General features: G+C 71.0%; 50 protein-coding genes and 1 pseudogene (1 of these 51 running past the window's edge). 16 read left to right on the top strand and 35 right to left on the bottom strand.

Features of this window, described 5'->3' with window-relative positions; all coding sequences use genetic code 11:
* A protein-coding gene (locus BIV24_RS23755) for a DNA gyrase/topoisomerase IV subunit B (RefSeq protein ID WP_071368454.1) crosses the window boundary here: on the bottom strand, positions 1–221 show its start. The gene continues 1,903 nt to the left of window position 1, outside the view; the window shows 221 of its 2,124 coding nt (coding positions 1–221); the start codon lies at positions 219–221; the stop codon falls past the left edge of the window.
* Positions 222–661: 440 nt separating this feature from the next.
* On the opposite strand from BIV24_RS23755, the gene BIV24_RS23750 reads away from it, so the two are divergent.
* On the top strand, positions 662–892 hold the full coding sequence (locus tag BIV24_RS23750) for a DUF7455 domain-containing protein (protein ID WP_071368453.1): 231 nt from the start codon (positions 662–664) through the stop codon (positions 890–892).
* Between the two features lie 188 nt (positions 893–1,080).
* On the opposite strand, the gene BIV24_RS23745 is transcribed toward BIV24_RS23750, so the two are convergent.
* From BIV24_RS23745 to BIV24_RS23715, 7 genes are all read right to left on the bottom strand, one after another.
* The gene (locus tag BIV24_RS23745; RefSeq protein WP_071368452.1) at positions 1,081–1,899 is read right to left on the bottom strand and encodes a S1 family serine peptidase; all 819 of its coding nucleotides are present in this window, start codon (positions 1,897–1,899) and stop codon (positions 1,081–1,083) included.
* Between the two features lie 121 nt (positions 1,900–2,020).
* Positions 2,021–3,541 (bottom strand): RNA polymerase sigma factor, encoded by a 1,521-nt coding sequence (locus BIV24_RS23740; protein ID WP_071368477.1) that lies wholly within the window; start codon positions 3,539–3,541, stop codon positions 2,021–2,023.
* A gap of 568 nt (positions 3,542–4,109) precedes the next feature.
* On the bottom strand, positions 4,110–4,997 hold the full coding sequence (locus BIV24_RS23735; protein ID WP_071368451.1) for a FadR/GntR family transcriptional regulator: 888 nt from the start codon (positions 4,995–4,997) through the stop codon (positions 4,110–4,112).
* A gap of 163 nt (positions 4,998–5,160) precedes the next feature.
* Positions 5,161–6,897: an ABC transporter ATP-binding protein gene (locus BIV24_RS23730; RefSeq protein WP_071368450.1), complete on the bottom strand. Its 1,737-nt coding sequence runs from the start codon at positions 6,895–6,897 to the stop codon at positions 5,161–5,163.
* Between the two features lie 125 nt (positions 6,898–7,022).
* On the bottom strand, positions 7,023–7,781 hold the full coding sequence (locus BIV24_RS23725; protein ID WP_071368449.1) for an NUDIX hydrolase: 759 nt from the start codon (positions 7,779–7,781) through the stop codon (positions 7,023–7,025).
* 131 nt (positions 7,782–7,912) lie between these two features.
* Positions 7,913–10,057, bottom strand: coding sequence for a glycogen debranching N-terminal domain-containing protein (locus BIV24_RS23720; protein ID WP_079168478.1), 2,145 nt, complete (start codon positions 10,055–10,057; stop codon positions 7,913–7,915).
* A gap of 193 nt (positions 10,058–10,250) precedes the next feature.
* The gene (locus tag BIV24_RS23715) at positions 10,251–11,945 is read right to left on the bottom strand and encodes a DUF4192 domain-containing protein (RefSeq protein ID WP_079168477.1); all 1,695 of its coding nucleotides are present in this window, start codon (positions 11,943–11,945) and stop codon (positions 10,251–10,253) included.
* A 134-nt stretch (positions 11,946–12,079) separates the two neighbouring features.
* On the opposite strand from BIV24_RS23715, the gene BIV24_RS23710 reads away from it, so the two are divergent.
* On the top strand, positions 12,080–14,281 hold the full coding sequence (locus BIV24_RS23710; RefSeq protein ID WP_071368448.1) for a RecQ family ATP-dependent DNA helicase: 2,202 nt from the start codon (positions 12,080–12,082) through the stop codon (positions 14,279–14,281).
* 223 nt (positions 14,282–14,504) lie between these two features.
* Complete coding sequence (locus tag BIV24_RS23705) at positions 14,505–15,137, top strand: hypothetical protein (protein WP_071368447.1); 633 nt, start codon at positions 14,505–14,507, stop codon at positions 15,135–15,137.
* Positions 15,138–15,478: 341 nt separating this feature from the next.
* Here BIV24_RS23705 and BIV24_RS23700 read toward each other — a convergent pair whose 3' ends face one another.
* The 3 genes from BIV24_RS23700 to BIV24_RS23690 all read right to left on the bottom strand — a co-directional run bounded on the left by BIV24_RS23700 (position 15,479) and on the right by BIV24_RS23690 (position 17,617).
* Positions 15,479–16,081, bottom strand: coding sequence for a hypothetical protein (locus BIV24_RS23700; RefSeq protein WP_079168476.1), 603 nt, complete (start codon positions 16,079–16,081; stop codon positions 15,479–15,481).
* Positions 16,082–16,150: 69 nt separating this feature from the next.
* On the bottom strand, positions 16,151–16,852 hold the full coding sequence (locus BIV24_RS23695; RefSeq protein WP_071368445.1) for a ribonuclease HII: 702 nt from the start codon (positions 16,850–16,852) through the stop codon (positions 16,151–16,153).
* Between the two features lie 141 nt (positions 16,853–16,993).
* Complete coding sequence (locus BIV24_RS23690; RefSeq protein ID WP_071368444.1) at positions 16,994–17,617, bottom strand: TetR/AcrR family transcriptional regulator; 624 nt, start codon at positions 17,615–17,617, stop codon at positions 16,994–16,996.
* A 174-nt stretch (positions 17,618–17,791) separates the two neighbouring features.
* Between BIV24_RS23690 and BIV24_RS23685 the strand changes: the two genes are divergently transcribed.
* Positions 17,792–19,339: an MFS transporter gene (locus BIV24_RS23685; RefSeq protein ID WP_071368443.1), complete on the top strand. Its 1,548-nt coding sequence runs from the start codon at positions 17,792–17,794 to the stop codon at positions 19,337–19,339.
* Between the two features lie 98 nt (positions 19,340–19,437).
* On the opposite strand, the gene BIV24_RS23680 is transcribed toward BIV24_RS23685, so the two are convergent.
* The 3 genes from BIV24_RS23680 to BIV24_RS23670 all read right to left on the bottom strand — a co-directional run bounded on the left by BIV24_RS23680 (position 19,438) and on the right by BIV24_RS23670 (position 21,782).
* On the bottom strand, positions 19,438–20,340 hold the full coding sequence (locus BIV24_RS23680) for an ADP-ribosylglycohydrolase family protein (RefSeq protein ID WP_071368442.1): 903 nt from the start codon (positions 20,338–20,340) through the stop codon (positions 19,438–19,440).
* 12 nt (positions 20,341–20,352) lie between these two features.
* The gene (locus BIV24_RS23675) at positions 20,353–21,012 is read right to left on the bottom strand and encodes a histidine phosphatase family protein (protein WP_071368441.1); all 660 of its coding nucleotides are present in this window, start codon (positions 21,010–21,012) and stop codon (positions 20,353–20,355) included.
* A gap of 164 nt (positions 21,013–21,176) precedes the next feature.
* On the bottom strand, positions 21,177–21,782 hold the full coding sequence (locus BIV24_RS23670) for a YdbC family protein (protein ID WP_071368440.1): 606 nt from the start codon (positions 21,780–21,782) through the stop codon (positions 21,177–21,179).
* 152 nt (positions 21,783–21,934) lie between these two features.
* Here BIV24_RS23670 and BIV24_RS23665 point away from each other — a divergent pair, with 152 nt between their 5' ends.
* On the top strand, positions 21,935–22,468 hold the full coding sequence (locus BIV24_RS23665) for a TerD family protein (RefSeq protein WP_071368439.1): 534 nt from the start codon (positions 21,935–21,937) through the stop codon (positions 22,466–22,468).
* A 106-nt stretch (positions 22,469–22,574) separates the two neighbouring features.
* Here BIV24_RS23665 and BIV24_RS23660 read toward each other — a convergent pair whose 3' ends face one another.
* Together BIV24_RS23660 and nrdR are read right to left on the bottom strand one after the other, a co-directional pair.
* Positions 22,575–25,460 carry a vitamin B12-dependent ribonucleotide reductase gene (locus tag BIV24_RS23660; RefSeq protein WP_071368438.1) on the bottom strand — a complete coding sequence of 962 codons (2,886 nt, stop codon included), beginning with the start codon at positions 25,458–25,460 and terminating at the stop codon, positions 22,575–22,577.
* Between the two features lie 151 nt (positions 25,461–25,611).
* Positions 25,612–26,163, bottom strand: coding sequence for a transcriptional regulator NrdR (gene nrdR, locus BIV24_RS23655; RefSeq protein ID WP_071368437.1), 552 nt, complete (start codon positions 26,161–26,163; stop codon positions 25,612–25,614).
* Positions 26,164–26,692: 529 nt separating this feature from the next.
* Between nrdR and lexA the strand changes: the two genes are divergently transcribed.
* Positions 26,693–27,469 (top strand): transcriptional repressor LexA, encoded by a 777-nt coding sequence (lexA, locus tag BIV24_RS23650; protein ID WP_071368436.1) that lies wholly within the window; start codon positions 26,693–26,695, stop codon positions 27,467–27,469.
* Positions 27,470–27,643: 174 nt separating this feature from the next.
* Here lexA and BIV24_RS23645 read toward each other — a convergent pair whose 3' ends face one another.
* From BIV24_RS23645 to BIV24_RS23615, 7 genes are all read right to left on the bottom strand, one after another.
* Complete coding sequence (locus tag BIV24_RS23645; RefSeq protein ID WP_071368435.1) at positions 27,644–29,617, bottom strand: ATP-dependent DNA helicase; 1,974 nt, start codon at positions 29,615–29,617, stop codon at positions 27,644–27,646.
* A gap of 198 nt (positions 29,618–29,815) precedes the next feature.
* Positions 29,816–30,658, bottom strand: coding sequence for a GNAT family N-acetyltransferase (locus BIV24_RS23640; protein ID WP_071368434.1), 843 nt, complete (start codon positions 30,656–30,658; stop codon positions 29,816–29,818).
* Positions 30,659–30,697: 39 nt separating this feature from the next.
* Positions 30,698–32,623, bottom strand: coding sequence for an IucA/IucC family protein (locus tag BIV24_RS23635; RefSeq protein WP_425442588.1), 1,926 nt, complete (start codon positions 32,621–32,623; stop codon positions 30,698–30,700).
* 148 nt (positions 32,624–32,771) lie between these two features.
* Positions 32,772–34,169 (bottom strand): diaminobutyrate--2-oxoglutarate transaminase family protein, encoded by a 1,398-nt coding sequence (locus BIV24_RS23630; protein ID WP_071368475.1) that lies wholly within the window; start codon positions 34,167–34,169, stop codon positions 32,772–32,774.
* Between the two features lie 195 nt (positions 34,170–34,364).
* The gene (locus BIV24_RS23625; RefSeq protein ID WP_071368433.1) at positions 34,365–34,670 is read right to left on the bottom strand and encodes a sulfurtransferase TusA family protein; all 306 of its coding nucleotides are present in this window, start codon (positions 34,668–34,670) and stop codon (positions 34,365–34,367) included.
* Positions 34,667–35,926 (bottom strand): MFS transporter, encoded by a 1,260-nt coding sequence (locus BIV24_RS23620; RefSeq protein ID WP_071368432.1) that lies wholly within the window; start codon positions 35,924–35,926, stop codon positions 34,667–34,669. Before BIV24_RS23620 ends, BIV24_RS23625 begins: the two co-directional genes overlap by 4 nt.
* Positions 35,927–36,120: 194 nt before the next feature.
* Complete coding sequence (locus BIV24_RS23615; protein ID WP_071368431.1) at positions 36,121–36,801, bottom strand: ArsR/SmtB family transcription factor; 681 nt, start codon at positions 36,799–36,801, stop codon at positions 36,121–36,123.
* Between the two features lie 199 nt (positions 36,802–37,000).
* On the opposite strand from BIV24_RS23615, the gene BIV24_RS23610 reads away from it, so the two are divergent.
* Positions 37,001–38,266 carry an MFS transporter gene (locus tag BIV24_RS23610; RefSeq protein ID WP_071368430.1) on the top strand — a complete coding sequence of 422 codons (1,266 nt, stop codon included), beginning with the start codon at positions 37,001–37,003 and terminating at the stop codon, positions 38,264–38,266.
* Between the two features lie 318 nt (positions 38,267–38,584).
* Positions 38,585–39,004, top strand: a complete 420-nt coding sequence (locus BIV24_RS23605; protein ID WP_071368429.1) for a pyridoxamine 5'-phosphate oxidase family protein — start codon at positions 38,585–38,587, stop codon at positions 39,002–39,004.
* A gap of 90 nt (positions 39,005–39,094) precedes the next feature.
* Here the strand turns inward: BIV24_RS23605 and BIV24_RS36130 are convergent, their stop codons facing one another.
* Complete coding sequence (locus BIV24_RS36130) at positions 39,095–39,229, bottom strand: hypothetical protein (protein WP_281247767.1); 135 nt, start codon at positions 39,227–39,229, stop codon at positions 39,095–39,097.
* Between the two features lie 383 nt (positions 39,230–39,612).
* Here BIV24_RS36130 and BIV24_RS32380 point away from each other — a divergent pair.
* Positions 39,613–39,827 (top strand): annotated as a pseudogene (locus BIV24_RS32380) (respiratory nitrate reductase subunit gamma); the annotation flags it as partial.
* A 227-nt stretch (positions 39,828–40,054) separates the two neighbouring features.
* Positions 40,055–41,281, top strand: coding sequence for a trypsin-like serine peptidase (locus BIV24_RS23600; protein WP_071368428.1), 1,227 nt, complete (start codon positions 40,055–40,057; stop codon positions 41,279–41,281).
* Positions 41,282–41,343: 62 nt separating this feature from the next.
* On the opposite strand, the gene hflX is transcribed toward BIV24_RS23600, so the two are convergent.
* The 6 genes from hflX to miaA form a co-directional block, all read right to left on the bottom strand.
* On the bottom strand, positions 41,344–42,834 hold the full coding sequence (gene hflX / locus BIV24_RS23595; RefSeq protein ID WP_071368427.1) for a GTPase HflX: 1,491 nt from the start codon (positions 42,832–42,834) through the stop codon (positions 41,344–41,346).
* A 183-nt stretch (positions 42,835–43,017) separates the two neighbouring features.
* A complete protein-coding gene (locus tag BIV24_RS23590; RefSeq protein WP_071368426.1) occupies positions 43,018–44,511 on the bottom strand; it encodes a M1 family metallopeptidase in 1,494 nt (497 codons plus the stop codon).
* Positions 44,512–44,663: 152 nt separating this feature from the next.
* Positions 44,664–46,862, bottom strand: a complete 2,199-nt coding sequence (locus tag BIV24_RS23585) for a RelA/SpoT family protein (protein ID WP_071368425.1) — start codon at positions 46,860–46,862, stop codon at positions 44,664–44,666.
* Between the two features lie 427 nt (positions 46,863–47,289).
* Positions 47,290–48,189, bottom strand: a complete 900-nt coding sequence (gene dapF, locus BIV24_RS23580; protein ID WP_071368424.1) for a diaminopimelate epimerase — start codon at positions 48,187–48,189, stop codon at positions 47,290–47,292.
* 98 nt (positions 48,190–48,287) lie between these two features.
* On the bottom strand, positions 48,288–48,815 hold the full coding sequence (locus tag BIV24_RS23575) for a hypothetical protein (protein ID WP_071368423.1): 528 nt from the start codon (positions 48,813–48,815) through the stop codon (positions 48,288–48,290).
* Positions 48,816–48,923: 108 nt separating this feature from the next.
* Positions 48,924–49,862 (bottom strand): tRNA (adenosine(37)-N6)-dimethylallyltransferase MiaA, encoded by a 939-nt coding sequence (gene miaA, locus BIV24_RS23570; protein ID WP_071368422.1) that lies wholly within the window; start codon positions 49,860–49,862, stop codon positions 48,924–48,926.
* Between the two features lie 184 nt (positions 49,863–50,046).
* On the opposite strand from miaA, the gene BIV24_RS23565 reads away from it, so the two are divergent.
* Together BIV24_RS23565 and BIV24_RS23560 are read left to right on the top strand one after the other, a co-directional pair.
* On the top strand, positions 50,047–50,283 hold the full coding sequence (locus tag BIV24_RS23565) for a hypothetical protein (protein ID WP_071368421.1): 237 nt from the start codon (positions 50,047–50,049) through the stop codon (positions 50,281–50,283).
* Between the two features lie 24 nt (positions 50,284–50,307).
* Positions 50,308–50,568 carry an antitoxin gene (locus tag BIV24_RS23560; protein ID WP_071368420.1) on the top strand — a complete coding sequence of 87 codons (261 nt, stop codon included), beginning with the start codon at positions 50,308–50,310 and terminating at the stop codon, positions 50,566–50,568.
* Positions 50,569–50,945: 377 nt separating this feature from the next.
* Here the strand turns inward: BIV24_RS23560 and BIV24_RS23555 are convergent, their stop codons facing one another.
* The 4 genes from BIV24_RS23555 to BIV24_RS23540 form a co-directional block, all read right to left on the bottom strand.
* Entirely contained in the window at positions 50,946–51,665 is a 720-nt protein-coding gene (locus BIV24_RS23555) for a class III extradiol dioxygenase subunit B-like domain-containing protein (protein WP_071368419.1), read from the bottom strand.
* Between the two features lie 36 nt (positions 51,666–51,701).
* Positions 51,702–51,968 carry a hypothetical protein gene (locus BIV24_RS23550; protein WP_071368418.1) on the bottom strand — a complete coding sequence of 89 codons (267 nt, stop codon included), beginning with the start codon at positions 51,966–51,968 and terminating at the stop codon, positions 51,702–51,704.
* A gap of 60 nt (positions 51,969–52,028) precedes the next feature.
* On the bottom strand, positions 52,029–53,546 hold the full coding sequence (gene miaB, locus BIV24_RS23545; protein WP_071368417.1) for a tRNA (N6-isopentenyl adenosine(37)-C2)-methylthiotransferase MiaB: 1,518 nt from the start codon (positions 53,544–53,546) through the stop codon (positions 52,029–52,031).
* 113 nt (positions 53,547–53,659) lie between these two features.
* Positions 53,660–54,313, bottom strand: a complete 654-nt coding sequence (locus BIV24_RS23540; protein ID WP_071368416.1) for a response regulator — start codon at positions 54,311–54,313, stop codon at positions 53,660–53,662.
* A gap of 227 nt (positions 54,314–54,540) precedes the next feature.
* Here BIV24_RS23540 and BIV24_RS23535 point away from each other — a divergent pair, with 227 nt between their 5' ends.
* The 3 genes from BIV24_RS23535 to BIV24_RS23525 are packed head-to-tail and all read left to right on the top strand — an operon-like array spanning position 54,541 to position 56,564.
* A complete protein-coding gene (locus tag BIV24_RS23535) occupies positions 54,541–55,026 on the top strand; it encodes a cation:proton antiporter regulatory subunit (protein ID WP_071368415.1) in 486 nt (161 codons plus the stop codon).
* Positions 55,027–55,030: 4 nt separating this feature from the next.
* Positions 55,031–56,305: a cation:proton antiporter gene (locus tag BIV24_RS23530; protein ID WP_071368414.1), complete on the top strand. Its 1,275-nt coding sequence runs from the start codon at positions 55,031–55,033 to the stop codon at positions 56,303–56,305.
* Between the two features lie 28 nt (positions 56,306–56,333).
* Positions 56,334–56,564, top strand: coding sequence for a hypothetical protein (locus BIV24_RS23525; RefSeq protein WP_071368413.1), 231 nt, complete (start codon positions 56,334–56,336; stop codon positions 56,562–56,564).
* A gap of 10 nt (positions 56,565–56,574) precedes the next feature.
* Here the strand turns inward: BIV24_RS23525 and tatA are convergent, their stop codons facing one another.
* Entirely contained in the window at positions 56,575–56,817 is a 243-nt protein-coding gene (gene tatA / locus BIV24_RS23520) for a Sec-independent protein translocase subunit TatA (protein WP_071368412.1), read from the bottom strand.
* Between the two features lie 121 nt (positions 56,818–56,938).
* Here tatA and BIV24_RS23515 point away from each other — a divergent pair.
* Positions 56,939–57,671 (top strand): LCP family protein (locus tag BIV24_RS23515; protein ID WP_177198802.1); only part of this gene is annotated, 733 nt, incomplete at its 3' end.

Raw genomic sequence — 57,671 nt, 5'->3', positions numbered from 1 at the left:
TCGCAGTAGCCGCCCAGGGCCTCGTCCACGGAGTTGTCGATGATCTCCCACAGGCAGTGCATCAGACCACGGCTGTCGGTGGAGCCGATGTACATGCCGGGGCGCTTGCGTACGGCCTCGAGGCCCTCGAGTACGAGCAGGTGCCGCGCGGTGTAGTTGGAACCGTCCCGGTCTGCTCCGGTCAGCAGCGCTGTGGACGGCACGGACGTCTCGGCGGTCACGCGGTTCGCTCCTCGCTGAATTTCAAGGGGGGCCCTTTGGGGTAAGGGGGCGGCTTCGGTTGCCGGTCCGAGGGTACCGAGGCCTGATAGAGCCGTTGTCACGCCACCCTCGTCTGAACTCAGACTAGTCCAGGGTCGTACGAGCGTTCGATCTCGACCCCGAGTGAAGCGCATATCACGTTCCCTTCGAGGCATGAACCATTTAGGCTCCGGGCACGTCCTCATGAACAACCGGCAACCCGCCGGGAGGACCGGACAACCGACAGAGAACGCGAATCCGTACGACGCAAGACACGCAATACGGCTCATTCGCCGCCAACCGGCAACAGACAGCCGGCCCGGAGAGAAATTTTCGAGGAAAAGCCGCGAGCGGGAACGTTTTCGGCCTGGTTGGATGTTGACCCTGGTACGACAGCTCGTCGAGCTAGAGAAGAGGCGACGTGACTACAGTTCTGACCCCCGCGAGCCCGCTGACGGCCGCTGACCGCTGCGACCGTTGCGGCGCCCAGGCGTACCTGCGCGTCGTCCTCCTGAGTGGCGGAGAACTGCTCTTCTGCGCCCACCACGGCCGCAAGTTCGAGCCGGAGCTCAAGAAGATCGCGGCTGAGATACAGGACGAGACGCAGCGGCTCACCCCCGTTCCGGCAAATGCGTCCGAAGAGGAGCGCTGACACTTCGCGCCTACGACGAGCCCGCACCGGCACCGAGGCCGGTGAACGGGCGGCCACCCCGATCACAGGGAGTGGCCGCCCGTACGCGTACGGCGTGCCCGATGAGCGTCCTGGCGACACCCGCGAGCCTGCGGCAGCCCGCGCAGAATTGTCTTCGACACTCGTAGGCGCTCTTGTGCCCCAGGCCCTCAACCGCCGCCCCCCAGCGTTTTGACGACCTCCGAGACCCGCGTGTAGACCCCTGGGCTTCCGGCCCACCCACAGCCGGTCCCCCACGACACCAGGCCGACCAGCCGCCCCTTGGCGATCAGCGGTCCCCCACTGTCCCCCTGGCAGGCATCGTGGCCCCCCTTGGGATCTCCAGCGCACAGCATGGAGGCGGGCGTGTACTTCCCCTCGGCATCGCCGGGATACGCCTGCTGACAGACCGCGTCCCGCAGGACCTGGATATGCGCCGCCCGCAGACTGTGCGCATAGTTGCCGCCCCCGCTGATATCACCCCAGCCATACACCGTCGCGGCCGTGCCGGGCGTGTACGCCGGATCACCGGCCACAGCCATACCGATGACCGATCTCGCGGGCAGTGGGGAGGCGAGGGTGAGCACGGCGAAGTCCCCGGCGTTCGTAGAACTGTTGTACCGGGGATTGACCCAGGTGGTGGAGACCGGAATCTCCTTGCCCTGACTGGACAGCAGATCGGTACGGTCCACGATGACCTTCAGGTCCCGTACCTCCTCTGGCGGCACCCCCAGGGCGGCCGTGCTCATGCAGTGGGCCGCGGTCAGGACCGTGGAACGATCCACCGCCACTCCCCCGCAGAACTGCCCCGCCCGCGTACCTCCGAACCGGTCACGACTGGCGAGGGCGACCGTCCAAGGGCTCTGCGAGATATCGACCGGGAAACCTCCGATGACAACACTGTCTGCCGCCGCGAACGCGGGAGGCGAGAGCGGTACCAGGGCCGCCGCAGCTGCGAAGGCCAGTACTCGGGCGAAGGGGCGACGCATACCCGTTCCTCACTGTGAGGTGATTATGGAACACCCACAGTGATCCAGATCGCGATGTCCCGCACATGCAGAGGGGCCCGGCTCCACACAGGAAGCCGGGCCCTCCGCCACGCGTGGAGGCCTAGTCGAGGTAGTCGCGCAGTACCTGGGAACGCGACGGGTGACGCAGCTTCGACATCGTTTTGGACTCGATCTGGCGGATGCGCTCACGGGTGACGCCGTACACCTTGCCGATCTCGTCGAGGGTCTTCGGCTGACCGTCGGTGAGACCGAAACGCATGGAGACGACGCCCGCCTCGCGCTCGGACAGGGTGTCGAGGACGGAGTGCAGCTGCTCCTGGAGGAGCGTGAAGCTGACCGCGTCGGCCGGGACGACGGCCTCGGAGTCCTCGATGAGGTCACCGAACTCGCTGTCGCCGTCCTCGCCCAGCGGGGTGTGCAGCGAGATCGGCTCGCGGCCGTACTTCTGGACCTCGATGACCTTCTCCGGGGTCATGTCGAGCTCCTTGGCCAGCTCCTCCGGGGTGGGCTCGCGGCCCAGGTCCTGGAGCATCTGGCGCTGCACACGCGCGAGCTTGTTGATGACCTCGACCATGTGCACCGGGATACGGATGGTGCGGGCCTGGTCGGCCATCGCGCGGGTGATCGCCTGACGGATCCACCAGGTGGCGTACGTGGAGAACTTGTAGCCCTTGGTGTAGTCGAACTTTTCGACCGCGCGGATCAGACCGAGGTTGCCCTCCTGGATGAGGTCCAGGAAGAGCATGCCGCGACCCGTGTAGCGCTTGGCCAGGGAGACCACCAGACGGAGGTTGGCCTCCAGCAGGTGGTTCTTGGCGCGGCGCCCGTCCTCGGCGATGATCTCCAGCTCGCGCTTGAGCTTGGGAGCGAGCTTGTCGGCGTTGGCCAGCTTGTCCTCGGCGAAGAGGCCGGCCTCGATGCGCTTGGCAAGCTCGACCTCCTGCTCGGCGTTGAGCAGGGGGACCTTGCCGATCTGCTTGAGGTAGTCCTTGACGGGGTCGGCGGTGGCGCCGGCCGCGGCGACCTGCTGCGCGGGCGCGTCGTCCTCGTCCTCGTCGGAAAGTACGAAGCCGGCGCTCTCGGCGCCCTCGGGCTCCTCGCCACCCTTGCCGGGGGTCTCCTCGAGGACTTCCTCGTCGAGCAGTTCGACGTCGTCCTTCTTGGCGGTGGTCTTCTTGGCCGCCGTCTTCTTGGCAACGGTCTTCTTCGCGGCCGTCTTCTTGGCGGTCGTCTTCTTGGCGGCAACCTTCTTGGCGGGCGCGTCCTCAGCCGAGTCGTCGGCGGCCGGAGCGGCGGCGGTGGCCTTCTTGGTGGTCACGGCCTTCGCCGCGACGCTCCTGGTGGCCGTGCGCTTGGCCGGACTCTTCGCTGCGACGCTCTTTCGGGTGCGCTTGGGCTCTGCGGCACTGACCATCAGCGTCACACCCTCTTCCTCGAGGATCTGGTTGAGGCTGCGCAGTACGTTCTTCCACTGAGTGGCCGGAATCTGGTCAGCTTCGAAGGCCCGACGCACATCGTCGCCTGCGATCTGCCCCTCAGCCTTTCCCCGCTCAATGAGGGCCATGACAGAGACGGACTCGGCGATCTCCGGCGGGAGCGTACGGGATGTGCTGGCCGACACGAACAACCTCTCGGAACGTTGGAAAGCGGCTTCCGGCCCCGTCCACATCGGACAGGGGCCGACCGCCGGCTTGGGGATGGGCCGACGGCACGGGCGGGGCCGGGAGGATGCACAGCGCCGTGAACGGCGTCCGTATTCCCTCCGCGACTGTCACCTCTTAGGTCATCGCACAGATCCAGGGAGCGTTACGCCGAATCTGCGTGGCCCGAGTCACACCCCGTAACCGCTCAAAAACGTCCAGGTACGGGCAAAAATGACCACTCGGCGTCATGGCCGCTGGACGGCCAGCGGAAGCTCCACGGCCTCGCACCGTGGAGGTGGAACCCGCAACCGACACAGGGAATCCACCACCGATCCGCGACACCCGGGTCCGGCACCGGACCGCCCGCAACGGCGTCGCCCTCTTCGACCGGCAGTGCCGCCGGTCTCCGTCGGACGCCGCCGGGTTCCAGGAGGATCCGGCGGAATCCGACAGCAGGTGAACGGCGCCCGGGCGGCCACCGGCGCACAGGCCGGTTGCTGCCACACGAGGGCGCCCGCTCCCGGTCGCACCGCCCGCCGTAGGCGGTCAGTGTTCGCGCGGCGCCGGGACCACGCGCTCCACCTCGGGATGGACGGTGAGCAGTTGACGCATGGCTCCCTCGGCTGCCGCGCCGTCGCCCGAGGCGAGTGCGTCGACGATGCGGGCGTGCTGGGCCAGGGTGGTGTCGTTCGGACGCTCGCAACCGGTGACCGGACCACCGGAGACCTGCAGGGCGGCCGAGACGATGCCGGAGAGGTGCTCCAGCATGCGATTTCCGGCGACCTGGATGAGCAGCGAGTGGAACTCCGCGTCGGCGCGCGAGAAGGTCAGGGAGTCGCCCTGCCCCATGGCGTGGCCCATGATCTCGACCATGTCGCCGAGCCGCTGCTGCACCTCCTCGCGCCCGTGCCCGGCGGCCAGGCGGGCGGCGAGCGGCTCGATGGTCCAGCGCAGCTCACTGAGCTCGCGGCGCTGGTCGTCACGCTGCGGCCCGAAGGCCCGCCACTCGATGATGTCCGGATCGAGGAGATTCCAGTCACTCACGGGACGCACGCGCGTGCCGACATTCGGGCGGGCGCTGACCAGGCCCTTGGCCTCCAGGACGCGCAACGACTCACGGACGACGGTGCGGGACACCTCGAAGCGCTGGCCGATCTCCTCGGGCACCAGCGGGCGGTCCGCGCCCAGGTCTCCGGAGACGATCATCTGACCCAGCTGCTGGACGAGTTGGCCGTGCAGCCCGCGTCCGCGGCTTCCCGCGGCACGCCGGCCGACGCGGCCGAGTTCCGGTCCCGCGCCCTCCCAGGAAGGTGCGCCGACGCGGTCGGCGGGGGGCGCCTCGGCGTAGGGGTATCGGTCGAGTTCGCCCGATCCGGCCAGGTCGGAGTCTGTGGAGCGGGCGGCGGTCATCATGGTGTGCGCAAGGGTACTCACGGATCCTTTGTCGGCGCCGCCTCCAACTCCCTTGAGGTCTTTGGTGAAAAGCACACGAAAGGGTGATCGCTCACTGCGCCGCAATTGACGCCTTATCGGAAAGAAGTGAGCGCGCTTCGGGGGAGTTGTGCACATGAGGGGACCGGATGCGTACGGATGGTCGTCATCGGGCCCTGCTGCGCAGGGTTGCGAGCAGATACGCGCACAGCAGCGCGGTCACGGACAATGCCAGTGCGCTGCCCACAGGTTGGGCGATCACGCGCGCCAGGAAAGCCAGACAACGCTCCCCTGCGAAGGGCCACCGCAGCGGTGCGGGCCCGTGCATCCGCGCGCTGAAGTCCGCCGCGGCCCGAAGGGATTGCCCCCATGCCTTCTGTACAAGCGGAACGACCAGGACGGGCACCGCGAGCACCGCGGCGAGCCCGGCGGACGTGGACCGGAAGATACCGGCGGCCAGAACACCGGCCCAGGCGCACCCCACGAGCAGCCCGAACCAACTCGCGGCGAAAAAAGGCCAGTCGGCGGGAACCTCGGCGAGTTCGCGTCCGCGGAGGAGGTAGAGCAGCCCGAGATCACCGCCGGCCGCGAGCAGCGCCAGCGTCACCGCGGCGAACCCGGCGACGAGGAGTTTCGCGGCAAGCAGCCCCAGGCTGCGGGGGACGTCGCCCCGGGGCCCCGCCAGAACGGGGTGGCGGAACTCGTCACCGAAGGTGTGGGCGCCGAGCAGTCCTGCACCGAGCGCCGCGGGCGGCAGCGGGAGCTCGCGCGGCCAGGCCGCCAGCAGACGGTGCTGCGGTGTGTGCCCGATGCGGGCGAGAAGCAGGCAGGCGAGGGCGGAGATGACAAGTACGGCGGCCGCGGTGCGGTATCCCGTCCCGGTTCCGGTGGCGCGGCGCACCTCGTAGCGCAGCGGGCGCAGCGGACCGGGGGCAGGTCGGACGCCGATGGGCGGTGGCAGCGAGGACGGGCCGCCCGGTTCCAGGGCCTCGCCGGGGCGCGGCGGGGCCGCCGCGGCACCCGCACGCGGCCCCATATCGCCGATTTCGTCGGTCAGTTGATGCACGAGGACGCCGTTTCGAAACGCGGTCTCGCCGACATCGGCGCACGTACTGCCGTACACCGACAGCCGGTTGCCTGCCTCGTGGACGACCTCCACCGAACGCTGGGCCGCACTGCCCTCGTTGGCGAGCAGAGTGCCGAGGCGGACGGCGTGCGGGCTGCGGACGGTGACGCGCGGCCGCAGCCGGGTGCGGGCGAAGTCGGCGGTCTCCTGATCGGCGACGATCCGGCCGTTGTCGAGCGTGAGGACACGGTCGGCGGTGCGTGCGGCCTCCTTGGGGTCTCTCGTGGCGAACAGCACGGTGCCGCCCTGGGCGGCGTGCGCGCGCAGCATGCCATGCAACCAGCGACCCTCACGGGCGGAGAGACCGTGGGCCGGGTCGTCGAGGACGAGCGTGTGCGGATCGGCGAGCAGGGCGCCGGCGAGCCCGAGGCGGCGGTCCGTGTCGCGCGAGAGGGTGCCCAGTCGCTCGTCGCGCAGACTGCCGAGCCCGACCGCTTCGAGGACTTCGTCAGCCCGGCGGACGGACACGCCCACAGCTGCGGACAGCATGCGCAGATGTTCGCGGACCGTGTGAGCGGGATGACCGGGGACGTCTCCGAGGAGGGCGCCCACCTCTTGCGCGGGGCGGGCGATGCGGTGCAGCGGACGCCCTCGGAAGCAGGTGAGGCCCCGGCCCTGTTGGAGTTCGAGCATGAGCCTGAGCACCGTCGTCTTACCCGCGCCACAAGCCCCGAGGAGCGCGGTGACGCGGCTTGCGTGCGCCTCGAAGGACACGTCGTCGACGGCGGGCGGAAGGTCCTTACGGGAGATGCTGGTCAGTCCGATCGCCTGGATCACCCGAAGTAAGATAGCGCGATATATCCACTTTTTCGGTCACCCTGAGGGTGGCCGGGCGCCGACATACTCCCCGTTCGGACGTCTGTTCGGGTCGGCCCCCCGTCCGGTCCGCGTCCGTTCGATGGTCAGACCTCGGGGCGCAGCATCGGCGGGTTGAGCAGCGTGGCGCCGCCCGCGCGGAAGAGCTGCGCGGGGCGGCCGCCCTGCCGGGTCGTCGTACCGCCCGTGGGAACAAGGAAGCCGGGGGTGCCGGTCACCTTGCGGTGGAAGTTGCGCGGGTCGAGCGCGACGCCCCATACGGCCTCGTAGACCCGGCGCAGCTCGCCGACAGTGAACTCGGGTGGGCAGAAGGCCGTGGCCAGCGACGAGTACTCGATCTTGGAGCGAGCGCGCTCGACACCGTCCGCCAGGATCTGTGCGTGATCGAAGGCGAGCGGCGCCGCCTGCTCCCCGTCCCTGCCGTACCCTCCCTGCTGGAGCAGCTCCTCCACGGGTGCCCAGCGCGCACTGTCGGCGTCACTGCCGGGCCGGGGCGCGGGCAGGTCGGGGGCGAGCGCCAGATGGGCGACGCTGACCACCCTCATCCGCGGGTCGCGCTGCGGGTCTCCGTAGGTGGCCAGCTGCTCCAGATGGGCGCCGTTGTCCTGCGCCGGTGCGGACGGGTCGTGGGCGCTCAGCCCCGTCTCCTCTGCAAGCTCGCGCGCCGCGGCCTGCGCCAGGTCCTCGTCGGCCCGTACGAAGCCGCCGGGAAGCGCCCACCGCCCCTGGAAGGGAGGCTCGCCCCTTCGCACCGCCAGCGCGCACAGGGCATGGCGGCGCACGGTCAGCACGACCAGGTCCACGGTGACAGCGAAGGACGGAAAGGCTGACGGGTCGTAGGGCATGCCGCGATCATAGTCGTCTGCCTGACGATAAACACTCCCTTCGCCAACTGCTTCGACCGCTGATCCACTTCTGTCCGATACGGGTCTCATCACCGGCCGCCGTCCACAGTCCTCCATCCCTTCACCCGGGATCACACCCCCAGCTGCAGTCCGTCGGCCGCCTCCTCCACCATGGCAAGGCCGATCCGGCCGACGCGCACGGAGAAGGGAGCTCCGGCGAGCCTCAGTCCCGTCAGGACAATCTCGCCGAGCGGGGCGGTGCGCATCGGACGCAGGGTCACCGTTTTCGCCGGGGCGTCCGGGCGGATGCCGGCGAGCGCGGTGAGAAGCAGCACGCCGGCGGCGGCCGCCGTGGCGGCGGGGCGGCAGGCCGCCGGATGCGCCACCGGGTCACTGCCCTTCGTGCGCGGCTCGCCCGCGAACATCTCGGGCAGCCGGTAATCGAACGCCTCCGCCGCCGCCAGCATCCCCTGCAGCAGTCCGCTCGCCTCCCTCTCGTGACCCGCGGCGGCCAGTCCCGCGACGGCGACCGCCGTCTCCTGGATCCGCACGGCCCCACTGCGGTGTCCGAACGGGTTGTACGCCGCCTCGGTGGCGCTCAGCCCCCGCAGTCCCCAGCCCGAGTCCGCGGCCGTTCCCCCGAGCAGCCTGGCGAGTTGCTCGGTCCGCGCCTTGTCGAGCAGGCCGGGCGCCAGGGTGCCGGAACCGAGCAGGCCCGTGTCGAGAAGGTGGGCGGCACCCGCGCCGAGGTGCGGCACGAGACGTCCGTCCCGGGTACGGGCGGCCGCCGGTCTGCCGCCCGAGGGGTCCTCGATCCAGAAGTCCTCGCCGAACGCGTCGCGCAATGCCTGCGCCCACTGGCGCAGCTCCGATGCGCCCGGGCGCCCGTAGGCGTCGAGCAGGTCGGCGCCGAGGAGGGCGGCCCGGTGGGCGTACGCCTGGATCTCGCAGCGCTGCGGCCCGCCCGGCTGCGGGTCGCAAAGGTAGACGCCATCACCGACGGTGATGCGCAGCCACCGCAGGCAGTGCTCGGCCGCGGGCAGCAGTTCCTCCGCCTTCCGTTCCGGCAGTCCCCACCGTCGGGCCTCCGCGAGGAGCACCGGGAACAACAGGGTGGCCTCGGTGCCCGTGCAACCCGGCGGGAGGTGTGCGCCGGCGTCCCGCCGAGGCCCCGGGATCATGCCCGATTCCCGTCCTGGACCGCCGAGTTGGGTGCGGGCCAGGATCCGCAACGTGCCGACGGCCAGCCGGGTGCCGAGCGGCAGCGTTATCCGTGCCGCCGCCAGGGCCTCGGCGGGCGCCGGTCCGCAGCGCCACGGTGCCCCTGCCGCGAGATGGGTGTCGGTGGGGTTGACGGGGTCGCGCAGCAGCAGGGCGTGGAGGTCCTCGACGCAGGTGCGCAGCAACGGCTGGACCCTGGGATCGTCTCCGGTGGCCACGGCCGGTGCGAACGGACTTCTGACGCGACGGCCCACCGTTCTGACGCGACCGGTCCCTTTCTGCCGCACCCGCAGTTCCAGGCTCCGCCTCCCCCCGGGTGGCAGCTCCAACTGCCAGCGCAGGAGTCCGGCTGAGGCGAGGGCGTCGGCGGGCGGCGGGTGGGCCGTGACCGTACAGTCGCCCGTCCGGCAGGACCAGCGCAGCCCGGAGTCGTGGACGCTGGCGGCGAGTTCGGGCCCCGTACTGCCCGAGGCGATCGCACCCAGCTCCGCGAGGTCCGTGCCGAGGGCCACCTCCACGGGCAGGCGCAGGGGGCGCGGGGCCGCGCTGTGCAGGATGATCAGCTCCGTCCCGTCCGCGCGTCGGATGCGTTCCACGACGACGTCCGGATCCGGGCCGGCATCGGGGGACGCGTGTACCGTCCCCACGAAGCGGGCGCGGTCGGCGGCGATCATCCGGGCCTGTACGGCGAGCGGCTCCCGGCCCGCCACCCGCAGCCGGCAGCGGGAGAGCATGCGCCGGCCCGCGTGGTAGAACCCCTCCAGACCTCGCCCCGTCAACTGCCCCTGGTCCGTGGAGATCGCCAGTCCGGGCAGGGCGACGCAGATCAGCGCGGCGTGGGTAGGTGGCAGGTCGACGAAGCGGCGCCGTGGGAGGAGATGGCGCCAGGTCGGGCCGGAGAGTTGCGGACGGTCGGCGGGCAGCGCGGGCGCCGGTGATCGGCCCGGGTCCCCGGCCGCAACCGGTGGGGTACCCGTCGGCGAAGTGGGCGCCGACGGGCCGTGGCGGGGAGGTCGGTCGCCGTCATGGGCGAAGGGCAGTGTGGACAGGGGCATGAGGCGGCTTCCTCTGCGCTCGGTGCGCCTGGGGCGCGCCCGGCGCCGGGTGAGGGGCTCCAACGGGTCGTAAGCGATGTAGCGGCGCGACCCGGGCACGGGTTCCGCCACCCAGGTGAACGGAACGGGCACGCCCGGGGTCACGCTCCTGGCCGGGGAAGCCGACCGAACGGCGGTGCGTCGGAAAATCAGGTCACGCGCAGGTTCCTTCCTCCCCCGCAGACCGGCCGGAATCGCGGCGGGTCCCGAGCCGGCCAGGCACGTCGTCGGATGTCAGCCGCCCCCTCTCGCCGGTGGTCGCGGCGTCGGAGGGGCGCCGATGGCGGGCGTCGGCCGTTCTGGGCGAGCGGCGGCTCGGCCGGCTGCCGCCGACCGGTGGACGTGCCTTGCGATGCCGTCGGGGAAGAGCAACCGCGCGCCACGACCGCACCGCGGCGCCGGCCTGTCCCGGGCTGGAGGGCGGGGCGGCGGGGGCGATCGCGGCAGGGTTGGCATCAGACAGCGGCCCAACGCTCTCGGCGACTGCCGCGCGGCCGTCCGGCATGGGCTCGCGGCCGGTGGCCACCGCCGGCGGTTCAGCGGGCATGGGCTCGTCCCCGGTGGCAGTCGGCGCGTCGGCACCCTCGGCCGACGGGCCATGTGCGTCCTCTTCGGGGCGCTCCTGGCCCGCGCGATCCGCTCTCTCCGCCCGCAGGCACCGGCGGACGGACTCCGGGTCCAGGCCCTCATTGCAGGCCTGGTGCAGGAGGCGGGCGAAGAGGTAGCCGGGATCCGCGCCCAGGGCCATGGCGAGGGCTTCGCGGGCCTCGAGTTCGTCGCCGATCGACCAGGCGACCCATCCGGCGAGCGTCAGAGGCGCCGCGGCATGCTCTCCGTACGATCCGACGCAGCGGCGGGCCAGGGCACGCCACAGCCTCAGGGCCACCGGCGCCTCCGCGCCCTCCATCCACGCCGCGGCGCGGTCGCGTGTCGTGCGGTCCTGCAGCCCGAGGATCAGGGCCGCCGCCTCGTCATGACCGAGCAGTTCGTCGTCGCGAAGGTCCGCCGGCAGCGTGCCGGGCACGGGAGGCGCCGCGGCGAGGCGCACCATGACCCGCTCGGCCAGCCCGAGTGTTTCCGCGGCGACGTCCTCCCGGGTGTCGCCGTCCAGGATCCTCGGTACGAGTGCCAGGCTCGCGGCGTCCAGCGCCACCTCCTGGTTGAGCGCGGCCGATGTCTCCCAGGGACTGAGTCTCACCCTGAACTCCTTGAGGGTGCCGCGCACTTGAAGCCCTGCATAGGTCGCGGCGGCGGCCAGGACGGAGGTGCCGGGCAGGCCCATCCGCCGCCCCGCGGCCGGGCAGCAGCCGGGGCCCGGGCAGCAGTACGACCAGTAGCGGCCGTCGGAGATGCACAGCGCCTCCACGACGGGAATGTCGAGGCTGCCGCAGGTTGTGCGCAGCGCCTGAGCGAGCGGCCTGAGGCGTTCCATGACGTCACGCCCCGTCTCCCCGCGCGCGGGTTCCTGGACGAGGTAGGCGACCATGCTCTGCGGGTGGGCGCCTCTGCGTTCGCTGCCGGTCACCAACCCGTGCACCAACTGCCGCGCCGCGGACGACCAGTCGTCGGCGTGGGCCGGAATGCCGAGCCGTGCTCGCCCGCCGAAGCTCCCTCGTCTCTCCCGGTCGTGCAGCGCGACCAGCACGATGCTGTCCTCGGGGCGGTACCCGAGCAGGTACGGCAGAGCGTCGGCCAGCTCGGCAGGGGTGCGCAGCGTGACCTGGGGCTCGCTGCCGGGGTCCGCCGAGGAGCCGTGTCCCGTGTACGCGGTGGGCTCGCCGCCATGGTGTGCGGATGCGCCCGTCTCACCAATGCCGGAGAAGCCGTCCGCTTCGTCGTGATTCGTCATGCCGTGACCATCTCGCGGATCACGGAATTCCGCTTGCGCCTGTGGACAACTACAGCCATGGACACGCCACGAGTTGTCCACAGGTGAGCGGGCTCGTTCGCGCGATGTCCGGCCGATCAGGTTGCATGGATGTCATGACCGACGAACACCCGCACCCCACGACGGACGAAGCGACCCCCACACCCCCGGACGGCCTGCGCGCCGCGGCCGACGCCGTGCTCGCCAGGCTCGTCGGTGCGCCCGCAGGCGAGGTCCGGCTGCGTGAGGATCAGTGGCGTGCCATCGAGGCCCTGGTGGCGGACAGACGCAGGGCACTGGTCGTGCAGCGCACCGGCTGGGGCAAGTCCGCGGTGTACTTCGTCGCAACCGCGCTGCTGCGCGAGCGGGGCTCGGGCCCCACGGTCATCGTCTCGCCGCTCCTCGCCCTCATGCGCAACCAGGTCGAGGCCGCGGCCCGGGCCGGCATCCACGCGCGCACCATCAACTCCTCCAATACGCAGGAGTGGGACACCGTCCAGGCGGAAGTGGCAGCGGGCGACGTGGACGTCCTGCTCGTGAGCCCGGAGCGGCTCAACAATCCCGACTTCCGGGACCGGGTGCTCCCCGAGCTGGCGGCCGCGACCGGCCTGCTCGTGGTCGACGAGGCACACTGCATCTCCGACTGGGGCCACGACTTCCGCCCCGACTACCGCCGACTGCGCACGATGCTCGCCGACCTCCCGCCCGGCGTGCCGGTCCTGGCGACCACAGCGACGGCCAACGCGCGCGTGACGGCCGACGTGGCGGAACAACTCGGCACCGGCGCCGGTACGGACGCTCTGGTCCTGCGCGGGCCACTGGACCGGGAGAGCCTGAGCCTCGGCGTGCTCCGGCTTCCGGACGCCGCCCATCGCATGGCCTGGCTCGCCGATCACCTCGGCGAGCTGCCGGGGTCCGGGATCGTGTACACGCTGACGGTGGCGGCAGCCGAAGAGGTCGCCGCGTTCCTGCGCCAGTGCGGGCACACCGTGGCCTCGTACACGGGGAAGACGGAGAACGCCGAGCGGCAGCAGGCCGAGGAGGACCTGCTGGCCAACCGGGTCAAGGCGCTGGTCGCCACGTCGGCCCTCGGGATGGGCTTCGACAAGCCGGATCTCGGTTTCGTGGTGCACCTCGGCTCACCCTCCTCACCGATCGCGTACTACCAGCAGGTGGGGCGCGCAGGGCGCGGTGTGGAGCACGCCGAGGTGCTGCTGCTGCCGGGCCGGGAGGACCAGGCGATCTGGGAGTACTTCACCTCCATCGCGTTTCCGCCGGAGGAGCAGGTGCGGCGCACGCTGGACGTCCTGGCACGGGCGGGCCGTCCCCTGTCCCTGCCCGCCCTCGAGCCTCAGGTCGAGCTGCGCCGGTCCCGGCTGGAGACAATGCTCAAGGTCCTCGACGTGGACGGTGCGGTGCGTCGGGTGCAGGGCGGCTGGATCGCGACGGGCGTCCCGTGGACGTACGACACCGAGCGCTATGCCTGGGTGGCCAAGCAGCGGGAGGCCGAGCAGCAGTCGATGCGCGACTACGTGACGACGTCGGGCTGCCGGATGGAGTTCCTGCGGCGGCAGCTGGACGACGAGCAGGCCGGTCCCTGCGGACGCTGCGACACCTGCGCCGGGCCGCGGTTCACCGACTCCGTCTCCCCTGCGGCATTGGACGCGGCGCGCGGTGAACTCGGCCGGGCGGGGGTCGAGGTCGAGCCGCGCAAGATGTGGCCGACGGGCCTCCCGGCGATCGGCGTGAATCTGAAGGGACGCATCCCGGCCGGGGAACAGGCCGCGCCCGGACGGGCCCTGGGACGGCTCTCGGACATCGGCTGGGGCAACCGGCTGCGGCCGCTGCTGGCGCCCCAGGCCCCGGACGCACCGGTGCCGGACGACATCGCGAAGGCCATGGTCGGCGTGCTGGCCGACTGGGCGAAGGGGCCCGGCGGCTGGGCCTCGGGAGAGCCCGACGCACCACCGCGCCCGGTCGGCGTCGTCACCATGGCCTCCCGTACGCGTCCGCGGCTGATCCACAGCCTGGGTGCGCGCATCGCGGACGTGGGGCGACTGCCACTGCTGGGGTCCGTGGAGTACGCGGGTGACCTCCCACGAGTGCCGCGCAGCAACAGCGCGCAACGACTGCAGGCGCTCGACGGGGCGCTGACCGTGCCGCCCTCGCTGGCATCGGCCCTCCGGGAATCCAGCGGTCCCGTCCTGCTCGTGGACGACCTGATGGAGACGGGATGGACCATGGCGGTGGCAGCGAGACTGCTTCGACGGGCCGGGGCCGAGGGGGTGTTGCCGCTGGTCCTCGCCGTACAGTCGTGACCCGTCCCAGCACACTGGGCCGGCGTGGCACAGGGGATATGGCCACGCATCACCAGAAACCGGTCGGCGGCCTTCCTTGCTCGTTGCCGCATTCCAGTTCGACGGCAAGAATTGAGGTCCGTTCCCCGCACGGCTCGTCCGTGATCCGGCGGCTCCGCTGCGGTGTGCGCTCCCCCACGTCCGACCCCGCCCGCTGTGTGGGCGCGTAGCCGAAGGGAGGATCGTGACCTTCGGATTCGCTCCGTCCTCGGTGGCATCCCGGTCGGCCTCCACCGAACCGTCCGCCGCTTCCACTCCCCTGGCCCGGATGCTTGAGCCCGCGGAGTGGGCAGACGCCGGGATTCCGCTGTTGCGCAATCCCCGGGAGGTCGTCAGCGGACTGCACGCCCGTCACCGGCCACGGCCCTCCACCGCCGTCGTGGCCGTCCTGGATCCGGACGAACGGCTGCGGGCGAGCGCGTCGTTCACCCGGCGTCCCACCCCGGCAGACGGCTGGGTGCTCCGCAACGCGCTGCTCACACAGATGCGCCGGGTCATCCCGCACGATCTGCGGCGGCGTACGCCCGTGCACACGGCCGTGCTGCTCTACTGCCGTGAAGGCGACAGGCACTGGACGGAGGAGGACGGGGCGTGGATGTGGGGTCTGCGCGACGCATGCACGCTGCACGGGCTGCGGTGCGGTGCGTACATCACGCTGACGCGTGACGGTTGGCAGGTCCTCGGTGAGGGCCGCGGTGGGCGCCGCCCCCATGCGATGTCATCGCCGGAAGCGTTCGGCCTGACGGAAGCACCAACGCCGCTGCCGCAGGCCGGGGGCGCCGCCTCGGAGGTACTGCGCCGGGCCGCCGCCCGCTGAACACGGCGACCTCGCGGGGCCGCCCCGGCCTCCGTCGCGTACGGCCGCCGAAGGGCTCGCGCGCCGCAAGGCGACGCCAAGGCACCGCGGGGGGGGCGCGGGCACGCCGACGGTCGGTTCGCCCACGGTGCCCTACGCGCACGGCCCGTCAGCCCGGTATGCGCGGCGCCCAGCCGTCGACGCGCACACGCCCGGTCGGGCCGGCCGAGACACGGGCCCGAGCAACCGCCGTACAGGCGCCGCCGAAGCGGCACCCTCACCCACTCCGAGCCGCGACCCGAACCCGAGGCTCCAGGCCTGCGGCGCGGGGCCGGGACACGGCCGGTCCGGGACCGGACCGCTCAGACGCCCGCGCCCAGCACCGAGTTGATCTGCTTCGGATCACCGCAGACGATCAGCAGGGCACCGGCCAGGCCGAGTGCCTGCGGAAGCGTGGCAGCGACGGCTTCGACGCCGCCGTTGACGGCGACCACGACCACCGGACGGCCGACGGCACGCGACACGGCGGAGGCGTCGGCGTAGAAGACGTCGTCACCGGCATCGTGCTGAGCCCAGTAAGCGGCCTCGCCGAAGGACAACTCGTGCGCGGCCCACGGGTGCTGCTCACCGGTGGTGATCACCAGCACGTCGGCGGGGGCACGGCCGGACTCCAGCAGCAGGTCGACGGCTTCCTCGGCGGCGTCCAGCGCGCCCTCGACGGAGGCCGGGATCAGTTGGATCTGCGGGGTTGCAGTGGGAGCGGGCGGCTCCGGCTTCGCCGGCTCGCGCGAGCTGCGCTGAGCCGGCATCGGCCGGACGGGCCCCGGACGACCGGGACGCGCAGGGGCCGCGGGGCGGGGGCCGGGTACAGGACGGGGGGTCGGCGCGGTACGGCCGGCGGCCGGAGTGACGCGGGGACCCTGGGCACTCTCGTGAATGTGAGGCTCCTCGGGAATGAGAGGCATGAGCTGATTCTTATCAAACGCCGATGCGACACGCTCCGGCGGGTTGCACATGAGTGCGATCGGAACCGGTCAGAAGTCGAAGCCGAGCTGGCCTTCGATCTCCGGCGCGTTTCCGTCCGCCCAGCTGCGGACCTTCTTGAGGTGCCGCCACTGGGGCAGCGCATCAAGATACGCCCACGACAAGCGGTGGTACGGGGTGGGGCCCCGCTCTTCCAGTGCGGCCTTGTGCACGGGAGACGGATACCCGGCATTGGCCGCAAAACCGAAGTCTGCATGGTCGACGCTCAGTTCGGCCATCATTTTGTCGCGGTGAACCTTGGCGATCACCGAAGCCGCCGCGACCGCCACGCACGACCGGTCACCCTTGATCACCGTACGCACCTTCCAGGGCGCCCCCAGGTAGTCGTGCTTCCCGTCGAGGATGACCGCGTCGGGGCGGATGGGCAGCGCCTCCAAGGCGCGCTCCGCCGCGAGCCGGAGCGCGGCCGTCATCCCGAGGGCATCGATCTCCTCGGGAGAGGCATGACCGAGGGCGTACGCCGTCACCCACTTCTCCAGTTGCTCGGCGAGCGCGGTGCGCCGCTTGACGGTGAGCAGCTTGGAGTCGGTGAGGCCTTCGGGCGGTCGGCGCAGGCCCGTGACCGCCGCGCAGACGGTGACCGGGCCGGCCCACGCGCCGCGCCCCACCTCATCGACACCGGCGATGACCTTCGCTCCGGTCGTGGCGCGAAGGGAGCGCTCGACGGTGTGAGTAGGAGGTTCGTACGGCATGGCGCCCTTAGCGTACGACGCCGGGATCCCCGGGCGACACCCCGGCTTCCCCAAGCCACCGCGCACCCCCTCGGCGGCCCGTTCCGCGCACGTGGTCACCAGCGCGCCACAGCCGGTGCCCGCACGCGCCGAGACCCCGGATCAGTCGCGTTCCGGCCGCAGTAGCGGAACCATCAGTTGATCGACCATCTCTTCGAGGTCCCGCTCGCACCATTCACTGCCGCACAGCTTTGCGCGATACATCATCATCGCCGGGATGACATCGAAGACGTACCCGTTCGCAGCGCCACTCCGCACCTCACCTCGCTCGACTCCACAGATGATGACCTTGCGCAGCAGTTTCATGATCGGCTCGACGACACCCTCGTAGATCACGGCATGGAAGCGCTCGGCCTGCAGGGTGTCGCATTCGTGAACCACCGAGCGAAGCGCCAGACCCGGACGTGAGTACATCGCCTCCCGACCCTGCCGGCACAGCACCAGCAGGTCCTCGCGCACGCTCCCGAGGTCGGGCGCCCGGTCGAAGCTCGGCAGTCCGGCCTGGAGCGCGTCCGCGACGAGGTCCTCCTTGGACGACCAGCGGCGATAGACCGCGGCCTTGCCGGTCTGAGCGGCGGCTGCGACGCCCTCCATGGTGAGGCCGTTCCAGCCGACAGTACTGAGTTGCTGCAACGCGGCGTCGAGGATCGCGCGTTCGAGCACAGCACCGCGTCGGCGAAGTGAGACCGGCTGCGCGGAGGTGGCTGTCAAGGACGAAGGAGCCATCTGCGTATCTCCGTTGAGCATGAGGAAGCGGGGGTTCCGGGAAGGGGCGAGCGGTCGGGCGTCGCCGTACGGCAATGAACTCAGTGAACGCTTGCGTTCACTGACGGGGACTCATTACCTTTGGACGCGACAGTGAACGCGGTCGTTCACTAACGCACTTGTGGGGGACTCATAGTGACTACCTCTCCATTGATCCAGGATCAGAAGCCGGGAGCCCTACGCCCGGAACGGCGCCCGGGCATCGCACTCGCCGTCATCGTGGCCTGCCAACTCATGGTGGTACTCGACGCGACGATTGTGAACATCGCGCTCCCGCACATTCAAGACGCACTCAAGTTCAGCACGACCGAGCTGACGTGGGTGGTCAGCGCGTACACGCTCACCTTCGGCGGTCTGCTGCTTCTCGGCGGCCGGGCCGGCGACATCCTCGGCCGACGCCGGGTCTTCATGACCGGCATCCTGCTGTTCACCTTTGCCTCGCTGCTCGGTGGACTGGCCCAGGAACCCTGGCAGTTGCTGGCCGCGCGCGCCCTGCAGGGCATGGGTGGTGCCATCGCGTCGCCCACCGCGCTGGCTCTCATCACCACCACCTTCCCCGAAGGCCCCGAACGGAACCGGGCGTTCGGCGTCTTCGCCGCAGTCTCGGCCGGTGGCGGCGCGATCGGCCTGCTGGCCGGTGGCATGCTCACGGAATGGCTCGACTGGCGCTGGGTCCTCTTCGTCAACGTGCCCATCGGCGTTCTGATCGCCGTGCTGACACCGCGGTTCATCAGCGAGTCCCCACGGCACCCGGGGCGCTTCGACATCGCGGGTGCGGTCACCTCGACGCTCGGCATGGCGTCCTTGGTGTACGGCTTCATCCGCGCCTCCGAGGAGGGCTGGCGGGACAGCGTGAGCATCGGGTCCTTCGGTGCGGCCGTCGTGCTGTTGGCCTCGTTCGCCTTCATAGAAACGCGGGCTCTGGACCCGATCACCCCGCTGAGGATGTTCGCCGACCGCAACCGCTCGGGCACGTACGTGATCATGCTGAGCCTGGCCGCGGCGATGTTCGGGATGTTCTTCTACATCGTGCTCTTCGTGCAGAACGTGCTGGGGTACACGCCGATCTCGGCAGGACTGGCCTTCCTTCCGGTGACGGTGGCGATCGTGATCGGCGCGGGCCTGTCGCAGCGGTTCCTGCCGGTGCTGGGCCCCAAGCCGTTCATGTTGGTGGGCGCGACTCTGGTCGTCATCGGGCTCGGCTGGCTGACGTTCATCAGCCCCGACAGCTCGTACGTCTCAGGAGTGCTCGGACCGATGCTGACGTTCGGCTTCGGCATGGGCCTGAACTTCGTGACGCTGACGCTGACCGCGGTCTCGGGCGTCGCCCAGCACGAGGCGGGTGCGGCCTCGGGCCTGCTCAACACCACGCAGCAGGTGGGCGGTTCGCTCGGCCTGTCCATCCTGACCACGGTGTTCGGCACGGCCAGCCGGAACGAGGCTGCCAAGCAGATACCGAAGTTCCTGACGGACGGAACGGCCGAGCAGAAGGCGGAGTTCGCCAGGACACACCGACTGCCGGCTCCCTGGGGGCACGAGGTACTCGCGCACGGCATCTCGATGGCCTTCATCCTGGCCGCCGCAATGGCCGTACTCGCCCTGGCCACGGCCGCGTCGGTGATCCGCGTACGCAAGAGCGACCTGGAGGCCCTGGCCGGCGCGGCCGGTCCTGCCGCGGGCTGAGAGGATCCGCCCGTTCCTGCTCCCGGTCCACCGACCGGGGGCAGGAACCCGCGTCGGCCGGACCGCGCCCGGGAGGAGGACGGCCGCGCTCCGGTCGCCTACGCCGCCGAAGGCGCCCAGTCGGGCAGCGGTTCCGCCCGCTCGAGCCACTCCGCGGGCGGCGCCCCGGCCTTCCCCGAGGCGATCACTCCGCCGACGATGGCGCAGGTGGTGTCCACGTCACCGCCCACCTGGGCAGTCGTCCAGAAGGCCTGCTCGTAGTCGCCGAGGGTGCGCGCGGCCGACCAGAGCGCGAACGGCACCGTGTCGTGCGCCGTCGTACGCCGCCCGCAACCCAGTACGGCGGCGACGGTCACCGCGTCGCCGTAGTCGAGCATGTCCCGCGCCCGCCGCAGCCCGGCTCCGACGGCGCTCTTCGGCACGAGTGCGATGACGCCGTCGAGCAGCGCCTCGGCGCTCGGCGGCCCCGCCGGACCGGCGACGAAGGCGGCCGCCGCGGCGACGGCCATGGCACCGACCACGGCCTCGCGATGCTGGTGCGTGGGATACGCGGAGATCTCCGCCTGGTGCGTGGCCTGCTCGGGATCATCGGCATACCAGGCGCCCAGGGGCGCGATCCGCATGGCCGCGCCGTTCCCCCACGACCCCTGCCCCTCGAACAACGCCGCGGCCAGCTCGCGCCAGTCACCGCCCTCCCGGACGAGCCGGAGGAGACGGCCCACGGCGGGTCCGTAGCCACGGTCGAAGTCATGGTGCTCGGCGAAGGAGCGGGCCAGTGCGTCCTGGTCGATGCGTCGGTGCCGGAGCAGGACGGACACGATGGAGCAGGCCATCTCCGTGTCGTCCGTCCACTGCCAGGGGCCCGACGGCAGCTCGCGGCGCTTGAGCAGCGGATAGTTCGCGGGGACGAAGAACTGCGAGCCCAGCGCGTCCCCCACCGACAGCCCGCGCAGGCTGGCCAAGGCGCGTTCCAGGCGCCGGGAAGAGGAGTCAGCGGTCATCGTTCTGCCACTCTATCCGGTGACCCAGTACGGTTGCGGATCACGCCAACGCTCGAACGGCCGGTCGAGCGAGTATGTACCATCCTCCCCGAGGAGAAGCGTGCGGGTCTCGCCGTTCCCGGGGTTCGAGAGGCATTCGAATTCCGCGACCGTCCAGTGGAACCAGCGCATACAGAACAGCCGCATGGCCAGTCCATGAGTCACCAGGAGAACGTTCGACGGGTGATCGGGGGCCTCGAAGCTTCGGAACAGGCTCTCCAGGAAACCTCCCACCCGGTCGTACACATCGGCGCCGGACTCGCCCTGGGCGAAGCGGTAGAAGAAGTGCCCGTACGCATCCCGGTACTCCTTCTGGAGCCGTACATCGTCGCGGTCCTGCCAGTTACCCCAGTCCTGCTCGCGCAGCCGGGGCTCCTCCCGGACGCGGACGAGCTCCGGGTCCAGGCGGAAGGCCTGGAGCGTCTCGTGCGTGCGGCGGTACGGGGAGACGTACACGCTGACGCGCTCCCGGCCGAAGGTCTCCCGCAGCCGCCTGCCCGTCTCCTCCGCCTGCCGCCATCCCCTCGCGGTGAGGGGCAGCGCGTGGTCGGGCGCGCGTTCGTACACGGAGTCATCGGCGTTGCCCTCCGACTCGCCGTGCCGGACAAGGACGATGCGCCGTGGTCGTGCCATGCCGAAACCCTAGACCGAGTGGTGCCTGGACGGGCACCCGAGGGGACTCCACACGGCGCGGGTCACATCGAAGACGCGTCCCTCCGGACGGCGCGGGTCACGCGTGGACGTCCACGGTCATCCGGGGCCCACCCCGGGCCGCCGCGGTCGCCCCTGCCGCGGACTCACACCGTCCAGGTCGGCTCCATGTCCACGACGTCGCCGGTGAGCGCGGCGATGTCCGCTTCCGTCTGCGCCCTCAGCGCCAGGCGCTCCACGCGCTCGGCACGGTACTTGCCGTGCTCGGCGGCCGACTGCCACATCGACAGGATCAGGAACTCATGCCCCGGCGCCTCGCCGAACAGCCCGCGGATCATGCCCGGCGAGCCGGCCATGGCCGGGTTCCACACTTTCTCCTGCATCAGCGCGAAGTGCTCGGCCCGCTCCTCGTGGACCCGGCAGTGCGCGACACGCACCAGATCGGCGTCCGCGAAGCGGGGCTCGAAGCCGGTCTTCACATCGAAGCGGTGGTCGAACAGCCTGACCTGCTGGTCCTTGAACGTGCCGGACTGCGAGGCGGCGAGCCGGTCGTGGGAACGGGCCATGAACGAGTCGTAGAAGGCGCGGCTCTCCCAGAACGCGAAGATGTGCGCCACACCGGGCCGCACCCGGCTCCAGCCCCCGCCCTGTCCCCGGAAGCCCGGCTCCCCCAGAAGCCCCGCCCATTTTCGCTGCCCCCGCTCGAAACCGCGGCGGTCGACCACGGTGCAGCGAATCCACTTGACCAGCACCGCGCCATCGTAAGGCCCCAGGCGTGGCCTCGGTCAGTCCCCGGCGGAGACCACCCGGACGAAGACCCCGGCGCGCAAGGCACTATGGACAACTGGCCCTTCTTGCACTGGAGTTCGTGCGGAGAAGGCATGGCAGCGGGGAGGGATGTGTGATGAGCGGTCTCAACAAGGGCATCCGCAAGGCGGAACTGGCGGTGAAGTGGGACCCGAGCCCGGCAGGTCGGCCGCCCACCGATCTCGACATCGTGGCCGCCACCTACCTGTCGGCGGATCCGTACGGGGAGCCCGCGTACGTCGTGCACTTCGACAGCCGTTCCCCGGACGGCACGATCTATCTGAACCGTGACAGCACCGACGGCAAAGGTTTCGGCTGGGACGAGATCATGACACTGGAGCTGTACCGGCTCGACAGCCGGTACGCACGCGTGGTGGGCGGCGTCGTCATCCAGCAGCACACCGGACGCAGGACGTTCGTCGACGTCCTGAACCCGGCGCTGCGTCTGCGCGACGGCTACACGGTCCTCGCCGAGAACGACTTCGGCGGTGTCCTCGGGTCGACGGCGGCGACGGTGGCCGAGTTCGTCCGCGACGACTCCGGCGAGTGGACGTTCCGCCCGGGAATTCACGGCTACGACACGGACCCGGCGGGCTTCGCCCGTCTCATGGGCGGCCCCCGCGACTCCTGAGCCCCTTCCTGAAGGGAGCCCTCGGTGCCACGGCTCCCCGAACGGATTGCCACGGACGCCGAAGGGCGGCACGACCGTCGGTCGTGCCGCCCTTCAGGGGATCAGGTCAGCTGCACCCGCTCGTCGAGCCGCAGCCCTCGCAGATGTAGCAGGAACCCGCCCGCTGCATCTTGGTGCCGCAGGAGAAGCACAGCGGAGCGTCCGCCTGGATGCCCAGCTGCATCTCCACCAGTTCGGCACTGGTGTGCGCCTGCTTCGGGGCCGGCTGGGCCGCCGGGGCCTCGGTCCTCGGGGCGGCGATCGCCTTCAGCTCCTGGGTGCGCGGGGCCGACTGGGCCAGCCCCTCGACGTCGACCTCCTCGTCGATCGGCTCGTACGAGCCGGTCTCCAGGTGGCGCTGACGCTCCTCGGCGGAGTGGATGCCGAGCGCGGAGCGTGTCTCGAAGGGCAGGAAGTCCAGCGCCAGGCGACGGAAGATGTAGTCGACGATCGACTGCGCCATCCGCACGTCCGGGTCGTCCGTCATCCCGGCCGGCTCGAAGCGCATGTTCGTGAACTTCGAGACGTAGGTCTCCAGCGGAACGCCGTACTGCAGACCCACCGAGACGGCGATCGAGAAGGCGTCCATCATGCCCGCGAGGGTCGAGCCCTGCTTGGACATCTTCAGGAAGACCTCGCCCAGCCCGTCGTCCGGGTAGGAGTTGGCGGTCATGTACCCTTCGGCGCCGCCGACGGTGAAGGAGGTGGTGATGCCGGGACGACCCTTCGGGAGGCGCTTGCGGACCGGGCGGTACTCGACGACCTTCTCGACCGTGGTCTCCGCAGCGGGCTTCTGCGCCTTCTTCTCGGCGGTCTCCTTCTTCTTGGCGGAGAGCGGCTGGCCGACCTTGCAGTTGTCGCGGTAGATCGCGAGCGCCTTGATGCCCAGCTTCCAGGCCTCGAAGTAGATCTCCTCGACCTCCTCGACGGTCGCCGACTCCGGCATGTTGACCGTCTTGGAGATGGCGCCGGAGATCCACGGCTGGATCGCGGCCATCATGCGGACGTGGCCCATCGGGGAGATGGCGCGCTCGCCCATGGCGCAGTCGAAGACCTCGTAGTGCTCGTGCTTGAGGCCCGGCGCGTCGATCACATTGCCGTGCTCGGCGATGTGGGCGACGATCGCCTCGATCTGCTCCTCCTGGTAGCCGAGACGGCGCAGCGCCTGCGGCACGGTGCCGTTGACGATCTGCATCGAACCGCCGCCGACCAGCTTCTTGAACTTGACCAGGGCCAGGTCCGGCTCGACACCGGTGGTGTCGCAGGACATCGCGAGACCGATGGTGCCGGTCGGCGCGAGGACGGACGCCTGGGAGTTGCGGAAGCCGTTCTTCTCACCGAGACGAAGCACGTCCTGCCAGGCCTCCGTGGCGGCGGCCCACACCGACGTGTCCAGGTCGTCCATCCGGACGGCCGTGGCGTTGGCGTCGGCGTGCTGCTTCATGACGCGCAGGTGCGGCTGCTCGTTGCGGGCGTAGCCGTCGTAAGGGCCGACGACCGCGGCCAGCTCGGCGGAGCGCTTGTACGCCGTGCCGGTCATCAGGGAGGTGATGGCGCCGGCCAGGGCGCGGCCGCCGTCGGAGTCGTACGCGTGCCCGGTCGCCATGAGGAGGGCGCCGAGGTTGGCGTAGCCGATGCCGAGCTGGCGGAAGGCGCGGGTGTTCTCGCCGATCTTCTGGGTCGGGAAGTCCGCGAAGCAGATCGAGATGTCCATCGCGGTGATGACCAGCTCGACCACCTTGGCGAAGCGCTCGACGTCGAAGGACTGGTTGCCCTTGCCGTCGTCCTTCAGGAACTTCATCAGGTTCAGCGAGGCGAGGTTGCAGGACGTGTTGTCCAGGTGCATGTACTCGCTGCACGGGTTCGAGCCGTTGATACGACCGGACTCGGGGCACGTGTGCCAGTGGTTGATCGTGTCGTCGTACTGGATGCCGGGGTCGGCGCAGGCCCAGGCGGCCTCGGCCATCTTGCGGAAGAGCGCCTTGGCGTCGACCTCCTCGATGACCTCACCGGTCATGCGGGCGCGCAGGCCGAACTGCCCGCCGGTCTCGACGGCCTTCATGAAGGTGTCGTTGACGCGGACCGAGTTGTTGGCGTTCTGGTACTGGACGGAGGTGATGTCCTCGCCGCCCAGGTCCATGTCGAAGCCCGCGTCGCGCAGGGCGCGGATCTTCTCCTCCTCCTGGACCTTGGTCTCGATGAAGTTCTCGACGTCCGGGTGGTCGACGTCCAGGATCACCATCTTGGCGGCGCGGCGGGTGGCGCCGCCCGACTTGATCGTTCCGGCTGAGGCGTCGGCGCCCCGCATGAAGGAGACCGGGCCGGAGGCGTTGCCGCCGGAGGAGAGCAGCTCCTTGGAGGAGCGGATGCGGGAGAGGTTCAGGCCGGCGCCGGAGCCGCCCTTGAAGATCATGCCCTCTTCCTTGTACCAGTCGAGGATCGACTCCATGGAGTCGTCGACGGACAGGATGAAGCAGGCGGAGACCTGCTGGGGCTGCGGGGTGCCGACGTTGAACCAGACGGGGCTGTTGAAGCTGAAGATCTGGTGCAGGAGGGCGTACGCCAGTTCGTGCTCGAAGATCTCCGCGTCGGCGGGCGAGGCGAAGTACTTGTAGTCCTCGCCGGCCTTCCGGTACGTCTTCACGATGCGGTCGATCAGCTGCCTGAGGCTGGTCTCGCGCTGCGGCGTGCCCACGGCACCCCGGAAGTACTTGCTGGTGACGATGTTGACCGCGTTCACCGACCAGAAATCGGGGAACTCGACGCCACGCTGCTCGAAGTTGACCGAGCCGTCGCGCCAGTTGGTCATGACGACGTCACGACGCGCCCACTCGACCTCGTCGTACGGATGCACGCCGGGGGTGGTGTGGATGCGCTCGACCCGCAGTCCCTTGGTGGCCTTGGCCCCCTTGCCCCGGGAACCTCGTGCCGGACCGCTCGCCGTCTCTGTCATGCCGCCTCCCTGTATCGGGCAAAACGCCCTAAAGTGCCCCGTTTCTTCCCGTGGCACCGTGTCGTATGTCTGACTTGTCACGCGCATCGTGCGCGAGCGCGTGACGGGTCTGTGTGCGCCACCGACGAGCCGGCTCCGGCCGGCCTTCCCGTCAGTCGGTGGCGGTGGCGGGCACGGGGACGTCGACCGTCCCTCCGGGCCCGCGATCGATTCCCTGACACTCGATGTCCGGGGTGTCGTCCACGGCGGAGCGCTCCCGCTGCTGCTTCCTGAGTTCCGCGATCGCCGCCTCGAAGTCGTCCAGCGAGTCGAACGCCCGGTACACGGACGCGAACCGCAGGTAGGCGACGAGGTCGAGTTCCTGCAAGGGGCCGAGTATGGCCAGACCCACGTCATGGGTGGTCAGCTCGGCACTTCCGGTGGCCCGCACCGCCTCCTCGACCCGCTGGCCGAGCTGGGCGAGCGCATCCTCGGTGACGGGCCGCCCCTGGCACGCCTTGCGCACGCCATTGATGATCTTGGTGCGACTGAAGGGCTCGGTGACTCCGGACCGCTTGACCACCATCAGCGAGCACGTCTCCACGGTCGTGAAACGACGGGAGCAGTCGGGGCACTGACGACGCCTGCGGATCGACGTTCCGTCGTCGGTCGTACGACTGTCGACGACGCGGCTGTCGGGGTGCCTGCAGAAGGGACAGTGCATGGCTCCAACCCTCCTTTTCGGCACGGCTCATAGACCTCGCGAGGCCTCAGGGGCCCCTTCGAAGCAGCCCCAAGCATAGGCGATCGCCAGAGCCCCGAAGACCAGGCACCACAACTTGTGGGACAGCGTCGCGATCCAACCACTACATGTAGCGATCAGCTCGCACATTCACCAGAGACACGCCTGACACAGGCGGATGAGCACGTGCCGCGCGGGCGATCCGAAACCGGGTCGCATCCGGATACGGGTGCACGCCGCACAGACGCCGACGACGAAGGGGGCGGTTCCCGTCCAGCGGGACTCCGGATGGCAGACTGAGCGTCGGCCACGGCGGCATGCGGGGCCATCGCCCCGGCGGTGAAGAGTACAGCAATGAACACTTTTGTCCGCCGAGAACAGCACAGGCCATACACCTGGGCGCCCGATCACGCCCGGTAATTCGCGGAATTTCACTCGAACGTGTGTTTGGCGCAACCTTTCGAAAGCAATTACCGTTGTGCTGCACGGGAGACCATCGAGAGGGGCCGACGTGACCACCACCGCAGACAGTGCCACCACTGCCCAGGACCGCCCCCAGGGCCGACTCGAGCCGGTGCATGCCATGAACGAAGCCACGAACCACGAGGGGCCCAAGAGGTCCCTGCCCGGTCGTCCTCCAGGCATCCGGGCGGACAGCTCCGGACTGACCGACCGGCAGCGCCGGGTGATCGAGGTCATCCGGGACTCCGTGCAACGGCGTGGCTACCCTCCGTCAATGCGGGAGATCGGCCAGGCCGTCGGCCTCTCCAGCACCTCCTCAGTGGCCCACCAGCTGATGGCCCTGGAGCGCAAGGGCTTCCTGCGTCGCGACCCCCATCGCCCGCGCGCATACGAGGTGCGCGGTTCGGACCAGTCGACCTCCGTGCAGCCCACCGACACCGCGGGCAAGCCGGCCGCGTCCTACGTCCCGCTCGTCGGCCGCATCGCCGCCGGTGGCCCCATCCTCGCCGAGGAATCCGTCGAGGACGTCTTCCCGCTCCCCCGGCAGCTTGTCGGCGACGGCGAGCTGTTCGTCCTGAAGGTCGTCGGCGACTCCATGATCGAGGCCGCGATCTGCGACGGCGACTGGGTCACGGTCCGCCGCCAGCCCGTCGCCGAGAACGGTGACATCGTCGCCGCGATGCTCGACGGCGAGGCCACGGTCAAGCGCTTCAAGCGCGAGGACGGTCACGTCTGGCTGCTGCCGCACAACTCCGCCTACCAGCCGATTCCCGGCGATGAGGCGACGATCCTCGGCAAGGTGGTGGCGGTGCTGCGGCGGGTATGACCCGACCGCGGCGGGCAACCCTCTCCGACGCGCGCCCCCTGATCCGGGCCCCGGAACCCCTGCGCCGGTTCCGGGGCCCCATGCTGTCCGGAACCCCACGGAATTCCCCGGTGCGCTGCCTCGCGGCTCGGGCCGCGAGCCAGCGCACCGGGGACACAACCGAACCCCGCCCGGTTACGCCTCGTTCTCCTTCGCCGCCGCGTCGATCGCCGCCAGCGACTTCCGCGCCTGATTGCGGTCGGTCGTGTACCAGAAGTCGGGCAGGGACGCCTTCAGATAGCTGCCGTAGCGGGCCGTGGCCAGCCGCTGGTCCAGCACGGCGACCACACCGCGGTCCTCCGACGCCCGTACCAGACGGCCGGCGCCCTGCGCCATCAGCAGCGCGGCGTGCGTCGCCGCGACGGCCATGAAGCCATTGCCCCCGGCGTCCTCGACGGCCTTCTGGCGGGCGCTCATCAACGGGTCGTCGGGGCGCGGGAAGGGGATCTTGTCCATGATCACCAACTGGCAGCTCGAGCCGGGGACATCGACGCCCTGCCAGAGCGACAGCGTGCCGAAGAGACATGTCTTCGGGTCCGCCGCGAAGTTCTTGATCAACTCGCCGAGCGTCTCCTCACCTTGGAGGAGGATCGGGAACTCGGGGATGCGGGTGCGCAGTTCCTCGGCGGCGAGCTGGGCGGCCCGCATCGACGAGAACAGGCCCAGCGTGCGGCCGCCGGCCGCCTGGATCAGCTCCGTCAGCTCGTCCAGCATGTCCGCGCGGTCGCCGTCCCGCGCGGGCCGCGACAGGTGCCGGGCGACATACAGGATGCCCTGTTTCGGATAGTCGAAGGGGGAACCGACGTCGACGCCCTTCCACTTCGGGAGGTCGTCGCCCTCCGTGCCCTCGGGGGCGAGTCCGAGGGACGCCCCCACACCGTTGAAGTCGCCGCCCAGCTTCAGCGTGGCGGAGGCAAGAACCACCGAGCGGTCCGCGAAGAGCTTCTCCCTGAGGAGCCCCGACACCGACATCGGGGCGACCCGCAAGGAGGCACCGAAGCGGTCGTGGCGCTCGTACCAGACGACGTCCCATTCGGAGCCGTTGGTGATCCGCTCCGCCACGTCGTGCACGGTCTCCACGGAGGCCAGTGCCTGCTTGCGGACGGCGTCCTCGTCCTGGACGGACTTGTCACGGGTGGTGCCGAGCGCGGAGATCACCGTACGGGCGGCGTCCCGCAAAGCCATCAGGGCATAGCCGAGGTCCTCCGGGATCTCCTCCAGGCGGCCGGGCAGGGCCAGTTCCATCAGCCGCTCGAAGCCCTCGGCAGCCGTCTGGAGCTGGTCGGCGGCCTTCTCGTCGACGAGCTTGGCCGCCCGGCGCACCGAACGGTTGACCTGGCCGGGGGTGAGTTCGCCGGTGGCGACACCCGTCACCCGGGAGACCAGCTCGTGGGCCTCGTCGACGATCAGCACCTCGTGCTGCGGGAGGATCGGCGCGCCCTCGATGGCGTCGATCGCGAGCAGCGCGTGGTTCGTGACGATCACCTCGGCGAGCTTGGCGCGCTCGCGGGCCATCTCGGCAAAGCACTCGGCGCCGTACGCGCACTTCGAGGCGCCCAGGCACTCACGGGACGACACCGACACCTGGGCCCAGGCGCGGTCCGAGACGCCCGGAGTGAGGTCGTCGCGGTCACCGCTCTCCGTCTCCTGCGACCAGTCCCGCAGCCGCAGCAGGTCCTGCCCCAGCTTGCTGGTGGGCGCGGCCGCCTCGAACTGGTCGAAGAGGCCGTCCTCCTCGTCCTGCGGCACGCCCTCGTGCAGACGGTGCAGGCACAGGTAGTTCGACCGGCCCTTGAGCATCGCGAACTCCGGGCGGCGGCGCAGCAGCGGATGCAGCGCCTCGACCGTGCGCGGCAGGTCACGCTCGACGAGCTGGCGCTGCAGCGCCAGGGTGGCCGTCGCCACGACGACGGGCTCCCCGTGCGCGAGCGCGGGCACCAGGTAGCCCAGCGACTTTCCGGTGCCGGTGCCGGCCTGGACCAGCAGATGGGACCCGTCGTCGATCGCCTCCGCGACGGCTTGGGCCATGGCCACCTGGCCGGGGCGCTCCGAGCCGCCGACGGCTGTGACGGCTGCGTGCAGGAGTTCGGGGAGAGAGGGCTTCGTCATAGCGCGACCACCCTACGGCCCACCACCGACAACAGGGGCATCAACGCCACGGCTCGCGATGTGCCCGCGGGGAGTACGAGGGTCGGCGCGGTTCTGCGGAGCGCGGAGAGTGACCGGGCCGAACGGACGGATTCGGGGCGAGGAGCAGATTCGGCACAGGGATTCCTCGGGCGGGGAACCGACACAGGGCACCCTCCGTTACAGAGAGTGATGGAACTGGAGCAGGTGGCGCAGGGACCGGTCTCGGACCATCAGGGCGGCCCGCTTGTCGGGCAGGTCGACCTCGGCGGAGAACCGGAAGCCGGCGCTCAGGAAGGCGGCGATGGAGGGGGTGTTGCGAAGGTCGGGTTCGGCCACGACACGCGCACAGGAGGGACGCCGGTCGAAGACCAGGTCGGCGACGGCGCGCAGCAGCGTGGAGCCGAGGCCGCGCCCGCGGTCGGCGACTCCGCCGATGAGGAGGTGGATCCCGGTGTCGTGAGGGCGGGCGGGATAGTGGCGGGCCAGCGGGTCGAGGTCGGCCCGGTAGATCTCCCAGTAACTCATCGGTGTGCCGTCCAGAACGCCGAGGCAGGGAACGCTGCGTCCGTCGCCGAGGAGTTGCGCGCGCAGATGCCGCTCGGTCACCGACTCATGGCCTGCCAGATCCCAGAAGACCGCGACGGCGGGGTCGTTCATCCAACGGACAACCAACGGGAGATCACGGCGGGGGTTCACGGGCACGAGTTGGAAGTCGCCTACGGAGGTGGTGATCGAGCCCCAGTCGGCGACGTGGTCGAGGAGGTCGCCGCCCGGCGGGGCGGCGGGGGGCGCGGCCGGGGAGGCGGTCGCTCCCGGATGCGTGGCCGTGGTGGCGCTCGCGGCGCCGCGCCGATCCACCTCTTCCCCGGCGCAGAACGCCATGAACTCTTCGGGGAGTTTGAGGTCGAGAGTGTCCTCGCAGTCCGGACCGGACTGCGGGCCACGGCTGGATCCGGCACCCGTGCCGGTGTCGGGGGCGGAGGCGGTGCCGGTGTCGGTGCTCGCGTCAGCGGGAGGCACGACGACGCTCCTCTCAGGAGACGGGATGGGACATGTTCCTCAGGAGTGAAGGGGGTTGGTGATGGTGACGTAGACGGACTGGGTGCCGACCGGGCCGACGAGTTCGTCGAGGCCGTGCAGCCGGGTCAGCAGATTGGCCTTGCAGCGCAGGACGGGTGAGTCGAGCAGACGGGCGGGCAGGGGCGTGCGCAGTCGGCCGGGGCCGGTGGCGGCACCGGTGAGGAAGCGGCGCAGCGCGGCGAGCAACACCCGTTCGTCTGCGAGGTGTTGGGAGCCGAACGCGCCGATGAGGCCGAACACGTTGTTGATGCCGAGGTAGTACGCGAAGCGTTCGTCGGCGACCTCGTCGGGCACGAACGTGTCGCTGTGCTCGCCGATACCGGGCAGCCGGGCGTCGAGTTCGGCCCGACGGGACTCACGGAAGTAGTAGCCCTGATTGTCGCGGTAACGGCCGCCCGCGGGCCAGCCCTGCGGGTCCAGCAGGAGCACCGTGTTCTGCTGGTGTGCCTCCAGGGCGATGCCGGCCTCGCCGTCCAGCCAGAGCACGGGACGGACGACATGTTCGAGATAGCGCAGGAACCACTCGGTGGCGACCGCGCCGCGAGGACGGCCGGTGCGCCCCGCCAGGCGGGTGACGATCTCGGCGAGCCGGGAGCACGCGGCGGGTTGGTGCGGTCCGGCGGGCCGGGCACCGGCCCTGGGCGAGACCAGTGCCGCGACGCAGGTGGCGTCGTCCGCCGGGGCGAAGGGGTTGTGGCGGATCACCACGTCAAGACCGGTCACGGGTGTGCCGTCCAGGTCGTCGACGGCGATCCAGGCCGGATCGCGGACGATGTCGAAGCCCGGGTGCGCGGCCGGCCACTGCCGGCCGAGGCCCCGGCGCAGCAGGCGGTGCACCTCGACTCCCCGGTGGAGTTCCTTGCGGAGGTGCTCACGACGGGAGTTGGTGATGCGCAGGCCCAGCGACAGCTTGAGCATCGCGGGGGCACCCGGGCGGTGGACGGTACGGACGGAGGAGGTGGGGTGCCAGGAGTCGCCGTGCGGGCCGAGATCCCGGAGCAGTCCGGCGTCCAGCAGGGCGGCGGCCTCGGGGCGGTGCCGGACCTCGCGCGCCTGCCAGGGATGCAGCGGCAGCGCCGTGAAGCCGTCGGGCAACGGGAGGCCCGAGCCGGCGAGCCGTTCGGTCAGCCGGCCGGCGGGCACGCGCCGCCCCCGTTCCGTCCACGCCGAGTCGGCCGCGACCACCGAGGGCGCGACCGCCAGCCAGTGCAGCGGGAAGCGACCGCGCAGTTCGGGCGAGTAGCGCCGGATCTCGGTGTCGGAGAGGCCCTCGCGGCTCTTGGCCGTGGGGTGCATCGGGTGCCCGAGCAACAGCGCCTGCTCTGCGGAGAGGAAGAGGTCGGACCCGTCTGCAGGGCTCGCGCGTCGGTCCGTGATGAAAATCGTGGTGAGGCGGAGGGAATCGGCGACCCGGCTCACCAGGTCGGCATGGTGAGCGGATTCCGCGCCGGGCTCGGAGCCCGGCGCGGAGTGGTTCCCCGTGGTCTCCCGTGCCAGCAGCGCCGCCACGGTCGTCGCGTCCGCGGGAGGAGCCGGCTCCGGCGTGTCGGCCCGTGCTGCGACCGGGGAGCCGAAGCGGTGCCAGCCGGTCGCGGACCAGTAGTGCACCGGTACGTGGAGGGCCGTACCGCCGACGGGAAGCGGGATGCGCAGGGTGCCGTCGGTGGGAGGCGCGAGGCCTTTCTCGCGCACCCAGCAGCGCAGCAGGTTCTCCACGGTCGCGGCCTGGGCCGCCGTCCCCGGGTCGGGGTGTTCCACCAGGTCGACGGTGGCACCGTGCAGCTGTTCGACCTCTGGTGACGCTGCCTTCTGCGGGGGGACCATGTCGAACTCCGGTACGAGTGCGGCGGCCCGCACGGTGCCGGATTCCCGATCGGGGACGTCGGGGGTGGGGATGGCGTTCAAGGGCTTCCTCGTGAGGTCGTTCCGGCTCGTACGGCGACGGGCCGGGGCGGGGCGGGGCGGTACGGGTGCGTGCGGGACCCTGGGCCTGTCCGGCGGTTCGGGCGAGAGGCCGGGCCGGTGGTGTCGCGGGAGCGCCGCGGGCGCGGACTCAGGGGCGCGCGGGCCTGCGGGCCACCGCCGCCACCGCGTCCGCGAGCCGGTCCAGGACCGCGGTCGCCTGCTCGTCGCTGATCGTCAGCGGCGGCAGCAGCCGGACCACGCTCGTTTGCCGACCGCCCAGTTCCACGATCAGGCCGCGCCGCAGACACTCCCGCTGGACGGCGGCGGCCAGGGCGGGTGCGGCGGGGCGGGAACCGGCGGGCAGGGCGTCCAGGGGCGCGGATTCGGGTGCGCCCTCGGGGTTCACCAACTCGACGCCGATCATCAGCCCCCGGCCGCGCACGTCCCCGACACACGCGAAGTCGTCGGCAAGGGCACGGAGTTGGCCCAGCATGCGGGTGCCGAGCAGGGCGGCGTGCTCGGCGAGGCGGTTCTCCCGTACATAGGCGAGGGTCGCCGCGCCGGCGGCCATGGCGAGCTGGTTGCCTCGGAACGTTCCGGCGTGGGCGCCGGGCTGCCAGACGTCGAGGTCGTCGCGGTAGACCAGGACGGCGAGCGGAAGACTGCCGCCGATCGCCTTGGAGAGGACCATCACATCGGGGACCACACCGCTGTGCTCGACCGCCCAGAAGCGGCCGGTGCGTCCCACGCCGGTCTGCACCTCGTCCGCGATCAGCGGGATCGACCGGGCCTCGGTGATCTTCCGCATACGGCGCATCCACACGTCCGGGGCGGGGTGCACCCCGCCCTCGCCCTGGACCGGTTCGAGGATCATTCCGGCGGGCAGCGGAACGCCCGACTTGGCGTCGTCGAGGACGGACTCGGTCCAGCGGGCCGAGAGTTCGGCGCCGTACTCGCCGCCGACACCGAACGGGCAGCGGTAGTCCTGCGGATACGGCAGACGTGTCACGCGTACGTCAGTCGCGCCTCCGGACACTTCGAGGGCTCCCGCGGTCATCCCGTGGTACGCCCCGGTGAAGGCGAGGATCCCGCTGCGGCCGGTCGCCGTGCGCACCAGCTTGAGCGCGGCCTCGACGGCGTCGGTCCCCGCCGGCCCGCAGAACTGCACGCGCGCGTGGTCGGCGAGGCCGGGTGGCAGCGTACGGAACAGTTCGGTGGTGAAGGCGTCCTTGACGGGGGTGGCCAGGTCCAGGGCGTGCAACGGCGCACCCGAGTCGAGGACGTTGCGGATCGCCTCCAGGACCACCGGGTGGTTGTGTCCGAGGGCGAGCGTGCCCGCACCGGAGAGGCAGTCGAGGTAGCGGCGCCCATCGGCGCCCTCGATGGTGAGCCCGCGCGCCCGAACGGGCACGATGGGCAGGGCTCGCGCATAGGTGCGCGCCGCGGATTCCCGTGCGGACTGCCGCCGCAGAATGCCGTCATACGCGGCGCGCGCTCCGCCGGCTTCCTCAGCCGCGAGCGCCGCGCGCCCCCCTGCCGCTCCCACGCGCCCTTCCGGCTCGCCCTCTTGCGGTACCTCCGCGGTCTCCGTCACGGTCACGACGTCGGCTCCTCCCACTCTCCAGAGGCGATGGGGCGGGGGGTTGAGCACAGACGGCGGGTGCCCCCTGCCTACCAACGACGTGAACGGCTTGTGGAAGCGGGTGGGCGGAAGATCCTTGCCGGGGCGTGCCGCTCCGCGTCAGCGGTCGGGCGGGGCCGGGTGCCAGGGCGCGTTCGGCCGGGTGGGGCGCGGGCTGTGAGTGAGCCGGAGCGCGTACACCGGCCGGTCGGCGTCCGGTACACGGCCGAGGTAGGTGTGGCCCGTCATGTGGCACCAGGCCGGGAGGTCGAGCGGGGCGGCGGGATCGGTGGCGATGACGTGTACGAGGGTGCCCGCCTCGGCACCGTCGACGGCGGCGCGAAGGCGCAGCAGGAGGGTAATGCAGAGCAGTCCGGTGCCGTCGACGGTGAGGTCGGCCTCGGCAGGGGAGGCGTGGTGGGTCATCGGCTGTTCGCGGTGACGGCGATGGCGGGCAGGACGGCCAGGGAAAGGATGCCGCCGGTGAGGGCGAGGACCGGGTAGCTTGCGGCGGCCACGACGATACCGGAGGCCAGTCCGCCGGTGGCGCCGGCGATGGCGATGGCGACGTCGACCAGGCCCTGGGTCTTGGCCCGGGTGGCCAGGGGTACGGCGTCGGTGATGATCGCGGTGCCGGAGACCAGGCCGAAGTTCCAGCCGAGGCCCAGCAGGGCGAGGGCGAGCGCCAGCAGGGCGACGGAGTCGCCGGGTGCCGCGGCAGCGACGATCCCGGCTGCGAGCAGGGTGACACCGGAGGCGGCGGCGACCACGAGGCGGCCGTAGCGGTCGACGAGCCAGCCGGTCAGGGGCGAGGGCAGGTACATCGCACCGACATGGACGGCGATGACGAAGCCGGAGGCGGCGGTGCCGTGGCCGTGGTCGTGCATGTGGACCGGGGTCATCGTCATGATCGCGACCATGACCAGCTGGGTGAGGATCATCACCAGTGCGCCCAGTACGACGGTGGGGCGCCGTCGTTCGGCTGCCGGAGTGGGTGCGTCCTCGGGGGCCGTGGCGGGGGCTGTCTCCTGCCGGGTGTGGAGGGTGCGGGCGAGCAGCAGGGGGTCGGGGCGCAGCCAGAGGGCCAGGACGAGGGCGGCCAGGAAGTAGGCGACGCCGGCGAGGAGGAAGGGGCCGGCCAGGCGGGGGATGCCGAGCGTTGCGGCGAGGTCGCCGGTGGGGGCGGCGAGGTTGGGGCCGATGACGCCGCCGAGGGTGGTGGCGACCAGGACGGTGGAGACGGCGCGGGCACGGTGGGCGGGGGCGGCGAGGTCGGCTCCGGCGTAGCGGGCCTGGAGGTTGGTGGCGGTGCCGGCGCCGTAGATGAACAGGGCCAGGAACAGCAGGGCGGGGGTGTCGGTGGCGGCGGCCGCGATCACGCCGGCGCTGCCGAGGGCGCCGGTGAGGTATCCGGCGGAAAGTCCCACGCGGCGGCCGCGGGCTTGGGATACGCGGCCCACCGCGAGGGCGGCGAGGGCGGAACCGGCGGTGAACAGGGCGCTGGGCAGTCCGGCCAGATCGGTGGAGTGGAGCATGTCCTGAGCGAGCAGGGCGCCGACGGTGATGCCTGCCGCCAGCCCGGCGCCGCTGAGGACCTGGGAGGTGACCAGGACGGTCAGGGTGCGGCGCTGGGCCTGCGGGTGGGGCGATATGCCGTCTGTTGCGGGAGCGGTGCTCGTCACGGTGTTCCTTCGCTGGTGGCCGTGGGCTTCGGGTGGGGGCCCGGCCCGTCCCGCGCGGGGCAGACGGCCAGGCTATGGGTGGTGCGGGGGAAGTTCCTGTTGCGGCGGTGGCGGTCAGGGCGCGGCTGATCTCACGGGCGACGCAGCGCGTCGGGCAGCACCCGTGTGGTGTCCGGCGCCGGACACTTCGCCCGTCAGACCGTCGGCTCTCCGGCGTCCACAGGCAGCTCGGCCAGGCGCCATTCGAGCATGCCGTCGTCGAGACGGATCGCGCGCCGACCGCGGTCGGTCAGCAGACGCACCGCGTCGTAGGCGAGGACGCAGTACTCGCCGCGGCAGTACACGACGATCTCGGTGTCCTCGGGCAGCTCGTTGATCCGCTCGGCCAGCTCCTCCACCGGAATGGAGAGCGAGCCGGGGATGTGGCCGGCCCGGTACTCCTCCGTCGGGCGCACATCCAGCACCACCGCGTCCCCGGCCTGCACGCGGGCGTGCAGCTCCTCCCGGGTGACCTCCGGTCCACCGTCCTCACCGAGGTAGGCGTCCCGGGCCGCAGGCACGGCGGCCTGGTGGGTGTCGGCGACCTTGCGCAGAAGCGCGAACAGCTGGGCGACGTCTTCCCCGGCGAGCCGGTAGTGGATGCGCGTGCCCTCACGGCGGGTGGCGACGAACCCGGCCTGCTTGAGCGTCTGCAGGTGCGCGGAGGCGGTCGTCAGATTCAGTCCGGCCGCCTTGGCCAGGGCGTCGACGGTGCGCTCGCCCTGGGCGAGCAGGTCGAGTAGTTCCAGGCGCTTTCCGCTGGCCAGCGCCTTGCCGCTGGCCGCGAACGCGTCGTACAGCTGCGCCTTCGAGCGCGGGCCGGTGTTCTCCGTCATGACATCCTCCACACATCCATGGAATATTGTAGAGCAAGGGTGGTGGCCACCCGCACCCCCTCTTCACCGTCCCTGCCGCATTCTGGAGGACTGCCGTGGGCTTCGCCGACGACCACCTGATACCACTGCTCGACCACGGCGGCGGCCCCGCCGAGTACACCGCAGCCCACGCCCGGTGTCTCGTCGAAGGCGGCAGCCGGTGAGCACGACGACAAGCCCCGTCGCCGCCAGGCCCGTACAGCTCGGACTGCGCGAGAACTGGCTGCAGTTCACCCTGCTCGTCATCGTCAACGTCTGTGTGGGCGGTCTGGTCGGTCTGGAACGCACCACCGTCCCGCTGATCGGCGCCGAGATCTTCGGACTGACCAGCGGCCTGGCCGTCTTCTCCTTCATCATCGCCTTCGGCGTCACCAAGGCCCTGACGAACCTGGCCGCCGGGGCGCTGACGGCCCGCTTCCGCCGCAAGCAGCTCCTGGTGGCGGGCTGGCTCATCGGCATCCCCGTGCCCTTCGCACTCGCGTGGGCGCCGTCGTGGGGGTGGATCGTCGTGGCCAACGTGCTGCTCGGCATCAACCAGGGCCTCACCTGGTCGATGACCGTCAACATGAAGATCGACCTGGTCGGCCCCGCCCGCCGCGGGCTCGCCACGGGTCTGAACGAGGCCGCCGGATACGTCGCCGTCGGCGCCACCGCCCTGTTCACGGGCTACCTCGCCACCACGTACGGCCTGCGCCCCGCACCCGAACTCATCGGCGTCGCCTTCCTGGTCGCAGGCCTCGGCCTGGCGCTGGTAGTCCGCGACACCGCCGCCCACGTCGCACTGGAGCTGACCCAGCACCCCAAGCCGGCCGCCGCCGAGGAGTCCCCCGGCCTGGCGCAGACGTTCGCCCGTACCTCGTGGCACAACCGCTCTCTGCGCGGTGCCAGCCAGGCCGGCCTGATCAACAACCTCAACGACGGCCTGACCTGGGGTGTCTTCCCGCTGCTGTTCACCGACCACGGCCTCGGCCTGGCCGCCGTCGGCCTGATCAAGGGCCTGTACCCGCTGCTGTGGGGCATCGGGCAGATCCCCACCGGTCACCTCGCCGACCGGATCGGCCGCAAACCCCTCATCGTCACCGGCATGTTCGTCCAGGCCGGCGGCTTCGTCCTCGCCCTGGCCCTGCTGGACAACCCGCTGCTCGCGGGCATCCTGTCCGCGGTGGCGCTCGGCATCGGCACCGCCATGGTGTACCCGGCGCTGATCGCCGCGATCTCCGACCACGCCCACCCCACCTGGCGGGCCAACGCGCTGGGCACCTACCGCTTCTGGCGCGACATCGGATACGCCGCGGGAGCCCTGGTGGCCGGCGTCCTCGCGGACACGTTGGGGCTGAACGCCACCGTCATCGCCGCCGCCGTCCTCACCGCAGGTTCCGGCCTCCTGGCCGCTCGCTGGATCACCGAACACCAGGCCACCCGCTGATCACGCCCGGCGTGTCACTGCGCCCCGTTGAACGCGTTCCGCCATCGACAGGGCGCTGCACGGCCATGCCTGTGCCTGCCCCTCAACTGCAGCTGGACGAGTCGCTGGAGGGCCTGAAGGAGCAGACGGCGCAGGTGCGTGCGGCCCGGGTCCGACCGGACGGCCCCCTTCCGTGCCGGATGGCCCGCGTGCCCGGGTCCGACCGGACGGCCCCCTTCCGTGCCAGATGGCCCGCGTGCCTGGCTTCGACAGCCGGGCACGTGCCCGAGGGCCGTCCGGCCCTAACACTCCCCCGGTCGTGGGAGGGAGCATGGACCGATGTTCCACAGCGACGGCTTTCGCGCACTTGATCGGCAGGAGTGTCTGCGCCTGTTGGGCAGGGTGCCGGTCGGTCGTGTCGTGTACACCCGGCAGGCGCTTCCCGCGGTGCTCCCGGTCAACTTCTCCCTGGACACGGACTCCTCCCTGCTGCTGCGCACCTCGGCGAGTTCGGGCCTGGCCCGCGCGATCGACGGAGTCGTGGTCGCCTTCGAGGCCGACGACTTCCCTGCGGCGGAGCAGGGTTGGAGTGTGGTCGTCACCGGCAAGGCCACCGTGGTGACCGACCCCGCCGAACACGAACGGCTGTCGCGGACCGGACCGCACTCATGGCTGGTCGCGCACGACGGCGTCTTCGTACGCATCGGATCCGAGATGGTGACCGGCCGGGAACTCACCGGCCCGCCCTGCGTGGCCTGAGCCACGTCGCCGAGTCCACAAAGGCGCGGATCCGCTTGACCTCAGACCATCAACGCGCCGGGCCGCGGCGGGAAAACGGGGCGTCGCCGGTCATGTCACGGGCAGGGCCGCGGCGCGGCAGTGCAGGCAGGCCGGCGGGCAGGCGCGGGTGGACTCCCAGATGACGATGAGCGGCTTGTCCGCGACGTTCTGGTGCTGTCGGCGGATCGCTCGAGCGCCTCTCACCTGGTCCTCCGTGCCGGATTCGTGCGCACTGTGCGTCCGGCCGCCCGGGAGTCAGGGCAGACGTGGTGGGCGGCCGGACGATGACTGATCCGGACCGTGCGCGGCGCCCGCCGCGGGGGACGACGAGGAAGACAGCCGCGCGGGCGCTCGGAGCGGTCGTACACGAGTCACCTCCGGATCAGTCGTCAGTCAGCTTCCGGCATCGGGGAAGTCCGGCGCAGCGGCCGATGTTCCCTACGCCGGTGGGCCGAAGGTCCCTCGTACGGACCGGAGGCCAGGGCCGATCGGGCGGCGGACGCAGCTCGGCCGGCCCAGGTGAGACACGCGGAGGGCCTCGGTGGCACGGCGCATGCCGAGCGGGCCGGGACGAGGTGAGCCTGTAGCCCGAGGCGATCAGCGGCGCCCCCCGCTGTTCCAGCTCCACGCGCTGACCGCCTGCCTGCTCTTCGCGGCTTGGCCGTTCACCCGCCTCGTCCACGTCTGGAGCGTCCCGATCGGCTACCCCGCCCGCCCGTACCTGGTCTACCGGAGGCGCGCCACGACCCCGGTACCGCGGGGCATGTCGACGCGTGAGCCGCACTCCCGACGCTCCGTATGAGACCTCCGCAGCAGGTGCGAGAACTCCCCGCATGGGGATGTCCCCGGATGACGAGTCAGGTCAGATCGCTTGTAGCCGAACCGTTGCCGTTCCGTCGGTCGTCCCCCACAGCGACCGCATAGTGTGTGGTGCCGTTCAGTAGAAGTGGTGATCACCTGCGGCGTGCCGCGCTCCAGGGCGGTACACCACCGCCTTCACACAGGCTCATCCCAGGGGGAGTTCAGACCATGCGACTCATACGCCCGCCTTTCGCCGCCCGTGCAGAAGGGAGCGTGCGCCGCAGGACCTCCCCCGTGCTGGCGGCCGTCGGCCTCGCCACGGCGCTGGCGCTCACCGCGACCGCGTGCGACTCGGGGGGCGACACCACGGCGAAGGGCGGGGCGAGCGCGTCGGCGTCCTCCGCGGGCGACGGCAAGATCAAGATCCCGGACGACCTCAAGCGGAAGCTCCAGGAGCACGGGATCGACCTCGACAAGTGGAAGAACGGCGCCTGGAAGAACTGGAAAAAGGACGACTGGCTGCGCGAGGCCGACGAGTTCGTCAACCCGATCATCAAGGGCCTGTGGGACCCGGACCGGATGCGCAGGGCCAATGACCCGGACAAGGGCGTCAACGACAACGACCTCGCGGGCGACCAGGGTGTGACGGACCCGACCCCGACGCCCGTGCGGGCGCGGGCCGTTCCGGCCGCGTACCACGACAACGCGCCGACGGCGGGCAAGGTGTTCTTCGACGCCCCCGAGGGCACGATGGTCTGCTCGGCGACCGTCGTCCAGGACCCGGCGCACCCGGGCAAGTCCAACCTCGTGTGGACCGCCGGGCATTGCGTGCACGCCGGCAAGAAGGGCGGCTGGTACCGCAACATCGCGTTCGTGCCGTCGTACAACAACTCCGGGAAGACGACGGCCGAGTTGCAGAAAGCGACGAGGCAGGAGGTCGCCCCCTACGGTGTCTGGTGGGGTGACTGGGCGCAGACCTCGGACCAGTGGATCGAGCAGGGCGGCGCGACCGGCGGCCAGGGCGCGGCGTACGACTTCTCCGTCATCCATGTGACCCCGGAGAAGGGAAGCAACGGCAAGTCCCTTGAGGAGACGGTTGGTTCGGCCCTTCCCGTGAACTTCAACGCACCGGCCGTACCGAAGGTCGCCAGTATCACGGCGACCGGTTACCCGGCCGCGGCGCCGTTCGACGGTCAGACGCTCTACCAGTGCCAGGACAAGCCGGGCCGGCTCTCCATCGTGCGGGCGGACCCGACGATGTACCGCGTCGGCTGCACCATGACGGGCGGTTCGTCCGGCGGCGGCTGGGTGGAGACGGGCTCGGACGGCAAGCCCGCGCTGGTCTCCAACACCTCGATCGGCCCAGTGAGTGCGGGCTGGCTGGCCGGTCCGCGGCTGGGCCCGGTGGCCAAGGGCGTCTACGACTCGGTCAGCAAGAAGTTCGCCGGCCGGTGACACGGCTGGTGAACGCGTGAGGGCCCGCCCCCTGTGGGGGCGGGCCCTTTTCACACCATGGGTCAGAGTGCCGGTGTGGGCAGGTACGGAGCCAGTTCCGCGGCCAGTTCCTCGTGCACCCGCGCCTTGAGCAGCGTGCCCTCCGGGGTGTGTTCCTCGGAGATCACCTCGCCCTCGGAGTGGGCGCGCGCGACCAGCCGGCCCTGCGTGTACGGCACGACGGCCTCGATCTCGACCGAGGGCCGCGGCAGCTCGACGTCGATGAGCGCGAGCAGCTCGGCGATGCCCTTGCCGGTGCGGGCCGAGACCACGAGGGAGCGCTTCTCGTTCCGCTGCAGCCGCTGGAGCACCAGCGGGTCGGCCGCATCCGCCTTGTTGATCACGACGATCTCGGGGACGTGGGTGGCGCCGACGTCCCTGATCACCTCGCGCACGGCGGCCAGCTGCTCCTCCGGCACCGGGTGCGAGCCGTCCACCACGTGCAGGATCAGGTCGGAGTCACCGACCTCCTCCATCGTGGAGCGGAACGCCTCGACCAGGTGGTGCGGCAGGTGCCGTACGAAACCGACGGTGTCGGCCAGCGTGTACAGCCGCCCGCTCGGGGTCTCGGCCCGGCGCACGGTGGGGTCCAGGGTCGCGAACAGCGCGTTCTCGACCAGGACGCCCGCGCCGGTGAGGCGGTTGAGCAGGGAGGACTTGCCGGCGTTGGTGTAGCCCGCGATGGCGACCGAGGGCACCTTGTGGCGCCGGCGCTCCTGGCGCTTGATCTCGCGGCCGGTCTTCATGTCCGCGATCTCCCGGCGCATCTTCGCCATCTTCTCGCGGATCCGCCGCCGGTCCGTCTCGATCTTGGTCTCACCGGGACCACGGGTCGCCAGGCCGCCGCTGCCGCCGCCCATCTGCCGGGACAGCGACTGGCCCCAGCCGCGCAGCCTCGGCAGCATGTACTGCATCTGCGCGAGCGCGACCTGGGCCTTGCCCTCGCGTGACTTGGCGTGCTGGGCGAAGATGTCCAGGATCAGGGCCGTACGGTCGATGACCTTGACCTTGACGACGTCCTCGAGGTGGATCAGCTGGCCGGGGCTCAGCTCACCGTCGCAGATGACCGTGTCGGCGCCGGTCTCGAGGACGATGTCCCGCAGCTCTCCGGCCTTGCCGGAACCGATGTAGGTCGCCGCGTCCGGCTTGTCACGACGCTGGATCACGCCGTCGAGCACGACCGCACCCGCGGTCTCCGCGAGGGCTGCCAGCTCGGCGAGGGAGTTGTCCGCGTCCTGAACGGTCCCCGAGGTCCACACCCCGACGAGCACCACGCGCTCCAGGCGCAGCTGCCGGTACTCGACCTCGGTGACGTCCTCGAGTTCGGTGGAGAGGCCCGCGACACGGCGCAGGGCCGCGCGCTCGGAGCGGTCGAACTGGTCGCCGTCCCGCTCTCCGTCGATCTCGTGGCTCCAGGCGACGTCCTCTTCCATCAGGGCATCGGCCCGAAGACCCTCGGGGTAGGTGTGCGCGAAGCGCTTGGTGTCCTGGGAAGGGGAAGAAGAGGAGGTCATTGGGTCCTTACGTCGATGGGGATTCCGTTTGCGGCGACGGGACGCGGGCCGTTCACGACCGCAGGACTCGTCGCCTGTGACAACGCTCGGGTACCCCGGGAGATTCCCGGCCACCCGCCCCTGGGGGGGGTGCGTCGCCGACCTGATGATGGTCGCACGGCACGGCCCGTCTCGTCACCCGGGTTATCGGGGCGCCTTGGGGCCCTGGACGGCCTTGATCTTCCAGTCCGGGTGCCCCGGCATCGGCGGCGTCTTCTCACTGTGGAGCCACCCTCGGAAGAACACGGTCAGATCGCGCCCCGCCGTCCGGGACGCCAGGCGCTCGAAGTCGGCGGTGGTCGCCGTGCCGTCGCGGTACAGGCCCACCCAGAGCCGCTCCAGGCGCTCGAAGGCAGAGCGCCCGATCTCCTGGCGCAGCGCGTACAGGACGAGCGCGCCGCCGTCGTAGACATTCGGGCGGAAGAGACTGATCTTCTGGCCGGGTTCCGGGCCCTTCGGCGCCGCGGGAGGGCCGCCCGCGGCGCGCATGGCGTCGGAGACGGCGTACGCCGCCTTGATCCGCGCCTCCATCGGCCGGTGCGCGGTCTCCTCCGCGTACAGGGTCTCGTACCAGGTGGCGTGTCCCTCGTTGAGCCACACGTCGGACCAGGTGCGGGGGGAGACGCTGTCGCCGAACCACTGGTGGGACAGTTCGTGCACCATGACCGACTCGACGTACCACTTGGGGAACGCGGGCTCGGTGAACAGGCGTCTCTCGAAGAGGGAGAGCGTCTGTGTCTCGAGTTCGTACCCGGTCCGTGCCTGGGCGACCAGCACCCCGTACCTCTCGAAGGGGAACGGGCCGACCTTGCCCTCCATCCAGGCGATCTGGCCGGGGGTCTTCTTCAGCCACGGTTCGAGGATCTGGCGATCCTTGGCGGGGATGACGTCGCGGACGGGCAGGCCGTGCGGTCCCCGGCGCCTCGGGACGGCGCTGCGGCCGATGGAGACCTGGGCGAGTTCGGTGGCCATGGGGTGCATGGTGCGGTAGGTCCAGGTGGTGGACCCACGGGCTCGGAGGGTGCCGGCCGGCACACCGTTCGCCACAGCCGTGTAGCCGTTCGGCGCGGTGACGTGGATCGTGAACATCGCCTTGTCGGAAGGGTGGTCGTTGCACGGGAAGACCAGGTGGGCGGCGTCGGCCTGGTTGGCCATCACGAGTCCGTCGTCGGTCCGTACCCAGCCGCCGTCCTTGCCCTTCGCGGGTAGGGGGTCGCTGGTGTGCCGCACGGTGATCCGCAGTGCGCTGCCCCGGGGAAGCGGGGCGTTCGGCGTGATCACCAGGTCCTCCCCGGCCCCGGTGAAGGCCGCGGGCGCCCCGTTGACGTCCACGGACTGCACCGTGCCGCGGGCGAAGTCGAGGTTGACGCTCTTCAGGGGCTCGGTGACGCGGGCGCTGATGGTGGTGACGGCGGTGAGCGGCTTGTCGTTGCGGCCGGGATAGGTGAAGGACAGGTCGTACGACCCGACGTCGTACCCGGGGTTGCCGAGCGTCGGGAAGAGCCGGTCGCCGATGCCCAGGGGCACCGCGGGTGAGGGGGTGCTCGCGGCGATCAGGCAGACGGAGACGGCGGAGGTGAGCAGGGCCGCCCTGGCGCGCCGGGCGCGGGGGATCACGGAACGGAGGGTCTGCGGCATGGACCACGGCTACCAGCGCGCACCGGCCGCGCGGTGACGACGCGCACCGGCCCCACCCGAACGGATTCAGCCCTGGCCACGGCCCGTGCGGCCGTTGTACGGCAGAGTGCCGAACTGCGGTATGACAGTAGGGATATACGGCGCCGATTCTGCTAGTAGGCGGCTGACGCGGGGTGTTGGGCCCTGCTCACGTCGTACACGCCGGGCACGTTCCGCATCGCCCGCATCAGGGCCGGCAGGTGGGCCGCGTCGGGAAGTTGGAGCGTGTACGTGTGACGCACCCGTTGCTGGCTGGGCGGCTCGACGGTGGCGGAGACGATCGCGACGCCCTCCACGGCGATGGCCTCGGTGAGGTCCGCGAGGAGGTGCTGGCGGCCGAAGGACTCGGCGACGAGCGTCACCCGGCACTCGGTGGTGTCGCCCCAGCGCACGCCGACCTCCGCGCGTCCGGTGCTCTTCATGCGCGTCGCTCCGGCGCATTCGACGCGGTGGACGGTCACCACGCCCCCGCGCACGGCGAAGCCGGTGACCTCGTCGGGCGGCACGGGCGTACAGCAGCCCGCGAGGCGCACAGAGGCGCCGGGCAGATCGACGACGGCGTTGGCGGCGCGCGGGCCGGGCGCGTCCGTGGTGGGGCGTGCGGGAAGCGCGGGCGGGCGGGCGACGGAACCTGGCGCGGTCGCACGCGCGGCGGCGCCGTCCACCGGGGCCCCGGCGCGGGGTCGCGCGGCACCCGGCTCCAGCGCGTCGTCGAACGGGTCTCCCGGCGTCGGATGCGTCGCCAGCCAGCGCTGGATGGCGATGCGTGCGGCGGGTGTGTGCGCGTGCTCCAGCCACTCCCTGGAGGGCTCGGAGGCCGGGTCCTGGCCCATGAGGAGCTGTACGGTGTCGCCGTCCTTCAGGACCGTGCTCAGCGTCGCGAGCCGACCGTCGACGCGGGCGCCGATGCACGCGTGCGCATCCTCGCCGTACTGCGCGTACGCGGCGTCCACACAGCTCGCGCCCTCCGGTAGCCCCAGCGTTCCCCCGTCGGGGCGGAACACGGTGATCTCCCGGTCCTGGGCCAGGTCCTGGCGCAGCGTCGACCAGAACGTGTCCGTGTCGGGGGCCGCCTCCTGCCACTCCAGAAGCCGGGAGAGCCAGCCGGGACGCGTGGGGTCGGCGCGCTCGCCGTCGGCCGGGTCCTCGGACCCGGGAGCGTAGGGACTGCCGAGCGCGATCACGCCGGCCTCGGCGACCTCGTGCATCTGGTGTGTGCGGATGAGGACTTCGGCGACCTCGCCGTTCTCGCGCGCGACCGCCGTGTGCAGGGACTGGTAGAGGTTGAACTTGGGGACGGCGATGAAGTCCTTGAACTCCGAGACCACCGGGGTCATGCAGGTGTGCAGTTCGCCGAGGACCCCGTAGCAGTCGGCGTCCTCGTTGACGAGCACCAGGAGGCGTCCGAAGTCGGCACCGCGCAGTCGGCCCCGCTTGCGGGAGATGCGATGGACGGAGACGAGGTGCCGTGGCCGGATGAGGACTTCGGACGGGATCCCGGCCTCGCGCAGGACCGCGCGCACCTGGTCGGCCGTCTCGGCGAGTGGATCGTCGCCGTGCGCCGCGTTCTCGATGATCAGCTCTCTGGTGTGCTCGCACTCCTCGGGGTGCAGGATCTCGAAGACGAGGTCCTCTAGCTCGGTCTTGAGCGCCTGGACGCCGAGGCGTTCGGCGAGCGGGATGAGCACGTCCCGGGTGACCTTGGCGATGCGCTGCTGCTTCTCGGGGCGCATCACGCCCAGGGTGCGCATGTTGTGCAGCCGGTCGGCGAGTTTGATCGACATCACGCGGACGTCGTTGCCGGTGGCGACCAGCATCTTGCGGAAGGTCTCCGGCTCGGCCGCCGCGCCGTAGTCGACCTTCTCCAGCTTGGTGACTCCGTCGACGAGATAGCGCACCTCCTCACCGAACTCCTTACGCACCTGATCGAGCGTCACATCCGTGTCCTCGACGGTGTCGTGCAGCAGGGACGCCGTCAACGTCGTCGTCTCGGCGCCGAGTTCGGCGAGGATCAGGGTCACGGCGAGGGGATGCGTGATGTATGGCTCGCCGCTCTTGCGCATCTGCCCGCGATGCGAGGACTCGGCCAACAGATAGGCGCGTCGCAGGGGTTCCAGGTCGGAGTCGGGGTGGTGGGCGCGGTGCGCCTCGGCGACGTGGCCGATGGCGTCGGGCAGCCGGTCGCGGGTGGCGGAGCCGAGCAGTGCGGCCCGGCCGAGGCGGCGCAGGTCGATCCGGGGGCGGCTCTTCCTGCGGTACACCCCGGGCGTCGCGGGGACGGGGGTGGCAGGGTTCGTGGCCTCCGCACTCATTGGGCACCTCCGGCTGCGTGGACCGGCGGACGGAGTGCCCCATGGCAGACACGGCGCGGGGATGGCGACGGTCCCCCGTCCGGGCCGGTGCTTGATGCTACCGAGCCCATCACGCCCGCCTGACCTGCTCTCGCCGAGCGTGAAACGGATCACCCATTCGAGCGAACGTCCAGATGTTTACGGTTTTGAGCCACGGGCAGAGACGCCCGGCCATCGATTCGCGCATTCCCTTGCGCCCCCGGCTGCGGATCGGAGCGTGCGGGGTGGCCCGAGCCGCGATACGCGAAGCGGTGCGGCGCCGCGGCCGACCGCGGTTTCCGGCCACGTCGCCCTGTGGAGCGTCACCGCCCGTGTGCCACGCCATGCATCGACGCGCCGCCCGTTCGCCCCCCCAAGGAACCGTTCCGCAGCGCGAGTTCGCGAACGGTCACCGCCGGCGCGCGGCGGACTCCAGCCAGCCGGCGTCGATCTCGCCCTCGGCGACGATCACCGCCGGGCCGGCCATCTCGATCTCGCCGTCCGGGTGCTCGGTGATCACCAGGGTGCCGCCGGGGACGTCCACGGTGTACGTCACCGGGGTGCCCGTCACGGCCGGGTCGGCGCCGTCGCGGCGGGCCGTGGCGACGGCCACCGCGCACGCTCCCGTGCCGCACGAGCGGGTCTCGCCGGAGCCGCGCTCGTGGACACGCATCGCCACATGCCGGGGGGCGCGGTCGACCACGAACTCGACGTTCACCCCGTCCGGGTAGGCCGAGGCCGGGCTGAAGGACGGCGGGGTGTACAGATTGCCCGCGTGCGCGAGGTCGTCGACGAAGGCGACCGCGTGCGGGTTGCCCATGTTCACGTTGCGCGCGGGCCAACTGCGCTCGCCGACGCTCACCGTGACGTGCCCGGCGGGCAGGAGCGCCCTGCCCATGCCGACGGTGATGTCTCCCTCGGCGGAGTCTCCGTGGGACACGGCCTTCGCGATGTGCACGCTCTTCACGCCCCCGCGGGTGGCGATCGCGACGTCGCCCTCGGCCACGTGCCCGGCGTGCTGGAGGTAGCGCGCGAACACGCGTGAGCCGTTGCCGCACATCTCCGCGATCGAGCCGTCCGCGTTGCGGTAGTCCATGAACCACTCCGCCTCGGCGGCCATCTCCCGGGCCTCGGGGTGCGCGGCGGAGCGCACGACGTGCAGCACACCATCGCCGCCGATACCCGCGCGGCGGTCGCACAGGGCGGCGACGGCGGCCGGGGACAGGTCGACGGCGTTCTCGGGGTCCGGAATGATCACGAAGTCGTTCTCGGTTCCGTGACCCTTGAGGAAGGCGATCCGCGTGCTCATTCCTCGATCGTACGGGGTCGGTACGAGGCTCCGGACGATCGGTCCGATGGGGGCCCCGGCGCCCGGGAGACGCCCGGTCGGGCCCGCCGGCCCGGGTCTCAGCGCAGCCGGGCCACGCGCCACACGGCCAGTGCGACGACCGCGGCGACCACCACGGCGTACGCGAGGACGACACGCCAGTCCGCTCGCCGTCCGGAGCCGCGCTGCGGCAGGCCCGGCCAGGTGTAACCGACGCGACGCGCGGCCATCATGCCCCAGCCGGCCGCGCAGGAGCAGATCAGCAGGCCGAGCATGGCGACCACGGCGCCGCTGTCGCCGAACTCGAAGGCCAGCGGGAAGGCGAACATCAGGGAGCCGACCGCCGCCAGCCCCACGATGGGGGCGAGCTGCCAGATCCGCAGCCGACGCTGCGGGCGCAACTCGACCTCGACCTCGGGCCCGGACGGCAGCGCATCCGCGTCGGGGCCGTCGGCGCTCACCGCGCCCGGAGGCTGCTCATCGGGACCGTCGGGGCTCAGTCGGTCCCCCTCGGGGTTCAGTCCGTACTCTTCGGGACCCCGCTGCTCCTCGTCCTCCGCGATGCCGTGCTCCGTGCCTTGTGCGGTGTCGCGAGGGCCGGCCTCCATCGCCACGCGCCCTCCCAACTCGGACTCCACTCGGTCGATCGACGCTCGATGATGGCATGCCGCCACAGGCCCGCATGACGGCCGGAGCGTCCCGATGCCATCACGTGATCAGGCTGTAACCGCTCGTTCGACCAACGTCAGTGCGAGGTGCGGGAGTTCCCCGAGGTCCGCCGCGGCGCCGCTGAGCCAGTGCACGCGCGGGTCACGGCGGAACCAGGAATCCTGACGGCGCGCGAAGCGCTTGGTGGCGCGGATGGTCTCGGCGCGCGCCTCCTCGAGCGTGCACTCCCCCGCGAGCGCCGCGAGCACCTGCTGGTACCCGAGCGCGCGCGACGCCGTACGCCCCTCGCGCAGTCCGTGCGCCTCCAGCGCGCGCACCTCGTCCACGAGCCCCGCCTCCCACATCCGGTCGACCCGGCGGGCGATGCGCTCGTCGAGTTCGGGACGGGCCACGTCGACGCCGATCTGAATCGTGTCGTAGACGGAGTCGTGCCCGGGGAGGTTGGCCGTGAAGGGCCGGCCGGTGATCTCGATGACCTCCAGCGCCCGCACGATACGGCGGCCGTTGCTGGGCAGGATCGCCTGCGCGGCCTGAGGGTCGGCGGCGGCCAGGCGCGCGTGCAGCGCCCCCGGGCCGCGCAGCGCGAGCTCCTCCTCCAGCCGGGCGCGCACATCGGGGTCGGTTCCGGGGAACTCCAGGTTGTCGACCGCGCCGCGGACGTAGAGCCCTGAGCCGCCGACCAGGACGGGCCAGCGGCCCTCGGCGAGCAGCGCGTCGATACGGGCGCGGGCGAGGCGCTGGTATTCGGCGACGGACGCCGCGACCGTGACGTCCCAGATGTCCAGCAGGTGGTGCGGCACACCACCGCGTTCCTCGGGCGTCAGTTTGGCGGTGCCGATGTCCATCCCCTGGTAGAGCTGCATGGAATCGGCGTTGACGACCTCGCCGCCGAGGCGCTGGGCAAGGAATACACCCAGATCGGACTTTCCGGCCGCGGTCGGTCCGACGACGGCGATGACCCGGGGCACGGGGGCTGCACTACTCACCGCAACAGTCTCCCAAACCTGAGGACCGCATCTCGAACGCGTTCTGCCACACCCTTGCTGCGGGGGCGGCATTACCTGACGCAGAGTTCCGATCACATGTTCGAGATCGGGCGCCCCGGGCAACGCAAGCGGACACACCGAGCCACGCGAGATTTCACCCGGACGGGTAACGTATGGAGTTGATATGGGCGTTTTCGATCGATTTCTCCGGAAATCGAAGACGGTGGAGGTGACGCGGTCGGCGGGGGCGGAGGCCACGAAGCCGACGACCGCTGCCGCGGCGAGAACGGCGGACGAAGCGGAGGGCGCGGCCACGGCCGGGACTGTGGCGGTCAGGCCCGCGCAGGTCGCCGCACTCCCCGGGCGGCGGTCCGCCGAGGAGGCCGCCGACAGCGAGGCCGACGAGGGCGCCCGCACGTAACTCGCCTGCCAGGGAAGGTAAATCATGGGTCTCCTGGACAATCTGAAAGCCAAGCTCGGCCCCGCCAGGGACAAGGTCACGGACTTCGCGCAACATCACGAGGAGAAGGTCGGGCACGGCATCGACAAGGCCGCGAAGATGGTCGACGAGAAGACCAAGGGCAAGTACAGCGACAGGATCCACACGGGTACGGGCAAGGCGAAGCACGCGATAGAACGCATCGCGCACCCGGACACCGGCACGACGACGCCATCGGACACGTCGCAGTCGCCCCCGCCCTCCTGACCGTGCCCGCGACAACGGAAGACATCGGCGGACGACCGCGGGGCAGGCAGCCTCCCGGTCGTCCGCCGTGTCCGGGACCAGGGCGGGGCAAACGGTGCCTGTCGGGACGCTAGGTGCTGTGACCGGAAAGGTTCACCGGCTCGCGACGCCCGGCACGGCTCCCCCACGCTCGGCTTCTCCCCCACTCTCGGCTCCGCTCGAGCGGGGGGACCCCCAGCGCGGGAGGGGCCCCCACCGCCGCGTTGTCGCATCACCCGAGTACATCCAGTACGCGGGTGATACTCCGCCTTGCGATGCCCCCCACTGCCTGGGGGCGTGGGAGGTGCCCCCAGCACCGGACGCCGCGAGCATTCCGGCAAACCTTGCCGGCCAGAGCACTAGGACCAGGCCGCCACCAGGTAGCCCACCCCGTAGGGCGCGTCGTCGTACAGCAGGGCGCCGGTCAGGTGCGCGTTCTCGGCCGCGCCCGCGAGGATCTGCCAGGGGGCCCGGCCGGCGGCCTTCAGTTCCCGCGCCAGGCCCGCGTCCAGCGCTTTCAGGGCCGCCACGTCCGCGGCCCCCAGCGCACGCGCGACCTCCGCGTCGAACCCGGCCGCGCGCTCGTCCAGATAGCCCGGTGCCTTGAGCGACCGGCAGGCGCTGGCGTCGCCCATGACCAGCAGGGCCACCCGCTCGTCCCGCCAGGCGAGGCCCGCACCGGTCCGGACGCATTGCCCGGGGTCCAGGGACTCCGCCACACCGAGCCCCTCGACGGGGGCGTCGGACCACCCCGCCCGCTGCAGCAGCCACGAGGCGACGGCAAGCGAGGGCGGAAGCTCGCGCTCCGACACCACCGGGCCCGTCCCGTCCGCGCCCAGCCGTACGTCGGCATCGACACCGAAGCCGCGGAACGACCCCCGCGTGCCCTCCGGGTGCGGGCCCTGCCCGCTCTCCTCGGCGGCGCCCACGACCACCAGCAGGCCGGGACGCGCGGCGGCAAGGACCCCCAGCGCGTCCGCGCACGCTGCACGGGCACCGTCCAGTTCGGGTGCGGCGCCCGCGGCGACCTCGGGCACGAGCAGCGGGGGGCAGGGACAGACGGCTGCGGCGACAAGCATGATCCGCAGCGTAACGCCGCCGGGGGTGGTGGCGTGTCACTCCTCGATCAGCACGTCCGTGAGGTCGATGACCGTGACCACGAGCACGACGACCTTGCCGTCGCTGATCACGTACTCGACGAACAGATTCCGCGAGAGCGCGATCTCGCGGGTCGACTCGTCGGCACTCACGGAGTGCGACAGCTTGTGGCGCGGGTCGGCGACGAGGATCGCGAGGCCACGCTCCAGCATCTCGCGGCGTTCGGCGGGAAGGCTGTCCCTCACGCGCGCGGCGCGTTCGGTGAACTCCACGCTGCACGGCACGAGGCACTCCTTCCCGCCCCGCGTCGAAGTCAGACGCGGCGCACGCCGGTACGGGTGGCGTCAGTCACAGCCGCATGCGCCGGCGGTGGGCGCCGGCAGGGGCTCGGGCACGCCGATCTTCGGCAGACCGAGCATCACGCCGGCCGGCTTCGCGGCCTCGGCCTCGTTGCGCTTCTCCCAGGCGTCACCCGCGCGCGTGCGGCGCACGCCCAGGACGGGGCCCTCGGCGAGGAGATGGTGCGGGGCGGCGTACGTGACCTCGACCGTCACCACATCACCGGGGCGGACCTCCTCGTCCGGCTTGGTGAAGTGGACCAGCCGGTTGTCGGAGGCGCGTCCGGACAGGCGGTGGGTGGCGCCGTCCTTGCGGCCCTCGCCCTCGGCGACCATCAGCTCCAGGGTGCGGCCGACCTGCTTCTTGTTCTCCTCCCAGGAGATCTCCTCCTGGAGGGCGACGAGACGCTCGTAGCGCGCCTGGACGACATCCTTGGGGATCTGGTTCTCCATGGTGGCGGCCGGCGTGCCGGGCCGCTTGGAGTACTGGAAGGTGAAGGCCTGGGCGAAGCGCGCCTCGCGGACGACGTGCAGCGTCTGCTCGAAGTCCTCCTCGGTCTCGCCCGGGAAGCCCACGATGATGTCGGTGGTGATCGCGGCGTGCGGGATGGCGGCCCGCACCTTCTCGAGGATCCCCAGGTAGCGCTCCTGGCGGTACGAGCGGCGCATCGCCTTCAGGACCACGTCGGAACCGGACTGCAGCGGCATGTGCAGCTGCGGCATCACGTTCGGCGTCTCGGCCATGGCGGCGATGACGTCGTCGGTGAAGTCGCGCGGGTGCGGCGAGGTGAACCGCACGCGCTCCAGACCCTCGATCGCACCGCAGGCGCGCAGCAGCTTGCTGAAGGCCTCGCGGTCGCCGATGTCGGAGCCGTACGCGTTGACGTTCTGACCGAGCAGCGTGATCTCCGAGACGCCCTCGGCGACCAGCGCCTCGACCTCGGCCAGGATGTCGCCGGGGCGGCGGTCCTTCTCCTTGCCGCGCAGGGCCGGAACGATGCAGAAGGTGCAGGTGTTGTTGCAGCCGACGGAGATCGACACCCAGGCCGCGTAGGCGCTTTCGCGGCGCGTCGGCAGCGTGGACGGGAACGCCTCCAGCGACTCGGCGATCTCGACCTGCGCCTCTTCCTGGACGCGGGCGCGTTCGAGGAGGACGGGCAGCTTGCCGATGTTGTGCGTACCGAAGACGACGTCCACCCAGGGCGCCTTCTTCACGATGGTGTCGCGGTCCTTCTGGGCCAGGCAGCCGCCGACGGCGATCTGCATGCCGGGCCGCTCGGCCTTCTTCGGCGCGAGGCGGCCGAGGTTGCCGTAGAGCCGGTTGTCGGCGTTCTCACGGACGGCGCAGGTGTTGAAGACGACGACGTCGGCGTCGCCGTCGGAGCCCTCGGGCGCGCGTACGTACCCCGCCTCTTCGAGCAGTCCGGACAATCGCTCGGAGTCGTGGACGTTCATCTGGCACCCGTAGGTGCGAACTTCGTATGTCTTGGCGCCCACTGCCTGGCTCCGGTCGCTGCTGGTCATGCCTCAAGGGTAGGCGGTGTCCGAAGGACCTCTCCCCCGTGGCCGCCGGGGGGCGACGGACCGCGGCACCGGGTCGCACGCCACCCGCCGCGGGCGTGCGGACCGGGGCACGGTCAGGGCTCGATCAGGCCGGCCCGGATCGCATAGCGCGTGAGGTCCAGGCGGTCGCGCATGCCCAGCTTCTGCAGCAGGTTCGCGCGGTGCCGCTCGACCGTCTTCGCGCTGATGAAGAGGAGTTCACCGATCTCCTTGGAGGTGTGGCCCTCGGCGACGAGCTTGAGGATCTCCTCCTCGCGGTCGGTGATGGTCCGCTCGGGCAGGCCGTCGCCTCGGTGGAGGCGATCGAGGTACGTCCGCACGAGGGCCCGCTCGACGCCGGGGTAGATGAACGGCTCGTCGCGCACCGCCGCCCGGCACGCCTCGACCAGGTCGCGGTCGGCGACGGACTTGAGGACATAGCCGCAGGCGCCCGCCTTGAGCGCCTCGAAGAAGTACTGCTCGTTGTCGTACATGGTCAGGATGAGGATGCGCAGGCCGGGCCGCCTGCGGGAGAGTTCGCGGGCCGCCTGCAGTCCGGTCATCCTCGGCATGGCAATGTCCAGTACCGCCAGATCGACATCCGTGGTGCGGCTCAGCGCCACGGCCTCGGCGCCGTCACCGGCCTCGGCGACGACCGCGAGATCCGGTTCGGCGTCAAGAATGAGACGTACGCCACGGCGTACGAGCGCGTGGTCGTCGGCGAGGAGGACCCGGGTCGGCACCGGCATCAGCGACCGCCTCCGGTCGTCGTGCCCGTACCCGGCCTGCCAAGCGACACGCTCCCGTCTCCTCTTCCGGCTCGCTCCGCCCGCGGCCACGCCACCGCCCCAACCAGCTTCCCCGCCGTCCGCCCTCCATGTCCATCCGTCATGACACCCATGTGGACACCGTACGAGGAATGGCAGCATGGCAGCCTTGTACGTGCACCCGTACAACCATCAACAAGGGAAGAAACGTGTCTGCACCACGCCTCCGGACGACGCCGCTGCCTGGCATCGGGGTCCAGTACGACCTCGTGACGCGAGAACACCGCCATCTGTCGGTGGTGGCTCATCGCGACGGCGCCCGCACCGTGAGCGTATACCGTGCCGACGACCCCGACTCCTGCGCCCAGTCGATGCGACTGTCCGCCTCCGAGGCGGGCGCGCTGATCGACGCGCTCAAGCCGTCCCACAACAGCGCCAGCCTGCTGTACACCACCGATCTGGGACTGGTCGCCGAACGCATCGAGGTGGCGGCGACCTCGCGCTGGAACGGGCGGTTGCTGGGTGACACGCGGATGCGGACCGAGACCGGGACGTCGATCGTGGCGGTGCTGCGCCGCGCCGAGGCGATTCCCTCGCCCGCGCCGGACTTCCGGCTCGCGGGCGGCGACCGGCTCATCGTGATCGGCACCCGCGAGGGCGTGGACGCCGCCGTGGCGATCCTCGGGCAGGAGTGAGCGGGTGCACTCTGCCGTCCTGCTGATCGAGTTCGGTTCCATCATCCTCGGCCTCGGCCTGCTCGGCCGGTTCGCCGCCCGGCTGCGGTTCTCCCCGATCCCGCTGTACCTGCTCGCGGGTCTGGCGTTCGGCGAGGGCGGCCTGCTGCCGCTGGGCGCGAGCGAGGAGTTCGTCGCCACGGGCGCCGAAATCGGCGTCATCCTGCTGCTGTTGATGCTCGGCCTGGAGTACACGGCCAGCGATCTCGTCTCCAACCTCAAGACGCACTACCCGTCGGGCCTGGTCGACTGCGCGCTCAACGCCCTGCCGGGCGCGATCGCCGCGCTGCTGCTCGGCTGGGGCCCGGTGGCCGCCGTGGTCCTCGCGGGCGTCACCTGGATCTCGTCGTCGGGTGTCATCGCCAAGGTACTCAACGACCTGGGCCGGGTCGGCAACCGGGAGACACCGGTGATCCTCAGCGTCCTCGTCCTGGAGGACCTGGCGATGGCGGTGTACCTGCCGATCATCACCGCGCTGGTGGCCGGGGCGGGCCTGGCGGCCGGCAGCTTGACGCTGGCGGTCGCGCTGGGAGTGGCCGGGCTCGTGCTGTTCGTGGCCGTCCGGTACGGCCGGGTCATCTCGCGTTTCGTCTCCAGCGACGACCCGGAGAAGCTACTGCTGGTCGTGCTGGGGCTGACGATCCTGGTCGCGGGCATCGCCCAGCAGCTCCAAGTGTCCGCCGCGGTCGGGGCGTTCCTGGTCGGCATCGCGCTGTCGGGGGAGGTCGCGGAGGGCGCACACACGCTGCTCAGCCCGCTGCGGGACCTGTTCGCGGCGATGTTCTTCGTCTTCTTCGGGCTGCACACCGACCCGAACAGCATCCCGCCGGTGCTGCTGCCCGCGCTCGCGCTGGCCGTGGTCACCACGCTGACGAAGATCGCGACGGGGTACTGGGCGGCACGCCGGGCCGGGATCTCCGTCAAGGGCCGCTGGCGGGCGGGCGGCGCGCTCGTGGCGCGCGGTGAGTTCTCGATCGTCATCGCGGGGCTCGCGGTGACGGCGGGCATCGAGCCCTCGCTCGGACCGCTGGCGACGGCGTACGTCCTGATCCTGGTCATCCTCGGCCCGCTGACGGCCCGATACACCGAGCCCCTGGCAGTGCGGCTCGGCGGCATCATCGGCCGCGGCTCCGCGCCCCGGCCGGCGCCGGTGGAGGGCGAGCCCGGGCTTCATCTGCCGACCGACGGCGAACCGAGTGGCGCAGCTCACAGCAACTCGGAGGCCGCGCACAACAATTAACATATTGCGCAACCTTTAAAGTGCAGACATGGGCCTTCATGTCTCGACGCCGTGGGAAGCGGCGGTACTCACGGGAGGGCCGGCCGACGGCCTGCGGATGCAGGTCGTGGGCCGACCCTCGGTGGTGCAAGTGACCTATCCCTGCCGGGTCGAGGCCCCGGCGGACGGCGCACAGGTGACGGCGCTGTACGTCTACCGGCGCCGACTCGGCGCGCACAGCGAATCGTTGACCTACGGATTCGACGGCGCCAGCCCCTGACACGGGCGACTCAGCGGGCGGCGCCCGGCGGCCGGGCCGCGTCGGCCTCCGCGGAGGCCTGAACGGCCGAGGGGGTGGCCCCGGCGGGCGGGGGCACCCCCTCGTCCCCCATCGCCTTCACCTCGCTCCTGAGGATGCGCATCGACTTGCCCAGGGCACGGGCGGCGTCCGGAAGCTTCTTCGAGCCGAACACCACGACGATGACGATCGCCACGATCAGCAGGTGCCAGGGCTCCAGTCCGTTGCGGAGCATGACCGCTTCCCCCCTTCCTCACCTTGGCCGAGGGCGCCTCCCGGCCACCCACACCGGCAATGGTTGCTACATTGCGCAACTGTACAACCAAGGAGCTGGACCTGACCGGATGAGGGCGCCGATGAGCATGACCAGCAGCCGACGCACGGCACCGTCGCGTCGCCGTGGCGGCGAGGACGGCGGGAGCGATGTCTCCCGGCGGCGCCGCGGCGGCCAAGGAGCCGGGGGCGGCGGCTCCCGGCGTCGTCGCAGCAGCGGAGGGCCGGGGGAGAACGGGTCCCGTACGAGAGCCCGCGACCGCAGGCGAAAGCGGGGGCGCACGACGCGGATCGTGCTCGCCGCCTGTGTGTCCCTGCTGGTGCTCGTGGCGGCCGGGGCCGGCTGGGTCTACCTCAGACTGAACGGCAACATCAACACCTTCGACGCCGGCGGCCTGTCCGACAACCGGCCCCCCGCGGACGCGTCCAAGGGCGAGAACGTCCTCGTCATCGGCTCGGACGCGCGCACCGGCGGCAACACCGCGCTCGGCGGCGGCGACGCGAACGACATCGGCCGCTCCGACACCACGTTCCTGCTGCACGTCTACGCCGACCACAAGCACGCGGTCGCGGTCTCCATTCCCCGCGACACCCTGGTGACCATACCGCCGTGCAGACTTCCCGACGGCTCGTGGACGCAGACGCGGACCAACACCATGATCAACGAGGCCTACTCGGTCGGGCTGACCGCCAAGGGCAACCCGGCCTGCACCCAGAACACCGTCGAGAACCTCACCGGGCTGCGTGTCGACCACACCGTCGTCGTCGACTTCAAAGGCTTCGCCGCGCTGACCGACGTGGTCGGCGGAGTGAAGG

Source organism: Streptomyces colonosanans (assembly GCF_001866645.1).
Classification (GTDB): Bacteria; Actinomycetota; Actinomycetes; order Streptomycetales; family Streptomycetaceae; genus Streptomyces; species Streptomyces colonosanans.
This window is presented reverse-complemented; position numbering and strand designations above follow the sequence as displayed.

Bases quoted from the DNA above. Each gene is read 5' to 3' on its own strand.
- BIV24_RS23560 (WP_071368420.1), top strand. From the start codon at position 50,308: ATGGGTCTCCTGGACAATCTGAAAGCCAAGCTCGGCCCCGCCAGGGAC.
- BIV24_RS23645 (WP_071368435.1), bottom strand. From the start codon at position 29,617: ATGACGAAGCCCTCTCTCCCCGAACTCCTGCACGCAGCCGTCACAGCC.
- dapF (WP_071368424.1), bottom strand. From the start codon at position 48,189: ATGAGCACGCGGATCGCCTTCCTCAAGGGTCACGGAACCGAGAACGAC.
- BIV24_RS23600 (WP_071368428.1), top strand. From the start codon at position 40,055: ATGCGACTCATACGCCCGCCTTTCGCCGCCCGTGCAGAAGGGAGCGTG.
- BIV24_RS23665 (WP_071368439.1), top strand. From the start codon at position 21,935: ATGAGCGGTCTCAACAAGGGCATCCGCAAGGCGGAACTGGCGGTGAAG.
- BIV24_RS23700 (WP_079168476.1), bottom strand. From the start codon at position 16,081: ATGCCTCTCATTCCCGAGGAGCCTCACATTCACGAGAGTGCCCAGGGT.
- miaB (WP_071368417.1), bottom strand. From the start codon at position 53,546: ATGACCAGCAGCGACCGGAGCCAGGCAGTGGGCGCCAAGACATACGAA.
- BIV24_RS23710 (WP_071368448.1), top strand. From the start codon at position 12,080: ATGACCGACGAACACCCGCACCCCACGACGGACGAAGCGACCCCCACA.
- BIV24_RS23625 (WP_071368433.1), bottom strand. From the start codon at position 34,670: ATGACCCACCACGCCTCCCCTGCCGAGGCCGACCTCACCGTCGACGGC.
- BIV24_RS23690 (WP_071368444.1), bottom strand. From the start codon at position 17,617: ATGGCTCCTTCGTCCTTGACAGCCACCTCCGCGCAGCCGGTCTCACTT.
- hflX (WP_071368427.1), bottom strand. From the start codon at position 42,834: ATGACCTCCTCTTCTTCCCCTTCCCAGGACACCAAGCGCTTCGCGCAC.
- BIV24_RS23605 (WP_071368429.1), top strand. From the start codon at position 38,585: ATGTTCCACAGCGACGGCTTTCGCGCACTTGATCGGCAGGAGTGTCTG.
- BIV24_RS23590 (WP_071368426.1), bottom strand. From the start codon at position 44,511: ATGCCGCAGACCCTCCGTTCCGTGATCCCCCGCGCCCGGCGCGCCAGG.
- BIV24_RS23615 (WP_071368431.1), bottom strand. From the start codon at position 36,801: ATGACGGAGAACACCGGCCCGCGCTCGAAGGCGCAGCTGTACGACGCG.
- BIV24_RS23720 (WP_079168478.1), bottom strand. From the start codon at position 10,057: ATGCCCCTGTCCACACTGCCCTTCGCCCATGACGGCGACCGACCTCCC.
- nrdR (WP_071368437.1), bottom strand. From the start codon at position 26,163: ATGCACTGTCCCTTCTGCAGGCACCCCGACAGCCGCGTCGTCGACAGT.
- tatA (WP_071368412.1), bottom strand. From the start codon at position 56,817: ATGCTCCGCAACGGACTGGAGCCCTGGCACCTGCTGATCGTGGCGATC.
- BIV24_RS23565 (WP_071368421.1), top strand. From the start codon at position 50,047: ATGGGCGTTTTCGATCGATTTCTCCGGAAATCGAAGACGGTGGAGGTG.
- BIV24_RS23675 (WP_071368441.1), bottom strand. From the start codon at position 21,012: ATGGCACGACCACGGCGCATCGTCCTTGTCCGGCACGGCGAGTCGGAG.
- BIV24_RS23660 (WP_071368438.1), bottom strand. From the start codon at position 25,460: ATGACAGAGACGGCGAGCGGTCCGGCACGAGGTTCCCGGGGCAAGGGG.
- BIV24_RS23540 (WP_071368416.1), bottom strand. From the start codon at position 54,313: ATGCCGGTGCCGACCCGGGTCCTCCTCGCCGACGACCACGCGCTCGTA.
- BIV24_RS23695 (WP_071368445.1), bottom strand. From the start codon at position 16,852: ATGCCGTACGAACCTCCTACTCACACCGTCGAGCGCTCCCTTCGCGCC.
- BIV24_RS23555 (WP_071368419.1), bottom strand. From the start codon at position 51,665: ATGCTTGTCGCCGCAGCCGTCTGTCCCTGCCCCCCGCTGCTCGTGCCC.
- BIV24_RS23575 (WP_071368423.1), bottom strand. From the start codon at position 48,815: ATGGAGGCCGGCCCTCGCGACACCGCACAAGGCACGGAGCACGGCATC.
- BIV24_RS23525 (WP_071368413.1), top strand. From the start codon at position 56,334: ATGGGCCTTCATGTCTCGACGCCGTGGGAAGCGGCGGTACTCACGGGA.
- BIV24_RS23745 (WP_071368452.1), bottom strand. From the start codon at position 1,899: ATGCGTCGCCCCTTCGCCCGAGTACTGGCCTTCGCAGCTGCGGCGGCC.
- BIV24_RS23585 (WP_071368425.1), bottom strand. From the start codon at position 46,862: ATGAGTGCGGAGGCCACGAACCCTGCCACCCCCGTCCCCGCGACGCCC.
- BIV24_RS23725 (WP_071368449.1), bottom strand. From the start codon at position 7,781: ATGCCCTACGACCCGTCAGCCTTTCCGTCCTTCGCTGTCACCGTGGAC.
- BIV24_RS23680 (WP_071368442.1), bottom strand. From the start codon at position 20,340: ATGACCGCTGACTCCTCTTCCCGGCGCCTGGAACGCGCCTTGGCCAGC.
- BIV24_RS23715 (WP_079168477.1), bottom strand. From the start codon at position 11,945: ATGACGAATCACGACGAAGCGGACGGCTTCTCCGGCATTGGTGAGACG.